The following is a 57671-nucleotide window of genomic DNA, read 5'->3' as shown; positions in this document are numbered from 1 at the left end:
TGATGATATTGAAACCGCTCGACAAGTCGTCGAGCATGATGGGCGACACGCCCGTGATGAACATGCGCGCCAGCGTGCTCGTGCGCGTGAACGCCTTCAAGCTCGCATAAAAGCTCCGCACGAACCCAGCGCTCCGCACGATGTCCTGGTACACGTCCATCAATCCGTCGGACAGAAGCCGATTGCCGAAGTGGTCGTATTCGTCAATTAGGAGATACATGCGTTGCCCAGCCCGTTCGATCTCCGTTAATACGGCGGTCATGACGAGTGCCGCATCTTGTTCAGGAGAATGCAGTAGTTTTTTGAATGGAGCGAGCGCAGGAACCAATTTTTCGTAACGATGTGCGAACAGGGACAACGCGGCGTTGATTTGGAAGGCAAAGCTTCGGCGGATATCCGCTTCGGTGCCCTCGGATGCCACGGGCGAAAAGTCGAGCGTCAGCACGAGGTATTTGTTTTTCTCGGGCGTGGGGTGCTCGTGAATCCACAACCCGTCAAAAAGCTCGTCGAATTCGCCAGCGAGCGCGATGTCGTAGTAATTCTCGAGCGTGCTGATCAGGGTCGATTTGCCGAACCTGCGCGGCCGCAGGAAGATGAGGTATCTGCCGCCAGCGTTCTCCAGATGCGGGATGAACGGAGTCTTGTCGACGTAGAAGGCTTCTTCCCGACGAATCGCCGCAAAGTCGCACTGGGCATAGGGAATTTTCATGGCTCGACGTGCTCGCGGGCGAACCTTAGCACGACCGCGAGCGGAAGCGAAAGAAGCTCCCCTGCACCTCCGCAGTGGGCCCTCGCGCATCCCGCGCTGGCCTCCTGCACCCCCGCAGCAGCCCGCGTACATCGCCCGAGCCACGCCTGCGAGCGCCCAGAGCAAGCCCCCGCACGCACGATCATCGACTGCGCGCGCGCAGTTGCCCGCGCACGTGGCCCGAACTACGCTTGCGTCCGCGCAGTTGCCGATTTCTTCGAGAAGATCGCCTACTGGGCACGGTTCTTGCCGTGCCCAGACGCCAGCTACGCCACCTGTTCCGCCGTTTCGGCGCCAGGTTCTTCGGTGATCGGCACATTGGCCTTGCGCCTGGCGGCATACGCCGGGTCGCGCGCCAATACGTATTGGCCCAGATCGTTTTCCTTGCCTTCGTCGACGAGCACCCTTCGATGATGCGCGCTGCTCGCGCCGCCTTGTCGAATGCCACGCGCGCTGCGCGGAGTGTATTCGTCGCCGCTGCGTCTTCGTCGACCTCGCGATTGAGCGCCTGCGCTGCATTCACCGCAGCCGCATGCGCCTTGCTCATGTCGTCGGCCAAATGAAGCGGCTGCAGGTCTGGCTCTTTTGCCAGCGCTTCGGCCACCGCGCCCCACGTTTCAATGGCCACGCCCGTGGACACGCGCGCGAAATCAGATGGATTGAGCGAAAAGACGCGATCGAATAGCTTGCGCCGCCGGGCCATTTCGTGCGCATCGACCTTGACGTTGGGCGCCGGCTGGAGCAGCCGCGCCTCAGCCCGATTGCGAATGTACTCGTACCAGCGCAATGCCTCGTCACAAGCGGCCGCCAAACCGGCGCGTTCGGCATCGGTTTCCGTCTTCTCGCGACCTTGGGCCGCGGCCTTGTCGAGCAGCTCGGCCCGGCGCGCCGCGAGCTTGTCTCGCGATGTGCCAATGGCTGCTTGGTACGTGGCGTCCGACGTGATGGTGGCAGGATTTACCGCCGCGCCGATGTCGTGGCGGCTCTCCAAAAGGCGTTGTCTATCTTCGTTGGCAATCATGGCGGAAAACGATTGCACGAAAGGTTACGACGTTACAAGCGCAATCGTACGGATGGCGGATGATTTTGCGACGGACGTTCCCGGCTCGGTGATGGTCAAGGCGGCATCTTGGGAGCTTCTCCCAGTCAATGCGCAGCTTTTCTTCGACGAGCCACCGCACCATGCTCGTGAATTCCTCTCTACGATCGCCAAGGCGCATCAGCCTCTTCCTCGCACTCCGCATGTCATCACGACGGCTCGATTGACTGCTGCGTATCAGCATATCGGTCGTCTCGTTCACGTCGAGGGCAACCTTGAGTCGTCGAACGACGAGATCGCGCCGGTTGAGACCACATGTGATGATTGTTGCTCGCCCCTCTTCGGAAACCCCCTCGACATGCCCATCCACGGTCCAACGAAAGTGATCACGCACCCGGAAAGCGGACCCCGGGTCGAGCAGCAACGCTTTTTCGGTCAATTCGACCCCCTCCGTGCACGCCGCTCGCGGCTCCATGACCGGAAACAAATTTCGCTTGAAACCGCGATTGCACGGGGAGCACGACAGGGAATAATTGTCCCACGAGAACGCGAGCCACCAGTACCCGGGCCCCACGTAGACCTCCTTCGGGCCCACATCGCTGACCAGCGGCGGACTCCCATCCCAGCACGTCACCTCGGCTTTCGGTCGATAATGCTCGACATCCAATTCGCTTTTCCAGCGAAGCACTCGTTCACACCAGGCACACTTGGCATATTCGAGCTCCATACCCACGAGCATCTGCTTGTGAATGCCTCGCGGGAGCCCGCCTTTTTCCCACGACGCATTCCACATCTCCTTGCCAGCAAAATCGTTGCCGTGGGGAATTCCCCCTCGGCTGCCGACCGCACTTCCTGAACTCGAGCCAGCAGCGAGGTTGCCTGAGACATAAATGCGGGGTGAGCATTGGGGCGATTCCAAGGAAGCATGACTGACCCTTCGTTCAGCTTTCTTCTTCGTCGGCCAAGCGCTGCATTTCTGCCAAAAACCGTGCCCGTTCTTCGTCGTCGAAAGGTGCCACCGGTCCCATCGTCGCATCACGCTCTTTGCGCAACGTGCTCCCAAGGCTACCGAAACGTGTCTCGATTTGCTTTTCGAGCGCCATGCGCTGCGGATCGTCACGTCCTGCCCCCCGCGCCAGCAGGTCGCGATGCCGGGCCAGCAAATCGCGTGTCTCGCGATCGAACGTGTATTCCACGCCAAACTGCTCGAAAAGCACCCGATCGACGTCTTGTCCGGGTCGAATGTCCTTTTGCACCAATTCGATCCGGCCTTGCTCCCCGCGCCGCATCACGTACACCTCTCCCCGACGCGCACCTTGGAGTACCAACGGGTTATGTGTCGTGACCACGAAACTGAGATTGGGGAAGAGCCGGCGTACATCATCGATGATGTGCATTTGCCAAATCGGATGCAGGTGCAAATCGATTTCGTCAACGAGCACCAGGCCCGTCATTTGGCGCAGCACGTCCGCGCCCACGCTTTCGTCCAGTTCCCGCTGCCTCTCCACCCACCGCGCGATCATATCGATGATCCAGCCGGTCGTCGTCAGGTATCCGTCGCTCAGGGTATCGAGGCGCACGCGACCAAAGTCCTTGTGCTGCACATACACCAAACCCCCGGGTTCCACGCTCACGTCTTGAATGCCCAAAAGCACGCGCAAAGCATGCACGACGGCCTTCCAAATGCCTGCCGATCCCGTTGGCGGTGTTTCGCTCGGGCGGGGAGACCGCCGCTGCTCGCGCAGCACGTCTGCGTCGAGGTTTTCGAGCCATTGCGCGGCATTGTAAAGCGATGCGGGTCGATCGAAGAGCGTATGCAATTCGCCAATGGGCCCCACTTCGGCGGGGCGATCCTTTTCGCCGCGGGCATTGCCCCTTTTTACTCCGTATCCCACGATCCACGGGCGTGACACCTCTTGCGTCGACCGCGCTTCCACGATTTCGGTGCGCTCGTCACGCCGAATGGCCACTGAAAGTAAACCCGTATCCAGTTCGATTGTGATGGGCCCTTCCCCGCCATTGGCGAGCATGGGCGGGTTGCTTTCGTCGAGCAGTTTTGAACCGATGGCCGGAGGCGCCACCGCAAGTGCAATCGCCCGCAGGAGCGTCGTTTTTCCGACGCCATTTTCCCCAACCAGGACGATCCATTGACCTTGATCCCCGGCCGGCTGGGGAAATTTTTCGTCGACGGAGGGCGTCTCTTTGAAAATGCGCACGTTGCGCAATTCGACGATCTGGACGATCCGAGGAGCCGGTCGGGTCGCGGTGGTTTGCTCCACGAGGCACGGTTCAGGCAATTCGTGCTCGGTCCAAGCCGCACGGGTGAGAAAGGAGGGTTCGAGTGTGTCGTGAAGATGCTTGAAAAAAGCAGATTGAATCTGGTCCCGAAGGTTCCGGCGAGGAGGCGGTGCGGCTTCCAGCATGCCGAGCCAAAGCGATTCCTTCGTGCCAGGATCCATGTTGCGACGCCAAAGAAGCCCGGCGAGCTCGTGGCGAAAATCATGGGTCACGCCATCATGTTCGAATACCAGGCGCTCGAACAGAACCTTGTCGGTGCCACCAGAAACCAGCGCGAGCAGAGCATGAAGGGCAAACGCACGTGGCGGCGCATCCGGTGGCAATTCGGGAAGACGCAGCTTCGACAGATCCGCATTCGAAACGGTCAGAAGCAATGCCACGAGGGTATCGAGCAAACCCCACTGATCCGGGTGCTGAGCAATGCGCTCGACGAGCGCAGCGACGTTGGCTTCGGTGCGTTCACGAATGACATCAGGAGTATCTCCACCGCCCCAACGTGCATTCGTACCTCTTCGACCACGAGCATCGAAAAAAACAAACCATTCTTCCCGGTTGGGCCCCGAAAGGTCCGGCGCAAGGAGCAGCGGACTCGCTACGAATGCACGCTTGTCAAAAGGTACGTTCTCATCGACGAGTCGCGCAACCACAAGTGGAAATTCCTCCTTTGGTTCAAGGCGATGCATGTGCTCCAAATAGGGCAGCAAGCGGTGCACCGCATTCGGATGATCGACAGCGAGCCGTAGAAACCTCGATCTCCAATCAGGAACCAACGTGTTGGGGTCCTCGCGTAGCCACTCGATCAGGTAAGGAAACACCTTCCCGCGCAATGCAATGTCCGGTCCCCACGGAACGGGTGAAATCAGTGCGGTTTCGACCTCCTCCAGCGATGCGTGCGGAGCATCCCGCCAACGCCTTTCTGCAGCGCGCCAGTCGTCCACCGTCCCCAGTTCGCCCGCGCGTGCCTGCGCCGCCAGCGCAGGCAGCTCCAAATAGCTTCGCACGTGTCGCATAGTGGCTGCAATGGGCCATGGAAGCATCATCATGAGCCATGGCTGAAGACCTGCAAGCAACGCCTCGCTGTTCGCCGCCTCCAACACATCCGCCAGGCAGTCGTGCGATGGGCTCACCATGAACGTCGCAATGCGTTTCCAGAGAGCCCACGCAGGAGACGTATCGGGTGTGCGCAACACGAGCGACTGCCACTGCGCGTCACATTCAATTGACTGGATAGCCCAGCCGCATACCTTATCATCTGTGTCCCGTATCAGAATTCGATGCCGTTGCTGATGAAACTGCCTGGTGAACAATTCTATATGGGCTTGACCGAGAAATAAAATATCACCTTCGCGCCAACCAAGCATCACTTGAGGCGGAAACCATTGCACATTTTGTTCGATGAATCGAGCGATCCATGGCGGCACACGCTGGCCGCGCAGAAGATACGGCCAGAATACCGCTCGCGCATCTACCTCCGTCGTAGGCGCATGACGCTCCGCCAGCGCGACGGCTTCATCCACTTGGGCGTGCAACATTGCGTCGAGCAATCGCCATCCCTGCTGGTATGCGTCCCCGCCTGCCTCGAACAGCGTTTTCGCGACCCGTAGCACTTGCCCGCGATATTTCGTTGCGTCTTTCGTGTCTGGCCAATTCACCACGAAAGATCCGATATCAGGAAATAATGGCGACGCCGCCGCTTCCAGCGCAATCTGCCACAATGGCTCGTACAGATCGGGGTGCCCATACTTGCACGTTTCCTCCAAGATCGCGATCGCCAGCCGCGACCCTGCAAAACACCGTTTCGCCGCTTCGCCCCCAATCGTTCCCTCGTTGAGCGCCCGACACGTCGCCACCAGCGCTTCCACGATACGCTGCGCTTTCTTGCCGCTATCCAAAATGCAGCGACTCGCGATCAATCGGAGCACGTTCCCCCAATGCGGATTCGCCGCCACTGCTTCGAGGCGTTTTTTGACCAGCGGGATGTCGTCATCCACGAGCGCTTCCGCCGCAAAATACTCCTGCAAGGATCGCACCCCGAATTCGTACTCCCCTTCCGAGGAATGCAGCAGCAACACCAACCGGTCCATCGCAAAACGCATGATGCGCGCGACGTTCGCTTGAACCTCGGCGTCGGCACAACGTTTCTCGACGTAATATCGCGAAAGCATTTCCCGCAGCTCGCGCTGTCGTAACGTGGGCCGCGCGGAAGCGCCCTGCTGGGAACGAACCTGCAACGTCAATCCCGCCCGCTCGTGCAGCGACCGCAATGCCCCCTCGTCCTCGGACCGAATGCCATGATCGATGGGCTTGTTTAATTCTCGGCGAAGAATCGTGGCAAAATAATCCCGAAAAAGAATACTCCGCGCATTGGGCAATTGGCCTTGATTGGCCACCAACAGCGCCGCCATCGTCGTGTGCAGCGGCGTGTGGAGCAGCGCGGCCGCCGCTGGTTTCTCCAGCTCGGTGCGCAAACGTTCGAGCTGCTCGTCGAGCTGCGATCGTTTCGTTTGGCCCGACCAAGCGCGCAAAAGCTTCTCCGCATACGTATGGGCGAGCTCCTTCGGCAACGAAACGAGCTCGTGCTCCATCAAGTCGTCGAATTCCCCGCCATATCCCTGAGGTCGCGTCGATACGAGCACTCCATTCATGTTCTGCGATGCGCCACACGTGACTGCCCGGACCGCTTCGACGACTTGCTTGCGATTTGCCGAATGCGGCACTTCATCCAGCCCATCCAGAATCCAATAAGTGTTCCCAGCCGCCTCAATCCATCGGCGCAATTCGGCCGGCTCGACGTCGCACGCGATTTCTTCCTTCGCCAGATCCACCCGCATCCGCGCCGCGAGGTAATCCCACACGGAAGGCGGCGTTCTCCATACGCGTGAACCGAACCATCGGGCGACCAGGGGCAGACTGATCCGCAGCGGAAACATCTGCCCCGCATGCGCCCACTTCGAAGTCGTCAAGAGCGCCTCGATAGGCGCGTTCGCCTGCTGCCACGTTTCACGCAAATCCGCCGGCAGCGCATCGACTTGCCTCGCAATCCATGGCATGCGCAGTACTTGCGCCACCATGGTCGTCAGGGTGCTCTTGCCGATCCCGGTCCGCCCCACGAGCAACATTCGGGGACCACCGCCTTTCGTATCGAAGAGCTCCATCAACGAACGTGCCGATGGAGACGGCTCTGGGAGATGCATTCCGAGCAGTTGTGGCATCGCCGAGGGCGCTTTTTCGGAGGTACGGAACCGGGGATCCTGCGCCTGGAGTGGTAAGTCGACAAAGATGGAAGCCAGGTCGATTTTCTGCGCGTCCGCATCTGCGCCGCCCTCGACCAAACGCGCGTGCCGATCCTGCAAGACTTGGACGGCTAGCCAGGTAACGAACCGAGCATCCAGCGGCGAGCGAGCCGAGTTGGTTACATGCGCGATTGGTACAGCGACGGACATGGGCGGAGTCGACCACCAACGGTATGCAGTGTCAAGGTCTGGAGTGTGAACGATATCGAGCTTCATACCCATCTCGAGGTTGAACACTCCACTACGTCCCCCGCCCATTTCGCCCGAACCTTTGGCGACGGTAGCCGATATGGTTACGAATGCTCCGACGATAGGTGCCGCAGGAAAAGGTGCCATCTTCTGCTTGCCATGGCGCACTGCGCCCCCGCAGTTGCCGTCACGCATCCCACGCTGGCCGCCTGCGCCCCCGCAGCAGCCCGCGTACATCGCCCGAACCGCGCCTGCGAGCACGCAGGGCAAGCCACCGCACGCGCGATCAGCGACTGCGCGCCCGCAGTTGCCCTAGCGCGTGGCCTTAACTACGCTTGCGCCCGCGCAGTTGCCGATTTCTTCGAGAAGATCGCCTACTGGGCACGGTATTTGCTTTGGATGACGCACGCATACGCTCGCGCCGCCTTATCGAATGCCACGCGCGCTGCCCGCAATGCATTCGTGGCCGGTGCATCTTAGTCGACTTCGCCCATCGTGGAATCCCCTCGGAGAAGCGCTTCCGGGATGTCAGCATATCGGGCGCGTAGCCATTCCCCGAGCGCCTTGCCTTGCGGATCGAAGCGTGTGGACGCGGCGACGCCTTCGCCAAGCAGGCCATCGACGACGAAATCGAGCGCGCGCAGGTTCGGGAATACATGGCGCGTGACCGGATGATCGGCCGTCTCCGGCAAGAGCGCGCGGAAACGGTCGACAGTGAGGGTATGGGCGAGCCAGCGCCACGCCTCGTCCGTGCGCGCCAGACCCTAATATTCGCGACGCCACCTTTGTCACCGCTGCGCTCCCGCGACGCAACCAAGCGGAGCTCGCCGCGTCGGTCCGTCGGGCCATGGCGTAGGCAGCGAGGCAGGCTCGGCGGCTTCGAGGGCGCGGGTCTGCGCGGCGGGATCGATATTGACGCGTGTTCCGTCGTGGAGCACGGCCACGTGCCCGATCCGCGCAGCTTCCACGTAGGCAGCCGTGTACACGCCATAAGGTTGCGCGTCAGCGGGCGGAGCGGTGAGCGAGAATCCGGGATAACTCGATACCGCAAGCTCGACGGCGGCGCCGCTGAAGGCGCGCCCGACGACGCTCGCATCCGGATCCTTCGCCGTGACGCGCAGGAGCGCGCTCGCTTCCTCCTCGGTCGGCGCGTCGGCTCTGTCCGTGCGGGCAAGGGTAAAGCAAAGCTCGCGCGGCCGCCTGGCGAGCGTCGATTCGAACTGCTCCCGCACGAGCCGCGCTTTGGCTTCGATGTCGAGCCCCGTGAGAACGAAAACAACCTCGTTGCGAAAGCCGCCCAGGTGATTGAGGCATACCTTCGTCGTGGGCGGGGGCGCTTCACCGCGCACGCCTCGGATGCGGATGCGGTCGGGGCCGTCGTCCTCGAGCTGGATGGTGTCGAAGCGCGTCGTGACGTCGGGACCGGCATAACGCGCGCCGCTGATTTCGTAAAGCAATTGAGCCGTGACGGTGCCGATATCGACGGCGCCTCCGGTCCCGGGGTGTTTTGTTATCACGGCCGAGCCGTCGGCATACACTTCGGCGAGCGGAAAACCGGGGCGGCGTCGGAGGTCGATCTCCGTGAAAAACGAATAATTGCCGCCTGTCGCTTGCGCGCCGCATTCGAGCACGTGCCCGGCAACGGTCGCCCCGGCGAGCCGATCCCAATCGTCACGCGCCCAGCCGAAAAACGCCGCCGCCGGTCCGACGACGAGCGATGCGTCGGTGACCCTGCCCGTCACGACGACGTCGGCGCCAGCGCGCAGGCAAGCCGCAATGCCCCAGCCGCCGAGGTACGCATTCGCCGTAATGGGCGCACCGAGGCCGAGCTCGGCGGCGCGCGGCAGGAGGTCATCGCCCTCGACATGCGCGATTTTCGCCGGCAAACCGAGGCGCTCGGAGAGCTCGCGCAGCGCCCCGGCGAGCCCCGCCGGGTTCAGGCCGCCGGCATTGACGACGATACGGACGCGGTTGTCGAGGGCGAGCCCGAGGTTTTCCTCCATCTGGCGGAGAAACGTCTTCGCATACCCGCGGCGCCCGTCTTTCATTCGGTCGCGGCCGAGGATGAGCATCGTGAGCTCGGCGAGGTAGTCGCCCGTGAGGACATCGAGCGGGCCGCCCTCGAGAGTTTCGCGGAATGCCGAGAAGCGGTCGCCGTAAAGCCCGAAGCGTTGCCGATGCGAAGGGGGGCCGTCGTGATAAAACCTCTCAGGACGAAGGACGAACGGGAGAAGACGTCTCCGCGCGGTCGATTCTTTTCACCCACACCTGTTTTCGATCGAATACCATGGCATATTCATGCACGGGTGACGCTCCTGCGGCGATCAATTCGGCCGCATATTTGCGCTCACGCAATTGTTTCGTGGCCTTTTCGAGCGCCACTTCGGGGGTTTCCCGGCCGAGCGGCACTTTGAATTCCATGACGACGCCCGGTTGTCCGGCTGTTTTCGGCCGCATGTACATCCGCTCGACCTCGCCCGGATTCTCGATTGGACCGGACTTCGTATCGAGCCTCCATGTGCACGAGCATCCCCAGCATGAATCCGTGATACAACTTTTCCGGTGCCCGACCTGCTCCATCCTGATACGACATGGCCGTCAAAAGTATTTGTTCGAGCAGCTCTTGGACCTGGGCTGCGTCACCGGCGAGCAGCGCTTGCACGACGTCATTGGTCATGTACCAATCCGGGTCGACTCTGGTGAGCCAATTTTTCTGAACATCGTGCGATAGACCGAGCGTATTTCGATATTTGGAATGGCGAGTTTGCCGGTGGTCGTGCCCATGTGCATGGTGAACTCGACGACCTTCAGGTAGCCCGAAAGAGCAAAAAATTCCAGAGCGCTTCGGATCGTTGGTCGATGTCGCGCAAGACGATGTTGTCATCGATGCGGATTTCGATGGTTTCGCCATTCAAGAGCGCGTACGACTTTTCGGACAACCCCAAACCTTGCTTGGCGGCGAGGTGTTCGATGAGGTCGCTGGAACCGGTGTTGACCCAATAGGGCTGAAGCGTACCTTGCTCGATGTAGCTTAGAATCGACCACGGGTTGTAGATGACGGGCCGCCAAAGATGTATCCATTGTACCACGCGCGTACTTCTTCGACATGTGCAGGTTCGACGATGGCAGCCACTTCGTCTTCCGTGAATCCGAACGACGTGGCGTATTGCGAGCTCATCATGGAATGTACGCGTATGTTGTTGAGCCCGGAGAACATATTATCCCTCAATACATACAGAATGCCCGTGAGCACGCCTTTGAAGAGCGCCACGTTATCCTTGAGCGCCGCCGACAAGAGATTGCGTATGAAGGGCACGATCTCGTCAAAGTAACCGTGCGTGTAGCCCGCTTGAATAGGCGTGTCGTATTCGTCGATGAGAATAAGGACGTATGTTTTGTATTGTTGATATAGAATATGCGACAACCACCGAGCGAAAAAAAGCAATTCGGAGTTACTCACTTCGCCGCTAAGCACGTGCTGGAATTGACGTGCACGGTAAGGATCGAGCTTGTTCCTGATCGAGCAGATGACGATGCGCTCAAATCTTCGATAATCTGATCACGAATCCTACGATCGCCCCTTCAAACGTTGCGGCATAGACATCGCCGAACGTCACGGATATCGTCGGATACTTTTGGAATGCGCCATGGCCTTGGGGTCGCGTGTGACTGCCAGGCCCTCGAACAAATGCGACAAGTCCTCGTCCGTCTTTCGAGCGAAACAGCCGAGCATCGACAGGTTGATGGTCTTGCCGAACCGCCTAGGGCGAGAAAGAGCAGCCCGAGCTCATGTCGTCGAGTATTTCACTGATGAAGCTGCTCTTGTCGACGTAGCCAGCCCGCTTTCGCGCACCTTGCGAAAGTCGCTCTCTCCAATGGCAGGACGAAACTTCACGGTGATGCCTCCGAACCGTACGCACTTGACCAGTGAGGACGCGAGTCAAGCAAGCGGACCAGACGCGTCCAATGCATTCTCGATCGCCGAACCGCCCGCGATGCACCGAAGACCAATGCGGCAAACCCGCGGCCCGCAAAAAGCCACACTCCGCGCGGCTGACCGAAGAACGCCTTGTCGTTCGAACTCGACATGGCGCACATCCTTTGCGATCGGAAAGAAGAACGCCAGAAGAATTGCGTTCGTCCGGGTTGCGACTTCAGAAACTATTTACCAGCGTATTTTTCGTTCCGATTACGCACGCCGGCCGCAAGCATCGTAATGGTTTGCTCGACACGCCGCGCGCGCGTCTCCGGCCGCTTCGCGTCCTCAATCCAAAGCACATACTCTTTGATGTGCGACGGCGCGAGCGTCTTCCACGTGGCCGTCGCAGCGTCATTCGTCCCGAGAGCCACCACCAAATCGGCCGGCGGAATGACCCGTTTTTGGGGCGCCGCCTTTTTCGCTGCTCCCGGCACGATAGCCGAACCTTGTTTTTCGTTCGACGGTGGATTCCTGCTTGAATCGAAGAGCCGACCACGTTTCATCGATGGCCGCTTGAGAGACCGGGCCAAACCCAGCGTCTTGGACGACATTCCAACCGACGTCACGCGTCATGTCGGTCTTGATGCCCGAAGTCTTCTTGGGTAACATATCCATAAGACGGATTCGTCGCCGAGCGCCGCAGTGGCACGCGGCAAACCTTTTCGAGCGCTTTGGGAATCGGCGACGAAAAGCATCACGACGTCGAATGTTCCGGTCGCGCGCGTCGACAAAATTGCCTTGTCCGGCAGCGGATCGAGCAGCGATGGGAACGAATCGGGGGCGCCGAGGGTCAATACGCGTGCGCCCGGCAGGATACGAAGCTTCTTGGAGATATCGGTCATGCCAAACTTTACCAAATCGGCACGACAAACACACTACACTTGCGGCTTCTTCAGCATTTTGAGCGATACGCGGCGAATTTGTTCGTCGTCGAGCAATTTTTGCCCTGTCGATGCATTCGCACCGGCAGGCGCCGTGTGTAATGATCCCAGTTGTTCCGGAACAACGTACTACGAGGCAGATACCTGCAACGGCTCTGGAACATGCGTGGACGGGGGCACGCAAAACTGCCCCAATGGATGCGCCTCGACTGGCTGCAATCCCACCGTTTGCACCCCAGGTGACACCCAAACCTGCATCTACCCCTGGAATGGCTCGCAATGCCCAGCGCCATGCGTGACTGGCAATCAGTCGGACCAACTCGTCAATGGCTCGACCGATTGCAATGCCTACATTGCGAGCTGCCTGATCGATGACGCATCCTTGATACAGTGCCCAGGCTGGCAGACGTGCAAACCGGACGGCTCAGGGTGGGGACCTTGCAAGAACTGCTTAGCTCTGTTGAGGAAGCCGATTCAGCAGCCCCATCACTCCTGCCTCTTCACCCCCGCCATCATCACCGCCAGCCCCTGAAGCAATCCCATGAGCTGCGGATTGCTCACCAGCGCCGCAACCTGCTCATGGGTAAGCGTCCCCTCATCCTCCGAGCTGCACGAAAGCAACCTCGACGTGTCAAAATAGTCGTCCGGCAGGTTGTCCCGGGAGCGGCATCCTCACCCAGAACGGTGCGCTTGTCACTCCCCTTCGTACGGCGCCATGCTCGCATGTCATTACGCGACACGATGGTCCGATTGCACGTACCTAGATCAGGCAAGCTTGCCGATGCGCGCGGCAAGCAAGCGCACCTTCAGGGGCAGTTAGTCTACGTTGTCGAGCAGCCCAGTTCGAACTGCAATACGCGTCAGCTCGACCGCGCTCTTGCAGCCAAGCTTCCGGTAGATGCGCGCCCGATGCGCTTCGACCGTCTTCGGACTGATCGTGAGCCGTGTAGCCGTCTCGCGCGTCGACCTTCCCGCTGCGAGCAGCCGCAAGACTTGGCGCTCGCGCGGCGTGAGCGCGTCGAGCCCCCCCGCCCCTTCAAGCGTCGGCTTGCGCATCCCACGAACGACGCCGGCGGCAACCCGTCGGCTAAGCGGCGCTTCACCGCGCGAAATGCGCCGAATGCCATCGATGACCTCGGCCACCTCCGCGGTCTTGACCAAGTAGCCTTGCGCTCCAGCTCGAAGCGCCTCCGCCACTCGATACTCGTCGTCATAACCGCTCAACACGAGCAGTTTTGCCGCCGGATTTTGCGTTCGTAGCGCCACGAGCAGTTCCATGCCATCTCGATCCGCAATGTTCAGATCGACCAGCACGACATCTGGTTTGACTGCGGGAATTTCGCGCAACGCTTCCGTTGCCGTGCCTGCTTGGCCGGCAACTGTCATCCCTGGTTCCGCGTCGAGCGCTCGAGCGAAGCTTTCGCGTAAAACCGGGTGATCATCGACGAGGTAAACGCGAATGGTCGCAACGCCGAAATCATAGACACCGCTGGCCTTCCGGCTGCATGCCTTGAGCTCTCGCACAATGCCCTGGGTCAGACGATCGATTTGCTTTTCGTTGGCCGGCTGAAACAGCATCCACGCTGCCTTGGCCACCTCTGACTGCTCCGCCAACTCTCTCAAGCCTGCGACCTCCTCTGGAGTGGCCTCACCGGCTGCGAGTGCCTCCCACCGAGGATCCTCGAGCATTGCCTCATCGACCTCCATGCGACGCTTAGCGCTCATTCTGCACCTCCCATCGTGGCGGCGATTTCCTCAATACGACGTCCAAGCCGACTGCGCCAAGCATAAACAGCATCCTTTTGCATGTTCATGAGCGCGCAAACTTCCGTAACCTCGCGGTCTTCGACAAAAAGTAGCTGGAAGAGCCTGCTCCCATGTTCGGAAAGCTCGGCCCTCAAGATATCGAAGACCTTCCGAAGCATTTCGCGTGATGCTGCGATTCGTTCAGGCATCCGGCTGCTGTCGAGCGCGGGTTCGGACACGTCGCATTGTCCATCATCGTGCAGCAACTCCTCCCTTCTCTTGCGCAGCTCCTCAATAGCTCGCTGTTTTGCAATCAGGGCGGAAAAATTCTCGAATGAGCCCCGCGTTGGATCCCATGACCGCGCAAGGCGACCACCGTCGCGCAGCAAGGAGACGAAGGTGTCCTGACAAAGATCCTCGATGTCACGACGGGACGCGTCGCCGGCACGCAGAAGGACTCGACCGATCCTCACGCGGAAAATCGGTTCGAGGACGGCGACGAACTCACGAACTGCCTGTGGCTCACGGGCAATGGCGCGCTCGAGAAGCGCACGCGTGACCCTTGCCTTGCACATGAATGTGCTCATACACGACGAACGGCCGCCATGCCAGACCTATTTGGGAAAACCGCATCTCTGATACGTGCTGGATCTGGCCTGTAAAAAAATCGACAGGCGCATGTCAGAAATAACGACGTCAAACCATATACCAGTTAGATCACCCATCGAGGGTGGCTATTGGGACAAGTGGGCCTTGCGTGCCGTTGGAACGATGCAAAAAACGAGTGCGCGAGGTGCGGCATTGAGTGTGCGGTTTGGTAGTCGACATCACTGGTCATGATGTCGCTTGGAAGTCCATTTGGGTGTGCATGACGGGCGTGTCATCGCGACGGAATGGCAAGAGTGCCACCACGATGCGCTGTCAGTGGTAAAACCCATCGAGAAGCTTCCGGGCCACGTCCTTGAATCGGTCACGTTAGTGCTCGAGGGCGAAAATAGCTATACGTGAATAGCGCAGCAAGAGTATTGTCATCATCTTTGCCCCATTAGGCATGCGTCGAGCATACCCCTGTTTAGGGGAATTGCGAAGACCATTGTGCTGCATAACCTCAGCCGTAGCACGTAGGAGGTGTTTCCGTGCAACGTCACATTTCCATAGTCGATTTACTGCAATCGTCTCGTTTGGGTGCACCCCGACCGAGCCAATCTGGACAGGTCGGTCCGAATCTCACTCGAAGGCAAACAGAAATCGCCCGCCTCCTGTCGACGACGGGCCTCTCCTACAAGGAGGTTGCATCTTGTCTCGGCATCAGCGAGGGCACGATGCGCAAGCATGCCGAAAACGTTTACCGCCGCATTGGCGTGCATTCGCGCGCAGAGCTCATGATCGCATTGTCTCAGGAATTGGAAGCGCGAGTTCTTCCTCGCGCGCCAACTTGACTACGAAACAATGGTTTGGCTGCGCTCTGCCGGCTCCCTGATCGATTGCCAATACGCAAAACTGCGTACGTAGCGCGATGCGCGAGCTGTGGGGGGTCGTGCAATGACGGATCGGCCATCGAAGCATCGTTGTGCCACTCGGTACCAATTTGCCCTCGTGCATGCGCATGAGTCAACGGCTGAAGGGTTTTACCATGGATACAAAATCAAACCGCAAACGCATTCCTCCCAAATGGTTCAAGGGCACACCTGCACAATTTTGCCGAAGCTTGTGGACTCTTTTGGGGGCCATCGCTCTCGTTCTCACCACGAACTGTAGCTCTGACGTGTCGGGCGGATTCGGAGGCCAAGCGGGAGATGGTGGCGCTGGAGGGGTCGCTGGTTGCGTCACCGGAGCGTGCGAGTTGCAAAGCGGTGACATGGTGGACGACGCCCACGAAAGGTCCGCGGGGAGTTCACCTTGGGCCATCGCCCAACCCGAACCCACGAATGCAATTGCATGTACGAACGATGCGGATTGCGCGTCCGGATTTTGTACCGACGGAGTTTGTTGCGACCGTCGATGCGACGACGTTTGCATGGCCTGCACCGCCGCGAGAAAAGGAGGCGGCGTCGACGGCACTTGTGGCCCGATCGCGTACGATACCGACCCCGACAATGAATGTGCCGCTGGCGCCTGCGACGGGAATTACGTATGCAAACGATACAATGGCGCAGCATGCACATTGTGGTCGCAATGCTTGTCGAACTACTGCGTCGATGGCGTTTGCTGCAACAACTTTTGCGATGGCGAATGTCAAGCATGCTCGGCCGCCAAAAAAGGGGACGGCACCCAGGATGGGTTGTGCGGTTCGATCCAAGCGGCAACGGATCCTGACGACGAATGCAATCCGGGCGAATGCAATGGCGCGGACGCATGCACCGTTGCTCAAGCGAAGTATCCAAATGGATCGCCGTGTATTTCGTCCGCGCAATGTGCATCGGGCAGTTGCGCCGATGGTGTATGTTGCGATTTCCAATGCGTAGATCGCGAATGTCAAGCCTGCACTGCTGCGAAAAAAGGCGGCGGCGTCGATGGGGTCTGTGGCCCAATCGAATACGATACTGACCCCGATGATGAATGCTGGGGCGGAGCATGTGACGGAAACGGCATGTGCAAACGCTACAACAATCAACCGTGCTCGTTCACGTCGCAGTGCTTGTCAACCTATTGCGTCGATGGCGTCTGCTGCAACAACTTCTGCATGGACGGATGTTATGCATGTACCGCGGCGAAAACGGGAGAAGAGGATGGCAAATGCAAACCCATCATCGCTGGAACGGATCCGGACAATGAATGCAACGTCGGAGAATGCACAGCTTCGAATATCTGCAGCGCGCCGCAAACGCCCCAGCCCAATGGAACGGCGTGTACAGGGTCAGCTCAATGCGCATCCGGCTATTGCGCCGATGGCGTTTGTTGCGACGATTGGTGCCTTGGAGATTGCAGGGCCTGCACCGCGGCGAAGAAAGGCTACGGTGTGGATGGTACGTGCGAGGCCGTCCAGTTGGGACTCGACACCGAAGAAGAATGCAATGGCGGCGTCTGCGACGGCCAAGGCGCGTGTCGTTTCACCAATGGCGCACCGTGCACATCATCCGGACAGTGTTTCTCAAATTATTGCGTCGAAGGCGTTTGCTGCGGCAACATTTGCAACCAAGTTTGCGAAACTTGCATGGCGAGCAAAAAGAGCAGCGGTCCAGATGGCGAATGCGGGCCCATTGCTGCCCATACGGATCCCGATAACGAGTGTGCCGAACCGCGCCAATGCAATGGAGCAAAAGCTTGCGGACTGCCAGACGGGGAGGCCTGCACGGCTTCTTCAGATTGCATTTCGAAGAATTGCGTCGACGGCGTGTGTTGCGATTCTGCTTGCGGCGGAGGCGCTGCCAACGATTGCATGGCGTGCAACGTTTCCGGCTCCGTGGGCACGTGCAAAGTGCTCCCCGCGGGACAAACCTGCCGACCTGCGGCGAGTGCGTGCGATGTAGCCGAAGTCTGCGATGGCAGCGCAACGACCTGCCCAGCCGATGAGTACGCGACAGCCGGCACGGTTTGTCGCGACGCGAAAGGCGATTGCGATGCTGCCGAAACGTGTACCGGCGCCGGTCCAGCATGTCCTGCCGATGGCGTCAAACCTCCGGGCACGGAATGCCGAGCTTCCGCGGGCGTTTGCGACGTCGCAGAAACTTGTAATGGCACTTCGAAAACATGTCCAACGGACGGGTTTGTCTCGTCAGGCACGGTGTGCCGAGCGGCAAACGGTATATGTGATGCCGCGGAAGCGTGCACGGGCGCCGGTCCAGCGTGTCCTGCCGATGGCGTCAAACCCCCGGGCACGACCTGCCGAGCGTCCACGGGTGTCTGCGACGTAGCGGAAACCTGCAATGGCACTGCGAAAACATGTCCAACGGACGGGTTTGTCTCGTCAGGCACGGTGTGTCGAGCGGCAAACGGTATATGTGATGCCGCGGAAGCGTGCACGGGCGCCGGTCCAGCGTGTCCTGCCGATGGCGTCAAACCCCCGGGCACGACCTGCCGAGCGTCCGCGGGTGTCTGCGACGTAGCGGAAACCTGCAATGGCACGGCAAAAAGCTGCCCTGCGGATGGCTTTGCCGATCCGGGAACGATATGCCGACCGGCAAGCGACCTTTGCGATGCTCCAGAAACCTGCTCAGGCTCCAGCGCTGCATGTCCGGCTGATGGCGTCAAACCTCCGGGCACCACATGCCGAAAAACTGCGGGCACGTGCGACGTAGCGGAAATCTGTAATGGCAGCTCGAAGGCTTGCCCCACGGACGGGTTTGTCTCGCCTGGCACGGTATGCCGCGCAGCCAATGGCGATTGCGATGCTGCCGAAACCTGTACTGGCGCCGGTCCAGCATGTCCTGCCGATGGCGTCAAACCTCCAGGCATGGAATGCCGAGCTTCCGCGGGCACTTGCGATGTCGCGGAAACTTGCAATGGGAGCGCGAAAACGTGTCCAACGGACGGGTTTGTCGCCCCAGGCACGGTTTGTCGCGCTGCAAGCAATGTCTGCGACGTCGCAGAAACATGTTCGGGATCGAGCGCTACGTGCCCGACGGACGGCGTGAAACCTCCAGGAACGATTTGCCGAGCCTCTGTGAGCACCTGTGATGTTGCAGAACAATGCAATGGCTCGGCAAAGACGTGCCCCGCTGATGGCTTCGCCCCCTCGTCGACGGTGTGCCGTGCTGCATCGGACGTTTGTGATGCCGCGGAATACTGCACCGGCAGCAGCACCGTTTGCCCCGCCGATGGCGTAAAAACCGCGGGGACGCAATGTCGCGCTTCGGCCGGAGCCTGCGATGTAGCAGAATCATGCAATGGCAGCAGCAAGAGCTGTCCTGGGGACGGCTTCGCGCCCTCGTCCACCGTGTGTCGTTTGGCATCGGACGCTTGCGACCTTACCGAAAAATGCACCGGGACCAGCCCATCATGCCCGGCGGATGCCGTCTTCAGCGCGGGAACGATATGCCGCGAACCAGATGGCCCGTGCGACATTGCTGAAAAATGCAATGGGAACACGAAAAGTTGCCCCTACGACAAATTCGCCTCAGGTTCGGTTTGCCGCCCAGCCAATGGCGACTGCGATGCTGCCGAAACGTGTACTGGCGCGGGTCCAGCATGTCCTGCCGATGGCGTCAAACCTCCGGGCACGGAATGCAGAGGTGTCGCAGACGTGTGCGATAAAGCTGAAACCTGCAATGGCTCGACGAAGACTTGTCCAGCGGATGGATTCATCGCAGCGGGCACGCAATGCCGAGCAGCAAACGGTGTTTGCGACGTGGCCGAAGCGTGCACCGGATCCAGCGCTTCATGCCCAGCCGACGGCGTAAAGCCTTCAGGCACGACTTGCAGACCCGCCACGACCATTTGCGATGTCGCGGAATCATGCAATGGCAGCAGCAAGAGCTGCCCGACGGACGGCTTCGCGCCCTCGTCGACCGTGTGTCGTGGTGCGGCGGGCAAATGCGATCTCGAAGAAAAATGCACCGGCTCGAGTTCGGCGTGCCCAAGCGACGTGTTGAAGAGCGCCGGTACGGTCTGCCGCAGCGCCGCTAGTGCATGCGACGTAAACGAGACATGTACGGGTTCGAGCGTTTACTGCCCAACCGATGCGTTTGCGCCACCAGGAACCGTGTGCGGCCCGGAGACGTGCTCAGGCACGACGCTGTACTACGAAGACACGTGCAACGGAAGCGGAACGTGCGTCGATGGAGGAAGCGAGAGCTGCACAGGTGGTTGCAGTGGAGGAACGTGCCTCGTGTGCAGTCCTTGGCAGATCCAGACCTGCTACTACTATGCAACGACGTGCAACAAGCCGTGCGCCACGAGTTCTCAAGACAACATGGCGCTCGCGATGGGCGAATGCGATCCCAGTCTCATGAGTTGCTCCGAGGAAAACCTGCAGTTGTGCCAAGGCCAGCAGAGGTGCTTGGCGGACGGCTCCGATTGGGGACCCTGCACGTGGTGCCTGTAATGGGACCATCGCCGGAAATCGGTTGCTGCAAATGCGTCGCTCTCACTCAGCGCAAGCGCTTGAGGTGAGGGGCATTGGGTGGGAGGTGGCACGTGCGAACTGCCACCTCCGACCACTTGTCCTCGTTCGCGTCTTGACAAAACCGCAAACTATAACATCTCATGTGTCTGGGGGATTCCCTTGCAAGGTACTCATACAAGATCAAATTCGCATAATGTCGTCATTACGGGACTCGGCGTGTTGTCACCGATCGGTCTCTCGGTCGCTGAAGTCAGCGCGTCGCTCACGAGCGCACGATCCGGCGTTGCCATGATCGAAGCAGCACCGCTCCAGAAGAGGTTCCCCGCCGGCATCATCAAGCAGACCTTCGACGACCGTTTTACCAAGCTCGAGCTGCCTTACCTCGACCGCTGCCAGCAACTTGCCATCCTAGCCGCACGCGATGCCATCCATGACGCGGGCCTCGACAGCTTCGCCAACTACGGTCAGCGTGCCGGAATATACTATGGCAACGTTGCCGGCGGCAAGGTTACCGAACAAGCATGGTACCAGCAACTGCTGGTCGATAGTAAGCATGCATCGCGTCCGTTCACGGCGATGGCTATCATGCACAACGGAGGCGCAGCGCAAATTTCGATACGTCACCAGGTGCTGGGACCGGTCGTCACCCACGGCAGCGCGTGTAGCGCGTCCAGTATCGCCATCGGCGAGGCCATGCGAGCCATCCGCGACGGCTATCTCGATATTGCAGTGGCTGAGGTGCCGAAGCGCCGCTGACTGCGGCCACGCTGGGCATGTTCGATGGGATGCGCGCGCTCTCCGCACCTGACATCGATGATGCATCGCGCAGTTGTAAACCGTTTTCACTCAATCGCAGCGGGTTGGTCCTTGGCGAAGGCGCCGCATTCCTGGTACTGGAACGGGAAGACAAGGCCATCGCGCGCGGCGCAAAAATCTACGGCTACATCATCGGGTACGGTGTTGCTTCCGACGGCCACCACATTGGCATGCCCCACCCCGTCGGCCAAGCCACGGCGATGCGCGCAGCACTTGACGATGCCGGCCTCGACCCAAGTGACATCGATTATCTGAATGCGCATGCGACTGCCACAAAGAGTGGCGATATCGTCGAAACCACTGCAATCCACTCGGTGTTTGGTGAAGGCGGCGGCCAAGTCCTGGTCAGTTCGACCAAGTCGGTGCATGGTCACTTACTTGGTGCGGCCGGCGCGCTCGAGCTGCTCATTACGGTTGTGGCAATGAAAGACTGCGTCATCCCCGCCACCGCCCACCTCGATCAACCTGATTCGCAATGCGCACTCAACCATGTTGCCAACAAACCACTGCTTGGGAGTGCGATTGAGCGGGCGATGTCCTTTTCCTCGGGCTTTGGAGGCACAAATGCGGCCTTAATCGTGTCGAAGCACGGTTAATACCGACTTGTTGTCTATTCCTCGGCGTAGAACAGAATTACCACGATGAACTCACCTGATACACCGATTCCTCGCTCGACCGGTTCTTGTCGACCGCCATATTTCTGCAGAGCTGAAAATCGGGCATGTCAATACCTTGTGGCTCACGATGCATAAAGACTCGGCGACCCCGGTCCACAATTTTTCGCAGCCTCTATTAGCCGAGCTGCACGACATCGTGCAGTCATTGAAAGACGGCGATGGCCATTGGAACCGCATGGGTCAGCGCGCCCCAGTGCATTACGCTGTAATGCGTTCGGATCATCCTGAGCATTTCAATCTCGGCGGCGACCTCAAGCACTTCCGCGCGTGCATCGCCAATCAAGACTGGAACGCCTTGCGCGAGTATTCGCAGCGCTGCGTGAATATCGTGTACGAATGGGCCATTTTGCCCAGCAAACAGACGACCACCATTGCGCTCGTCCAGGGCCGCGCTCTGGGCGGCGGCTTCGAAGCGGCGCTGTCCGCGGCATTCCTCATCGCCGAGGAGAACAGTACATTTGCGTTCCCCGAGATCATGTTTGGGCTATTCCCCAACGCCGGCGGTGCATGAGTCTGCTATCCCGACGCGTAGGCGTGCACCGAGCAGAGCGCATGATGACGGACAAGCGCATCTATTCCGCGCCGGAGCTACTCGAAATGGGCGTAATCGACGAGATGTGCCCAACGGGCCATGGTGTCCAGGCGGTCGAGCGCTTCATCGCTGCGCATGCCAAGCGCCGCGCTGCGCGCTTGGCGTTGCAGCATAGCCGATACCGCATCGCGCCACTCGATTATCACGAGCTGTCAGTCGTCGTCGATGAATGGGTGGAAACGGCACAGCATTTGAGCGCAGAGGAAATACGCACGATGGACATGTTCATCATGATGCAGCAGGGATTGCAACACAAATTGCCTGGAGGAGCTGAATGAACGCCGAACAAATCATTGCAAGACTCAAGTACTTGCTTCAGGAGCATTTCTCCATTGACATCGCCAACGTCGACGGCAACACCCGCATGCGCGACATGGGAATCGATTCCATGCATGTAGTCGATCTGATGCTCGAAATCGAGTCCGAGATGGGTTTTCAGTTCGATAGCCTCAACCTGCAGCCGAATCCGTCGCTTGCCGAACTGAGCCAAGCGATCGAAAAGAACATCAAACGAGAATAAGTAGCATGCAGCCGCACCACCATGCCTCAGAAGACTCGTCGCCTCTTCGTCTCACTCCCAGTCTTACCCTTCTTGCCTCCCCCTCGCGAACATCACCGCCATCGCTTGCAGCAACCCAACGAGCTGCGGATTGCTCGCAAGCTCCGCGACCTGCTTCTCCGTAATCGTCCCCTCATCTTCGGCACCTCCGCCGAGCAACCTCGACGTGTCGAAATAGCCCTCCGGGATGTCGTCTGAAAAGGCGACAAACTGGCTCCGTAAAGGCGACAGCGGCATCTAGACGTTGCGAACCGTCGTCAGAACCCGCGGAATCGCACGGATCGCGACGGCTAGAATCCCCCTTGTCGAATTTAAAATCCCTTGACCGAGAGGTCGTCCCGGTTCGAGTCCGGGTGGGGCTACTAGCTGAAATCATTAGACTTTCTACGTCGGACTCAGGTGTGTCATCTCCCGAGTTACTGACGATTCCACTGACGATTCGAGTCGGCGTCGCCGTTTCCGTCGCCAAATCCGGGGCGATCACGAGCGATGGTTCGTCAGTAAACCGGGGGGTTTTGGCAGTAGCGGGCTCAGCCGTGAGCTGTCGAGCAAGCTCGGGGATGGCGGCGTCAAGTGGCGTGAAGTCGCCGAGGTGAAGCTCGCTCGCCGTTCGAGCGGCCCGACGGTAGCGGTTAATCATCAGGCTTGACTTGTGGCCGGTTCGGTCTTGTACCCACGCTTCCGACTTGCCGTTCGCGAGCGAGACGGTGACGAACGTGGCTCGCGTGTCGTGTGCGCGGATCTGCTGGCGCGTGTCGGTGCGCTCGAAGAGGACGGAGCGATCGATGCCAGCAGCAACGAGATGCTCGCGGTACCTCGCGGCGGTGTGGTTGATGTTGACGCGTTCGCCGTCGAGGTCGACGAAGACGAAGTCGGCGTCCTTGGTCGAGATGCCGTGGTCGGCGAGGAGCATGCGCCATGCGCGGAGGGCACGCGCGACGCCAGGTGACAGGGCCCAGGCGCGCGGGTCGTTGGTCTTGTTGACGTCGAGGACAACGCTACCGCGATCGAGGTCGAAGTCGGACCATGTCAGCCGTGCGGCTTCGTTGACGCGCGGACCTTCGCGATGGAGGAAGCCGTAAAAGACGCGGTACTCGAGCGGAACGGCGTCGGATGCGACAAGCTTGGCGTCTTCGTCGGGGTACACCCAACCCTTGGCTTTACCGGGTCCGATTTTTGGGAGGAATCCGGACGGCAATGGGTTTGTCGCGATGAGTTGCAAGGGAAAAACGGCCATCTTGCAAATACGGTGGAGCAATTGCGCAACCTGTCGACGCGTAGCCACCGCACGCCCCTCCGTAATGCCGCGCATGACGATGCGCGCGTGATCGAGCGTAAATGCATCAATGCCAATATCGCCGACAATGGGGTAGACGTAGTTTTCGAGGCGGCTGATGTCGTGCCCGACCGATTTCTTTACGCGCACATGATCTGGATAATCGCGGGCAAGGTCGCCCTGTGTCCAAGCCTCACCCAATTCGCGAATGGTGGGCATTTTGGCATTCGGTCCGCGACCCTGACAAACGAGGTCGACATTGCGGAGGACCTGCTCGAGGGCCCTCGCATCGGCGGCGCTTGCCGCGGCATCGAGGTACGTGCGGGCGATATCAAGGCATCCCGCCTTGCGAAGTTTGTCGGCGACTTCGGAGAGGGCAGCGGCGCGGGCGTCGGCCTCGGATTTGGTTTGGCACGTCGGAAGGGCGATAGCAGGACGATCGGATGAGTCTGTCAGTGTGATCCGAGCGAACCAGCGGCCGGAGGATTGGAAGATGGTGCCGGAACGGGGGCGAGGTATGGAGCGAGAGTCCTTGTGCCCGATGCGGTGCATGTCAAGACCGACAAGGCCGCGACATTCGCACAGGGAACGCTTGCTCGCAGCATTCCGATGAAAAGTCACGATTTGACCGCTTGAATCGTTCAAAGGCAATGGGCACAAGGAGAAACCTCGAATCCTTCACGCTTCGCCCATGATTTCAGTATTTTTTGCGAATCTGCGCAGATCTTTCGGTTCCCTGTGCTCGAATAGTTCCCAGCGTATTTGAAGGACGGGTCCCCCTGGTGTCGACAGGATACCCCTGTGCAACTTTGCTCGCCCGCCGACTTGATTGTCAAATAAAACCATCGGGATGCTGACGGCGCCACTTCTGGAATTTGTCGTGGTAAACCTTCCCGTAATGGTCGTGAAACTCGGCAATCTGATCCCCTTCGGTTTTTTCCTTCCGCGCATCCTGATCGCAACGCGTAGCGTCTTCACCACCGGCACAGGAGTCCCCCGTCGTCTCACCTGCGTCATCGGCTTCAACATCAAATTGGTATGGAGGTTCCTCGCCCGGGGCTTCGAGCGTAATACGCTGCACGGGATCATTACGATCACCTGCTTGCGCAGTGCGAATGCGATGGAATAATTCAGGCAAGTGCGGCTCGAACCATTTCGCGGGATTTCCCGAACGCAATCGAATACACCATTCTCGACGCTTGACGCCGCGCCGACCAATTTCAACGGCGTCCACAGCAGCACACCGATAAAACATATTGATGGTGCGCCGAATATCGTGCTCGATATCATCCAGATCCGACGAAGTGAAACCCGTCGGAAAGCGTAGAGCGGGTGCTGCTCGCAAAAGTGTCCCCGCATTGCGGAAATTCATCTCGCTGATATCTTTGTCACGATTGCATGTGGAGCAGAGCGTTTGCAAATTCGCAAGCTCATTGCTTCCACCGTGATAGCGAGAAATAACGTGGTCGACCTGTAGCTTCCGCCGATTCGTTTCGTCGCAACACAGACATCGTTCGCCATCGCGACGAATTACTTGCCCTTTTATCTCTTCGGAGGGTTCCGGCGCAATCATTGGGGGAGGTGGTGCGATCACGGGAACCATTGGAATCGCGCTCGCCGTACCGGTCAAACGCGCGATTTCGACTTCAACGAGCGATTGAAACTGTTTCACGAACAACTCAATGTTGGGAAACATTGCCCGCCAAAATCGACGCTCGTCTGCATACATAGGCTCGAGGTGTTTGCGCGTGCGCGATGGGCCCCAGTCTTCTTGCGCCGCAATGTTTGCTAGCGGGGTGAGGTCGTGATCTTCACGGGTCTCGAACGGAAAGAACGGTGGGAGTTCGCCACCCGTTTGCGCGACATGGCGAACCAAGTGGAAAAGATTTTTCCCAAGGTCCCCCGCACGCTTGCGTTCGTCCGCAAAGAACCGGTTGCGCCATTTTTCGATTGTCTGCTCGACTTCTTCGTAACGTATCGAGGGATCAGCAAATCGCTGAAGATCAGTTTTACTTATTTGATCGAGAAACCCGTCGTAAGACGCCTTTTCGTCCGCATGCACGAGCACCATGGGGTGCGCGTGCTCGATGTCGTCCGAGTCCGAATCCGACACTTCGACATCGAATTCAGGAACGTACCATCCAAGCGGCAGCAATTCGAGGAACGACGCGGGAGGCAAATCGCCAGACTCCATTTGTCGTGCGAGCCGCCGTATGAGTTCAATCGATATCAATTGCAGTGGCAGCCTCTTGCGCGGCTCGCCCTTCGCATCATCTGTACGAGTCCCCCATAGTTCGTCGAATTCGGCCCATTGAATACTTTCCCGCCAATCGTCCGAAAAAAGTACAATGTTCGCCGTGTCCGTACCACCAAACTTTTCTCCACGTAACGCTCGCCCCACCATTTGTCGCAGGAGAATGGGGCTCGTCGTTTGCCGCGTGAGAAAAACGGTCTGAACACTCGGAACGTCGGTGCCTTCAGTCAACATCTTGACATTGATCAGCACGTCCAACTGATTCTGGTGGAATGCCTTCAAAACTTTCGCGTTCTCGTCCCGCGTTCGCCGATTGCGCGCTTCGACCGAGGGCAGCGCCGCGTCCACGTGCGAATACACGACATCTGCGCGCACGCCATTATCGCGAAGCTTTTTTCGCAAGTATTCACACTGAATCCACCGATCGGCAAAGATGATGGTTTTGCCGAATTCATTGCGATTGTCGACATACATTTTCCAAATGGTATCGTTACGCGGCTGATTCTTCGCGAGCTGCTCAATGATATCCTCGGGCACGTCCTTGTACGTCGCGCTCCAACGTTGAAACTGAACCGCATCGAATTTTGGCGCGAAATGCGTGTTGCATGTTTTGAAAACAGGTTTGGCCAGAATGCCCGCGGCAATCAGCTTCGACGCACTCACCTGCGAAGTAATGCCTTGCGGAAAGAGTTTATGTAACCATCCTGCTCGCTTTTCGTCATTGTATATGGGCGTTGCGGTAAGCCCAAGCAGCTTCATCTTTGGTGCGTCACGCCGAAGGGCAACGATGAACTCGGTATAGGATGGCGCAGGCGCATGATGCGCCTCGTCAAATACCACCATGAGTTTCCCTTTGGCCGAATCAATGAATGCGCGTAGTGCTGCGTGATTTTCGCGATATGCACGAGCCGCACTTTGAAGCGTACAAATCACGACGTCGTCATTAGTACTACTGCGGAACGTTCAATCGGACTAGCCGACGTCTCACGGCGTCTGGGTAGGGCTGTGTCGTTTGTTTCTTACTTTGTCCTCCATATCTTGGAAAAGTTTTTCTTGAACCTTGCGCGGCGTAAAAACCGTGTCCATGGTGCGCGCCCATGAAGTTTGCCCAGGACACGGAGACAAACCGTCGCGCGGATCGACTTCTTTCAGGTGACCATCGGTCAACATCTCAAACGCCCCGAGCAACGCGCGTCATTTGCGACCTATGCGTTCGGGATCATCGGGGCGGGTGAACGAAAAAGCGGAACCCATCGCAGCGCAAGCGTTCTGCGAACCGCGAGACGTACAGCGTTGTCACGACAGGCTGCTGCACTTCGTCGGAACTGCGCCGTGGAGCGATCGAGATGTTCGGCGCGCAGCCGCCTGCTACGCAGTCGACGAAATGCGCAAGCAGGATCCGGTGACGATTTCGATTGTCGATGATACCGGGTTCCTCAAGCAGGGCAAACACTCGGTCGGGGTGCAGCGGCAATACACGGGCTCTGCGGGCAAAGTCACCAATTGCCAGATTGGTGTGAGCCTTGCGCGTCGAATCGGAGAGAGCAGGTTGCCATCGACTTCGAGCTGTATTTGCCGCAGAAATGGACTGACGACGCCGCCTGCGGAAAGCGGCACATATCCCTGACGACTGCGTTTTCAAGACGAAGCCGAGCTCGCGCTCGACATGATCCGGCGAGCCAAAGCTGACGATCTCCTTGGAGAAATTCTCCTCGCTGATTCCGGATATGGTGATTCGTGGTTTTTTCGTGCGGAGCTGCGCAAATTGGGCCTTGATTTGCCGTTGCAACTGCAGGGCACGACGCGTGTTTGGCTGCTGAATTCGGACGAGGAACACGAACGCATCTTTCTGCACGCGATCTTGGCGTAACACTCGGCTTGAATGCGTTTCGGCGGATCACGTGGCGAACAGGCACAAAGGGGAAACTTTCGTCTCGTTTTTGCATTCGCAGGGTAAAACCCGTACTGGGCGAGGGGTGAACTGGAAGACAAGGAGCCGCTTTGGCTCGTCATGGAATGGTTGGAAGGCGAATCGACGCCAACGAAATTCGTGCTGACGACACTGCCGCGGCGGATGAGCAAGAAAGAGATCATCTGAATCATCAAGGAACGGTGGCGAACGGAGATTCTTTATGAGGAACTGAAGGAAGAGCTCGGCCTCGACCATTTTCGAGGGACGCTCGTTCCGGCGGATGGCACCACCACGATTTCTGTCGTCCTCTGCTGCTACGCTTTCGTCATCGTCGAGCGTATGCGGCGTTTTTCCCTCGGCAGAACGGCGAGCGTAAAACAACGCGCTTGCTGTCTCGTCCAGCTCGCCACATCGCTGATTCCTCGCCTCAGTCCGCATTGCACCGCACATGCGCTGCTCGCCTGGCTGCCGCGTTGTCCATTGTGTCATCGAAAAAACGATACGGTTCCACCACCCACTCGTCGATTGACGAGGTCCCGCTCCTCGCGTCAAGAGCATTCGTCGCACGTCTCGGAGGTTCCGCAGTAGTATTAGGTGCCACGGCCGCAATTTTACTGTGCCCATGTGTCCCCGATACGACCCGAGCCCGCAACCGTTCTTTCGGCTCATGAATGAGGCCGACCTCCATTTCATTGGCGTGTTGATTTGGTTTGCCAAAGCTATCCAGGGCCTGCTCGAGCAAATGATGCGTATGCGCCAACCACAATACCTTGTAGCCATCACTCAAGGGATTACGGCACAGGAATCGCACAGCGGTGAATGTTTTGCCTCCACCCGTTGGCAGCACAAGCAAACCGCCGGCATTGGGTGTCGGCGCAGTCTCGTACCATGCACGCAGGTCAGCGAGCGCCTTTGCCTGGTGCGCTGCCTCAATTCGTTTGGAAGGGTACTTCCGTGCCTCGTTCAGATCGTAGTCACGAAAGTCGTACCTCAGTTCCGAATCGCGGTCGGCATTCACTGGCTCACCTCACCCTGTGCGGACGGCAGCGAGACTTCGCCTACCACTACCCAGGCGTCAAGCATAAAAATGTATGCACGACGAATTGTTACCATTACTGCTCACCACGAACCTCACCACGGTCCCAAATCCCCCGCTCGGTCGCCCACAACCCATGGCCATTCAGCGCGAATGAGCTTGACGACGCGGTCGTCCACAATATGCCCAAGGTGACCGGTGCCTAGGAAAATTAGCCTCGAAATTCCGGCATTGACGCGTCGACAGCGCCCTGCGTCATCTGCGGGGATTTGTGTTCTCGCATGCATCCAGTGCCTAGGAAAATTAGCCTCGAAATTCCGGCATTGACGCGTCGACAGCGCCCTGCGTCATCTGCGGGGATTTGTGTTCTCGCATGCATCCAGACACGGGGCTTCTTCGCGGGGTGCTTTTCCGTGTTCGTTCGCGTTGATTTTTCTTGACCCGCAGACACACGTGCATCGGCGCTGGCAAATACGAGCGCAATCTCACGCAAGATGCGTCCGCGGTATCACGCGTGACGCGCCTTCGGAAACGGTAACGAGAGCTGCCCGAGCGGTGCTCTGCTGCGCCTCGGTGGCCCTCGCGCAGACAAACCCGCCCGGACCAAACCTTCACGAATGGCGTCGGCGGTCAGCGCAACTTCGCGCCATTTCATTCGACCTGCGCACTTTGGGCAAACGTTGACGTCGATAGCGAAAACGTGCCTGAGCAACCATGCCCAAGGCTTGCGGCGAGCATGCTTCACGTCGACTTCGGGCTCGTCGAAGAGCTTGCCAAAGAGCGGAAGCTGCACCGAGTTTGGCACGGTATTCTCCTGCTGCGAGACATACGGCTTCGCCGATGCAACAACTTGCTCGCGTAATGCCGAATTCGGCGCCAATACCCCATGGAAACGGATCATATGAAATCGCGGCGGTGGGACCATGGCACATATCCGCGCCATCAATCCGTACGGATCGAGCGTCACGTAACGCGTGCCATCCTTCCACGCCTTCTTCAATTCATAACGCAATTCATCCCCATCACCTGTTTCAGTCAATCGCTCCGTCGCTATCGGCGGCCTCGCCAAGTATCGGCATATTCGCTCCACACGCTTGCGATCCCGACCATCGATTGCGTCACCCGCATACACATTGAAGCCATCCACGATGACCGCATGCACCTTTGCCAACGCGCGGACCATCCACGACCTGCTTCTTTGGAGCTCGCGCTGCTACGTCATAACATGCCCCAAGCGCCGGTTCGATTTCGCTCCCCTCCTCGCCATTCGATTCACTATCCGAAGTTCGTCCTCTTTTCTCCAAAATCGCCTTCACCTTTTTCGCCGTCCGCGCGGCAACCTCGTACACCTCGTCTTCGGTCGGACGAGGCAAACGGAAAAATCGCAACCCTTCGCCGTTGTCGCCTTTCACATACACACCATCGAGCACCAACGTGTGAAAATGGACATTCAGCCGCAATGCCGAGTCGAATCGCTGAATCACGGTCACCGTGCCCGTATACGCTTGCTCCACACTCGACAAACCCAATTCGCGTTTCGCTCGCCAGCGATAACTACGCTGCAATTCCTGGAATAAACATGTCCAGGACCAATGCACATATTTCCCGGTCGTACCCCGCTCGAACGCGTAATTCCCACGGAAGCGTCAGCACCCATTGCCGTATTTGCACAGCGGGAATCACGCGCTCCGTCAACCAGACCGCCGTGTCACTCATCCGCCGTCCCAAACACGACGGGCAAAACCCGCGATACTTACACGAAAATGCCACGAGCCTATCGAATCCACATGACTCACAAATCGCCCGAATGAATCCGTATTCCAGAATGCCACAACGCAAATACCCTTCGACCTCATTCACGACAAACTTCGGCAAACTCCCCGAATTCCTCCACACGCTCGCGAGCATGCCCGCGCGTTGTGCGCGAAACATGCCAATTTTTCCCTCACGTTTTCCCGATGGTTTTACATAGCGCTACCTGGCGGCCGCCATGGCGGGACCTGGCGGCCGCCACCCCGCCGCCAACTGAAGCCTTGCGTCGACCCGCGACCAACCCAAACTCCAAAATGATGCGCCCTCAGCCACGTCGGGCCGCTCGTCCCAGTCGTAGGACAATTGCCAGTCCCAACCCAGGTGCCAACCACTTTTGGCGCAGGTCCAAACGCTCCTCGGTCAACCCCGTGCGCTCCCTCGTCAGCTCCGTGCGGTCCTCAACAAAACCCCACGCGACGCCGCTTCAACCTCGTGCGCATCCGCGTCAGGTCCACGCGCACCTTGTCAAAATCCCACGCGACGCCGCTTCAACCCCGTGCGCTCCCTCGTCAGTTCCACGCGCATCTTGACAAAATCCCACGCGGCGCCGGCTCAACCTCGGGCGCATCCGCGTCAGGTCCATGTGGTCCTCGACAAAGTCCCACGCGACGCCGCATCAGGTCTCACGCGGCCCTTCATCAACCCCACACGCCCCATCGTCAACCTCACGCGGTCTTTGGTCAACCTCGGGCGCGCAACCGGCAGGAGCATGCGTCCTTCGTTCAAGCCCGTACGATTTTTTCCTCGACACACGTGTTCTAGCTTAAGTAAACTCCCCACTTCGCAGGAGGTGTATACATGGCACTCGACTTGACGGCGCTCGCACCCGAGGCGCGCGCGGCGTTCATCAAGGTTGGTGAACGATTCGGCTCGGATGACACGCTGGCGCAGGCGAACCAAACGTTGAATGCGTATGCGGTTTTTGGTGCAAAGCTTGGCGATTATGGTTTTGGCCCGGCCGATGCCGCCGAATTGCAGGACGCGCGGGATGGATTGATCGCGGCGGGTGTGGGGCGCGAAGCAAAGCGGACGAGCAAGAAAATCGATACTGCGGCATATTCGGCGGCGATGCGCGATGGACAGGGCACTCGATTGCGAGCTCGTGCGGTGCTGGGTGGAGCAAAGCGAGCGCTCTTGGCATTGGGAAACATTGCGGCAGTTCAAAATCGAGGCGCTTCTGGAGCGCGATTCGGTCGTGGCCGAGGATGCCGAGGGGCTCGCCAAGCAGCTCGATGCATTGCAGGCCGTGATGAAAGAGCAGGCCATTGCGGACGCCGCAAAGGACCGCGGTGGGCCGAAGGTCGTGACGGACCTTGCAGCGGACGCGCAGGCATTGCGAGACGCTGCCAAAGCGAAAGCGGAGCCGCGGGGGACGCCCGTGGAGACGGAGACGCTCGATTTGATCGACGGGATCATCGTGGGTTTGGTGCGCATGGCGCGGGAGGCTGCCGAGGCTGCGGCGCGCGAGGCATCGGAGCCGGCGATGGCGACGGCGTTCGAGCTATCGGCATTGTACAAGCGTCGTCCGAAGAAGGGCGAGGCGCCGGCGGGCGGAGGTGGAACGGGGGGCTAATCGTGCAAATGAGGGTGCGCGGATGGCAGAAAACACGCGCGGAAAAAAGCCTGGGCGTGAGGATTTCTCCCAATGCTTGGCGCACTTCGTTCGATACGGGTAGTTCGTTTGGTTCGTCATCCAGCAATGGGCGGCCAATCGTGACGTCGGGACTGCACGACAAATCCCAAATCACCTTCACCTTGTTCGCCGTCCTCGCGGCAACCTCGTATACCTCGTCTTCGGTCGGGCCACGATCGAAGGCGAACCCGCACGACAGATTTCTTGGATCGCCTGGCCCCCCGTGGTAGCGATCAACCCGCTCCGGGAAGTGCCATGAAGATTCACACGCTGGAAGTCAAGAACTTCAAGAAGTTCGCGGAGCTGGAGCTCGGCCTTCACCCGCAGTTCACGCTGCTCGTGGGCGAGAACGGGCCATCGCCAAGGCACTTGGAGTCGCCCCGCTCGACTTATTGAATCACGACACCGAAAACGACGATATGGGGCACATCATCGAAATGATGCGCAAGGACCCTGACTGCATTGCCAAAATAAGGAATAAAGTGCGCCCACTCGTCGAGAATTGAGGGGCCTTCGCCATCATGCCTCGTCGTTCGATTCCCGACCCCATTGCCGCCAAACTGGGGGCCAGAATTCGTGAATTGCGCATGGAACGCGGCATGTCTATCGCAACGCTCGCAGCTTCGGCCGGTTTGTCCAAAGGACACATGTCCAGCGTCGAACGGGGCCTCGTCTTGATCAACGTTGGCACCGTCGTGGCCACGGCGCGCGCTCTTGGCGTCCCCCCGTTCGTTTTGGCCATGTTCCCCAACGAAGACCCCCTCTCCGCAGTCATCGAGCAGGTGCGCTCCATCGAGGGCGGCGATGCCCACAAAGCTGCCGGCAAATTGCGACGACTGGTCTTCGGCCAGTTGGCCAAGAAACGTCAAGAACGCTAACTTGCCGCCATGGACAAGACCCTGATTTGCATCGTGTTCGTCGTGTTTGCCGGATGCAGCGCACCCCAGGAAGGCGCGCAGACACCCGTCACAGAACCAAATCTGCGGGAGGAGGAAGAGCCGCCGCCAAACGCCGAAAAGCCACCTGAGATGGATGAAGAAACGCGACGTGAGTACGAGGACGTAATTCGACGCCACCCCCCTTCGCCGGTAAGCCTGCCATGAGGCAGGACCCGGTAACATGGCCATGATGCGCACTGTTCCCGCATTGTTCGTTCTTCTCGTTTCCGTGTCTGTGCCCAACAAAGCCGCCGCGCAAGACGCCCAGACATTTGCAGAACTGGTTACTGCCGGGGACAGGGCGCGGCTGGCACATCGAATTTCGGACGCGCTCAAAGCATACAACCAAGCGCTTGCCATTCGCAGTGACCCTGCGGTCGAGGGCCGGTTGGGCCTCGTTATCTTGGAGATTGGCGAACCTAACGTGGCTGCTGCGTATTTGCTGAGTGCGATTACCAAGGCACATGCATCGCCAGACCTCATGCGGCAGTTTCACGATGCGTTCAAGCGCGTGCGCCCCAAAGTCTGTTTCGTCGAGGTATTCGTGTCCGAGCAGAACGCGGAGATATTCATCGACGGGAAGCAGCAGCCCGACTCGGGCCAAAACTCATTTCATGTTTTCGTGACGTCGGGTTCGCATACGTTCCAAGCCAAACTGAGCGGGTTCGAGGACGCTACTGAGACAATCGACATCCCTGCTGGGGGCGAATTCAAGGTCAGGCTCGAATTGAAGCCTCTGCCACCACCCCCGCCCCCGCCCACGCCGCCCCCGCCTCCCCCACCACCCGTTCAGGTTGACAAACCCACAAATCGTTTGTCCGACTCATATACGCATTTTCATCTTGGCGCAGGGGGAGTGCTCGTGCTAGAGGCCACGCCCGGCGTAGCCGTTGGACCTCAAATCAGTGGTGGCTTTCGCCGCGGGTCTTTCTCGATCAACGGGGATGCACGCGTTGCGTGGGCTATGGGAACACTAGAACGTGCGCCCGATATGCAGTTCATGACGTGGGCAGCAGGGCTTCGCCCATGCGCGCATCACACGTTTTTGTTTGGGTGCGGGCTGGTCCAAGTTGATGGACTGAGTAGTTTGTCCAAGGGGTTCACTCCGCAAACGAGGTTCGGTGGAGGGATTCGGGGGGGCGCAGAATTTGTCCTACGGAAGCCCGTTCAGTTGCAACTCTGGGCAGAGGGGATCGTGCACTCGAAAGGCTATTCTTTCGTCAGGAACGGGCTGGGCAGGTGGGAGGGTTTGCCGGTGTTTGGAGGGTTTGGCGCAACAGCCTTCTTGACCTGGTAAAGGTTTGTCTGTTACTCGGTCAAACTCGATGGACAAGAAACTCATCCCCATTTTCGTTGTGACCTCGTTTGGGTTCGTTGCCCTCGCCGATGGTTGCACGGGCGAACAGTGGACTGGAGCTGTCGAAGGTTGCTGTCCAACGGATCCAAGGGATCCGTCCTGGGACGACGAAGATTGCGAGGAGGGGCGACGATGGATGGCGTACATGAAGGACGCCGGCATCGACGGGGCTGGGTGCTCGCCGCCGATGTGGCCGTCAGGGGAGCCACAATCCGACGAATCGGTTGAAAGCGTATGTGTTCCGAACGCGCCAAACGATTTCGACCCTCCGCAACCGCTTTGGGTTGGGCCAAAAGAACAGGACCCCGGCTGCACCCCCGAAATCGGCGCATTTGGAGGCCGTGAGTACAAGGACCTCGACGTTCCCGATCCGGGGTGTCCTGCATGCATCTGCGGGCCGATCGACGGCTCCATGTTCGCCTCGGCCAAACAACATTTTGATTCGCGCGGACTACTGCGAGGCCCTGGAAACGTATACAACTGACTTCTCAGCCCCCGAACACTGGGATGGTTCGTGCACGAACGTAAACGCGATGCCAGCAGGCGCCGAGTGTCCCGTTGGCAGCGGGATTCCGTGCGCGCAATCGATTTACTCGTCGTCGCTTCTCGACCCGGTCGAGAAATGCGAGCCCATTCCAGTGCCTGTTCCAAAGGCGCGTGCCGATGCAGCTTCCTTGAGCGCACCAACAGCAAACGCACATTCCGATTTGCCCACATGGAGCACACACGTGCTCTCCTGCAATGCGACACCTATTGACCTGGCTTGTCCGGACCACGATTCGCAACGATTCGCGGTTTTGCCAAAAGGCTGGCGTCGTTGCGTGCGCCATCGAGACAAAGGCATTCACGAATGCCCGAGCGGATCGAAATATAAGGACCAGGTCATTGCGTATTCCGACACGGGCTACAAAGATACGCGTCAATGCACGGAATGCGGCTGTAAGGCGTCGGGCGGTATATGCTACGGGACGTTCAGCGTATACGAGGACGATCAGTGCACGAAGCTAATTAACATGGCAACGCTGTACTCCGAGACGTACGGATGCTCAAACGTCGCGGCCGGCGTCGCCGTAGGCAGCAAGGAGCTCGTCGACCTGACCTACGTGCCTGGCAAGTGCGAGCCCACGGGGGGACTGGCCATCGGGACGGTCGAGAAGGACGACGCCGAAGCGGTGACGTGGTGCTGCTTGTAAGCAGAGGCTCCGGCCATGCCCGGCGCCACACCTACTAAGGGACACCAGAAGAGTCTCGTGTGGGACACCCATATGCGGACAGATGTACATGCAAGTGCGAGTGCGTAGCCAAAATGTTAGTAATCAGATGCCTCGATGCGTGTACAGATGTCCACAACGGGGTCGTGGCTCGACCAAAAGAAGCCGAATCCGGAAGCCATTCTCGATGGGCGCATCGGGCTGATGTACGCGCCCGCCGTCGTGCGTGCGGTTGAACATCTGGTGCCGCTCGAGCGCGTGCACACGCTCCTTTGGGAACTCGACGAACGCGGCGTGCTCGAGCTGCGTCCCAATGCAGGACGGAAGCCTCTGCCAGACAAAGATGCCGCCCTGTGTCCGCCGGGGCCGCGGAAGACGGTGTTTGGGACACCAGCATGCGGACAGATGTACATGCAAGTGCGAGTGCGTAGCCAGAATCTTAGTAATCAGATGCCTCGTTGCGTGTACAGATGTCCACAACGAAGCGTACGAACGCGCTTGGTCCATCTCCTGAAGCCCCCCGATAGTTGCCCAAAGGAACCCGCGCGCATGCTAAAAACCAAAGCGAAGTGACTCCAACGGAGCGAAGCAGAGAACCCGTGAAGCGGATCGAAGTGCTGGTGTTCGACGGATGCCCAAACATCCACGCCACTGTGGAGCGAGCACGTGCCGCCGTCGCTGCCGCGGGCGTGCTAGCGGAGATCGCTATCGTGCTTGTAGCAAGCGAGGAGGAAGCCACCCGATTGCGGTTCATCGGTTCGCCCTCCGTGCGCGTCGACGGGGTCGACATCGAGCCATGGGCGGAAGTGCGAGACTTCGGCATGCAGTGCCGCCTCTATGCCGTGGATGGTTGCCTCGAGGGCGTTCCGCCTGTCCACTCGATTGTGGCGGCGCTACGTGGCGACCCCGCGCAAATAGTTACGAACTCGCCCCAATCCGCATGTAGTGCTTGCATCTGCGAGCCACACACCGCAGCCTCTAACCCCGCAGCAAACGAGGAAGATTCGGCATGAATCTAAAACAGATATTGCTCTCGTCACTCGTGATCGGTGTGCTTGCCTCATCGGCATGTGCTCGGAAGGAGCATGCGGGTGAGGCTCAACAGAATGAGAACACCTCAGTTGAATCAAAGGCTCAACCAGACCTTTGGGAGCCGGTCGACAAGGCATTCAAAGGCTGCGAGGGGGGCTGAGGATTGCGCATGGTCGGCCGGTCGGCTGACGTCATCCCGCAACCGGACGCTGCAATCGGACAGCGCACCTATTGTCCCGTGAGTGGGGTTGCCTTCGAGATCAGCGAATCGAGCCCGCGCCGGGATGTCGGCGGCAGGCCGGTCTACTTCTGTTGTGAAACCTGCGCCGGCCACTTCTCCAAACACCGCGAGCACATTATCGAGTTGCGGCATTTGTCGAAGTGACGGACGTCTTGGTGTGTCGACACCATCGGACCCCCGGAACGACCAGGTGGCGTTTCAGACTACGGACGACGCAACCGCATTCCCACCACCGCTATCGGAGCCGAAACCAGAGCGAGCGCCGCGACCATTCCGGCCACCGCCGCTAGCCCCATTCCTGTGCATCCGAGCGCCCCAGTCAGTGCCGCCACCCCAATCGCCGATAGCGCGAAGCGCCCCGGCGCCTGCCGTTCGGACGCTGCGCGCATCCCAACCATGATTCCCGCCGCAATCCCGGCCCCGGTGCAAAGGGGCAGGCAAAGGGTCGAGCAGGCCCCCGCAATGCAGCAATGCCCAGTCGCCTGCATGATGAGTGGCACGAGCAATGGGATTGCCCCCGATACGAGACCTGTGCTCACTGCGCGACCATGCGCCTCGCCGCGCCACAAAAGGCCCACGGTGAGGACTCCAAGCGCCACTCCTATCGCCACGTTCCAAGCCGTAGGGGTCGCATTGCTCCAGGCTGCAAGCAGCACCATCGGCACCACGTAAACCAGCACCTTGAGGGCGAACCTGAGCCGTCCGAGTTCATATACGCGTTGCGCCCGCGCCCTGATTTCGCGCTCAGTCCGTTCCATGCTTTGCCTTCCACGCCTCGCGCAACCGCCACATCGCCCGCTCCACGCGTTTGCGAAAAGTGGCGCTTTCCACGCGCTTCTCTGCGAGCACGAGTTTCAGAGTTTCCACATCATTCGCCCGAAGCGTGCCCAGCACGTCGAGCGCCGCGGCCTCCAGGTCCCTGGCAATCAGGCGTTCTTCTGGAGACATGTCACCGTCCATTGCGAGGACGGGCGCGAGCTCGTCGAGCCCACCGGGCTCTTCCTTCCTTCGGCGGGATTTTTGCCGCAAAGTACGGCACTCATTGGCAGCTATTCCGAGCACCCACACGAGTGCGTCCCGTTCTCGGTCGAACTCCGCCGCACGATAGAGGACTTTTTCGAGTGCTGCCTGGGCCGCGTCCTCGGCATCTGCCGGCGACTGCATCACACGCAAGGCAAAGCGCCGAAGGACAGGCCAAATCGCGGTGAATACCGGGTCGAACGCGCTGCGATCGCCGTCAGCCAGGCGCACCATCGCCCGGTGCAATCGCTCCCGCTCGACCTGGTCCATCATCGCTCAGGGTGTCTCCCGACCCTCCGGCGCGCCACCATCCCGAGCTACTTGCCGCTGCTGCAGGGGCAACCGCTGCAGGGGCAACTGGAGCCGCAGGGGCAAGCCGAATCTGCAAACGTGGTCCCGGATAGGGAGAAGAGAGCGAGGACGGTCACAATGCGGGCGAGAGCACTCTTCGTGGTATTCATGTTATTCCTTCTGCCGCACTGAACCGCGGCGACTGGTGATAGGCACGAGCGGGCCTTCGCGTGACAGGGTGCCGGCATTTTTTTCGACAGGCGCGAGCGAGATGGGACGGGCGTGAGGCATCGCCGCTCTCCGTGAGCGTGTGAGCACGCTTCTCCCTTCCCACGTGATTCGTACTCCGCTACATCGTCAAGCGATATGGCATTCCCGAAGCCAGCGGTTGTCGCGCTTATTCTTTTTGCGGTGTATATGATCGTCGCGTTCGGAATCCGCACCATCCAACACGTGCGGGCCACCGGTTCGACTGGTTTCCAAGGTATTTCCGGGAAACCCGGCTCAGCATCGTGGTTTGGCGGCGTTCTTTTCGCGTTGGCTCTCGTCATAGGTGTATCCGCGCCAATCCTGGAGCTTGCCGGATACGTCAAGAGCATCATTGAATTGCCGGCCTGGGTTGCGTGGGGCGGAACGGCGATAGCAGCCATCGGAACACTGGCCACGTACGGTTCGCAGGTTGCCATGGGCAAGTCGTGGCGCATCGGCGTGCGCGATACCGAACGCACCAATCTCGTTATCGATGGACCGTTCCGTATCGTCCGAAACCCGATTTTCTCGTGCATGCTCGTCACGGCGATAGGGTTCACGCTGCTCGTGCCGAATGCTCTCTCGCTCGTGTCACTGGTCAGTCTTTTCGTTGCTATCGAGCTGCAAGTGCGCGTTGTCGAAGAGCCCTACCTATACCGCACGCACGGCGAGCCATATGCACAATATTGCAAACAGGTGGGGCGGTTCGTTCCGGGTTTTGGGATGCGACGATTCTGATTGCAATGAGGACTTCCCACTCGATGAAATCGAGATCCCTACCGCGTGCGCGCCAGCTGTAAAAGCGCCTTGACGTTCGAGGACGAGACGTACGGGTTGTCATTTGTTCCGCCGCGGTCATCGGTGCCCTCGCCAGAAGCGTTCGGGGACACTGACATGAACAGGAAATCGGGATGAAGCTCTCGACTGTCATTGCCCGACATCGTCGGCGATGCGATCCACTCACCGCCGACGATCGTGCCTCTACCGTCGAGCTCGAGGATGTAATGGATTGTCGTCTCACGTAACGGTCGCTCGCGCTGTAGAGGCGGCGTTAGGAGTTCTTGGCCAGTCGCGGAATAGGTCATGACCCAAAAGCGGGTCTTCACTCGCGCGAAGCGAACGGCATTCTGATTGAATATGTTGTTGCAGCCGAGTCGTGCCCTGTCGTCGCCTTTACATACGAGGGACGCGGCACGCGATTGATCGACATACTCGAGCTCGTCGATTTGGTACTTGACGACAGGGAAGGTCCAGACCTCGTAGTCCCACGTATAGTCGACAATGAAAGGAAGCCTTTCGGACGAACCATTAAGGTTCGTGAGCGGGGAGGCGCCTTTGCCGACGAGACCGGTGAGCGCCACATGCAAAGTGGCGGGGTTGAGATCGCGGCATTCCGGATCGGTGGGCCGTCCGTATTCATCACGCTCGATATCGTCGGACTTCTTGTGGCACCGCGCGCCTACCGCGGTGGACGAGTCGTGGAAGTAGATTTCCCATAAGAGTGCCTCGATATCGGCCATGCGGAAAAGGATGCAACCGTCCTCTCCCTCGCGGCACTCGACGAGCTGATCCCCTTGTCGCCGGACGCGCACATCGCGGAGCGGAGCGCCCTGACTTTCGGCCGTGAGGTACGAAGACCAGCCATTACAGTGCCCGAACCAGGCTTCCGGGTACACACGCTGGTAGACTCCATGATTCATGAGTTCCCAGGCGGTAGTGGGTCCGACGACGGTAAGCGCAGGCTGGACCCGAGCTGCGTCACGCTCTCGCTCGGGGCGGTTCGATTCGGCGATGGTTTGATTGCGTACCTCCGGAACCTTCTTCGGCTGGCCTGGGTAGAAGAGCAGGTCGTACTTTTCGGTGGGCGCAAGGTTATCAGGGTCGCCTCGCCAGTCCTGGTAATCCTTATTCGTGGAGTTCCACCGGTCGGCAATACCATTATTGACTTGAGGCCACCAATTCGATGGGAAAACCTCGCGGTCGACCTTGCCCTCCGTGGGCCCTTCGCCGATGCGGAGCATCTGGCCGCGCAGCGCCGGATGGAGGCGAGTTGGTCGGTTAGAGGCGTTAATGGGCTCGCGGTCCCCAGGCGTTGGGACGACGATGTCACGCACGATGCCTACGATCGGACCTTCCGGCGTTTGACCGAATATTTGTGTCAACCTGCCGCCAAACGCAAAACGGGGCTCCGCTGCAGGTGCACGAGTTTCCGGCGCTGCGGATACCGCGTCCACGACGCCACCTGTTGCAATGAGGAGGAAACCAATGGTTGCGAATCTCCAGTTTTTTCTCACGGTGAATCACCTCGGGTACGGCCGTCGGATTCCGTGCAGAACGGGTGCAGACTGCGGGCCAGGCGAACGCTGCCGCGGATGTCACCGCTGTACTCGCTTGATATCCTGAAAGTCCGCCAAAGACGGCAAATGCGAGGCCGTGGAAGCGAAGAATGCACGACCATCAGTAATTAACGAGATATTGACTATCCGGCCATTTCCGGTTCAGCTCGATGCTCGGAATGCTTGAAGACGTTAGTCTCAATCCTGGTCGTTGTCGCACCCATGGCATGTATCCTCCCCTTCCCATGCCTCTCGGCCTTCACGTATCAGAAAGACCGTCATTCCGAGTGCGGCAACCGGATCCGCCCACCACCAGCCGAAAGCAGCATTGAGCGCCATGCCGCCAAGCGCGATGAGCGATAGCCACCAGCACGCGGTCGTCTGAAACGCATCCGCCTCGAGAGCTCGGCTCCCGAGCGCCTTGGCTGCGCGCCGCTTGGCTCTTGCGAGCCAAAGCATCACGATTAGAGACACCGTCGTAAGTCCGATCCCCACTGGGCTCGGCTCGGGCCGCTCACGTAGCCATAGCGTTTTGCCTGCATCAATTACGATGTACGCGGCCAGTACGAAGAGCGTCAGTGCCACGAGCTTGTGCGCTCGACGGTCGAGCCGTTCGATGGCCTCGGAGTCCATCCCCGAGCGCTCCGCCTTCAAGCGCCATATCAACACGCCACCAGACGTGCTCTCGACGAAGCTGTCGATGCCAAACCCCAAAAGCGCAACGCTGCCCGCTGCAACAGCTGCGGACACGGCAATTACGCCCTCCACGATGTTCCACCCGACCGTCAGATATTCGAGCCGTAGCGCGCGTCGTACGACGCCAGTGCGCTCTTCATTGTCAGCTTTCACGGCATTACCTCCGATGCGATATCGTGCCCGAGACGAATTACTTTCGGAATCATGGGGCACCTCGTTCAAGCGGATACCCTGCGGCCAGTGCCAGATCGACAGACGCCAGGGCAAGGTTTTTCCTGGTCTCGAGGCCCGCTCGCAGCAGTTCCACGAGACTTTGTTGCACGACGATTGCATCACGAACGGCGAGGCGGCCTGCTTCAATTTCAGATGCAATGGCGCGCAGGCTTTGATCAGCACGCCCCAGCCGCTCGGGAGTGTACAATTCGCTTTGGGCGCGCGTGGCAGCGAACGACGCTCGGGCATTGGCAAGATCGAGACGAATTTCTCGGCGGGCTTGCTCTGCTTCGGTCTTCGCGCGCCGAGATAACGCTTCAGACTCGGCAATTTCGCCGGCGTACGTGCGTCCCACCGGCTGCGGTAACGTAATGGGGAGCGAAAGTCCCACGCCAAACACGCGCTCATTGAATCCATCGTTTTGCACGAATATCGAAAACGTCGGATTGGGGACTCGGGAGCGCCGATAAAGCGACGCTCGCGCCTCGTGCGCACGCCCGGCAGCTTCGAGCGCCTGCACCTCGGGTCGATCCTCGACAGCGCGTGCATCTTGCTTTTGAATGAATGCTTCGACATTGGACAACGGCACGAGATCGCCCTCGATGCTCACGTCGACGCGCGGATCGAGCCCCATTGACGCCATCAGCGCAGACTTGGCAATCTGGGCCCGTCGAGAGGCAGCGATTCGGTCCTGTGCAACGCGCAGGTGGGTCGACTCCGCCACGTCCGCGTCCACGCCGGGCGCGAGGCCCTTGTCTGCCGCTGCGCGTGTCGCTGTCGCCACTTTTGCAGTGAGCGCTTCGAGCTGCTCGTCGAGGCGCATTTCTTCCCGAGCCGCAATGGCCTCGAAATAGGCTCGCCATGCTGCCGCCGCGACATCGCGATCCGTCTTTGCCACGGCCCTTTTTTGCGTCTCGCGCTCGGCGTCTGCGACGCGTTTCCTTGCATCCCGCTGCCCCGCAATCTCGATTTCTTGGGACAACGTCGCGTACCAGTTGATCACTGGTGCCTGGCCCGCCGCGGCTCGACGAGCCCCCGACACCTCGAGGACCGGGTTTGATGGTAAAACCGGGCGTGCAGCCTCTTGTCGAGCCTCTGCGGCTTCGAGGCTCTGGCGTTCTGCTTTCGCCGCAAGGCTTCCTTCGAGCGCGCAGCGAACCAGGTTGGCGCGGTTGATCGGCGCGCACGACGCCGCTCCCGCGCGAGCTTCGACGACGAACGACGAACATGCAGTCGCCGTAATGGCGAACGCAAGCCAATAGAAACGGTTCATGATCGAAACTCCTCGAGATTCAATAGCTCTACCGCGCACGGAATCAGGTCGGTGCATTCGATTGCTCACGCGCATTTCCCTCCCCTTGTTTCACCGCGCCAAACGCAATGTACAGCGCCGGTAGGACCAGCAGCGTGAGTAGCGTCGACGAGATGACCCCGCCAATGACGACCGTTGCCAAGGGGCGCTGCACTTCGGCACCGACGCCGGTATTGATTGCCATCGGCAAGAACCCAAGGCTCGCAACGAGGGCCGTCATGAGGACCGGACGAAGCCTGCGCTCTGCGGCCTGCTCGACCGCATCGCGAAGGGGCATCCCGGTGGCCAAGAGCTGGCGCACCGTCGACACGAGCACGATATCGGCAAGCACCGAAACGCCCGAAAGCGCAACAAACCCCACGCCTGCCGAAATGCTGAACGGGAGCCCGCGCATCCACAGGGCCACGATTCCACCAATTGCCGCGAACGGCACGCCTGTAAATACGCGCGCCACATCCAGGACACGCCCGTACGTGAAGTAGAGCAAGGCGAAGATCAGCGCGAGCGCGGCAGGCACCACAATGAGCAGCCGTTCTTGCGCACGCTCGAGGTGCTCGAATTGACCCCCATAACGCACATAATAGCCCGCGGGCAGCACGACTTTCTCGTCGATCTGCGCGTTTGCCTCCCGCACGAACGAGCCTACATCCCGACCTCGCACATTGGCTTGCACCACAATCCGCCGCTTGGCCCACTCTCGATTGATGGACGACGGGCTTTCGACCACGCGCAGCCGAGCCACGCTCGAAAGCGGGATTTGCGTGCCATTGGCTGCCGTAATCAGAATGCGACCCACGGCTTCGATATCGGTGCGATATCGTTCGTCGAGGCGCAGCGAAATGGGGAAACGCTTTTCACCCTCTTGCATCTGACCGACTTCGCGTGTCCCGAGCGATGCCACGACGTCCAGTACCTCGTGCGCGGGAATCCCGTGACGGGCGATTGCCGCTCGATCGACCTCGACCTGAAGCAGCGGTTGTCCCGTGACTTGCTCCGTAACGATATCGGCAGCGCCTGGAATGGCTTTCAGGACCGCCTCGATTTCACGCGCCTTCTCCTTCAGAATATCGAAGTCTTCACCGAAGAGTTTGACCCCAATGTCCGAGCGAACCCCGGCAGTCATTTCATTGACCCGCATTTCAATGGGTTGCGTAAAGACCATGCGCATGCCGGGCAGGTTTTCGAGCTCTCCCTGCATCGCGCGCACGAGCTCGTCCTGCGTTGCGCCACGCTTCCATCGTTCTCGAGGTGTAAGTGTGACGAATACGTCGGACAGCTCGATACCCATCGGATCGGTGGCCACTTCCGCCGATCCCGTGCGTGTCCAGACGCGCGCGATTTCGTCGGGAAACTTCTCGCGCAATGTTTTCTCGATTTGCAGGCCATAACGCGTCGACTCGTCCACCGAGACGCCCGCGAGCCGAATCGTATTGATCACGATTGCGCCTTCGTTAAGCCGCGGGACGAATTCGGAGCCGAGCCTTGTCGACAGAGCGACCGCTCCGCCCAGCATGACCACGGCGATAGCCACGACAAACCGGCGATGACGAAGCACGAAGTGAAGTGCCGGGCGATACGCGCGCAAAAGCAAACGGACAACAAAGTTCTCCCGCTCCACGGTTCGGCGCGGCAACATAAAACTCGCCAGCACCGGCATCAGCGTGAGCGAAAGAATCATCGAACCGACGAGCGCGAAAATGACGGTCAGCGCCATGGGCCGAAAAAGCTTTCCTTCGACACCTTCGAGGAAAAGAATCGGCAAATAGACGATCATGATGATCAATTCGCCGAACATCGTCGGTTTGCGCACTTCGAGCGCTGCGTCGCGCACGACTTCGCTCACGGGTCGCTCGCCCTTGTCCTCCGCAAGGCGCCGCGTGGCGTTTTCCACCATAATGACCGAGCTATCGACGACGAGGCCGAAATCAATGGCACCGAGGCTCATCAAGCTGCCCGCGATCCCGAATCGCAGCATGAAATTCGAGGCGAAGAGCATGGACAGCGGGATGGCCGACGCGACTACGAGCCCAGCGCGAAGGTTGCCCAGAAAAACGAACAGGATGGCGATGACCAGAATGCCACCCTCGAGCAGGTTCGTCCGCACAGTGCGCAGGACGAGATCCACGATCTCGGTGCGGTCATAAACTGCGTTGACCTCGATTCCCGGAGGCAAACTCTTTTTGATTTCGGCGAGCCTCACTTTCAAGCGACTCGTCACGTCATGGCTGTTTTCACCCATGAGCATGAAGCCCAGACCAAGGACAACCTCGCCCTTGCCATCGGCCGTCACGGCCCCGCGACGAATCTCCCGCCCCTCGACGACCTTTGCGACGTCACGAACTCGAACGGGCACGCCCGCGTGGGCCGTGATGACCATGTCTTCGATATCGCTCGGGCGCGTGGCAATCGCGATGCCCTGCACGAGCGTCGCTTCGCCGGCTCGATCGAGGCTCCCGCCACCAACGTTCGCGTTGTTTTGCTCGATGGCTTCGGCGAGCTGCGAAAGCGTAAGACCACGCCGCTGCAGCTCCTTGGGATCGACGACGACGTGGATTTGTCGCTCATCGCCGCCCCAAGCGTTTACTTCGGCCACGCCGCGCACCGAACGGAGCTGCGGTTTGACGATCCAATCGTTTGCGGTGCGCAGCTCGCTCAGGCTTTTGTCTTCACCCGAAACGAGGTAATGGAAAACCTCACCGAGTCCCGTTGCGACCGGCCCGAGCGTCGGGCGCTCGATGTTCGGGGGCAACGACACACTTTGCAGGCGCTCCATGGCAACCTGCCGCGCCAGATAAATATCGGTTCCCTCCTCGAAAACCACGGTAACCTGGGACAAACCAAACCGCGATATCGAGCGCACTTCGTCGAGCTTGGGAAGCCCCGAAATGGCCTGCTCAATAGGGGCCGTGATTTGCCGCTCGATTTCAATGGGCGACAGGGCCGGGGCGACGGTGTTGATTTGCACCTGCACCGGCGTGGTGTCGGGGAAAGCATCAATGGGCAGGCGGCGAAAAGAGATCGCCCCCAAGACCGCGACAGCTAGGGTCGCGAGAATGACGATGAAACGGTGGCTCAGCGACCACACGATGATTCGGCTCAGCATCGTATTCAGTCGGCGTCGCAGCAGCCCGCGCCGATGCTCTCCTTCAACGTCTCGGTCTTGAGCAGAAAGCTGCCCGTGGTTACGACGTCTTCGCCGGGGCGCACGCCTTTGCGAATTTCGACGAGGTTGCCCTCGCGAATACCGAGCTCGACATGCCGAGTCTCATATTCGTCCTCCGCCAACCGAACGAATACAAGGTGCACGTCTTTTGCTCGCTGTACAGCAGCGTCGGGCACCATGACGCTCGCGCGTGCTGCACCGACGGAGATGCGCGCTCGCCCGTACATGTTGCTGCGCAGTGCACCATCTGCATTTTCCAGGGGAACGCGAGCCCGAACCGTGCGCGTCGCAAGATCGATCTGCGGGCTCAGGTAGGTAATGGTTCCGCTGAACGTGCGCCCCGCGAATCCATCGACATCGAGCGTCACGGCCTGCCCCACCGCGATGCCCGCGAGCTCGGCCTCGGGAACGTCGAGCTCCGCCCACATGGCCGATGTGTCCACGACCTCGAAAAGCAGTTCCTCGAGCCCGACGAGCTTTCCTACGGTGGCTCCACGCTGGGTCACGACGCCGCTGATTGGCGAAGTGAGCGTGTATGATCCGCCCGCGCCACCGCCAGCGCCGATAATGGACAGCCCGGTAGCAAGTGCCGCATACTCGGCCTTGGCCGCCGCCAGCTCCTGCTCTGCCGTGAGTACGTCTTTCTCGGAACTGAAGCCCGACTTTTGCAGCGCCACATATCGCTCGTGGTTCTTTTGCGCGATCGCGACCCGCGCTTGCGCAGCTTGGAGCTTGGAGCGATCCGCACTGACTTCTGCGCTTTCGATGACCGCAAGCGCGTCCTTCTTTTTGACCTGCGCGCCAATGTCGACTTTCAGGGTGCGTACGATGCCCGGTGCCCGCGCGTTGATATGCGCAAGCCGCGTGGCATCGTAGGCGATCCGCGCCGTGGCGACGACACCGCCAGCATTTTGCCGGGCTTCGGTCTTTACCATCTGAATTCCCGCGAGCCGAGCGGTCTCCTTCGTTTTGAACCGGATCTTGGTCCCGTCTGCGGGGGCCTTGGATTCCGCGCCAGTCTTGGCTCCATCGTTTCCACTCACATCCGCCGCGGGACGTCCGCCGCGTTCCGGGTGGCACGTGGGACAAAACGACTCCGGAAAGCCGTGTTCAGAGCACCAGTCGCCTTTGGCCTGAAAGACGGCCGCAAGCTTCGGGTGGCATTTTGGACAAACCATTCCGAGCACTCCATGCTCGCAGAGTTTGCCCTCGCTATCCGGCTTTGCAGGGCTCGACTGGGCAGAGCTCGCCGGGCCCCCGGACGATTGCTTCGGGTCTCGACCGCACCCAGCAAGCCCCAAAAGGAGCGCCAGGGCGGCGACAATATGGCGACGCACCTCAGCTGCCCTTGGGAGGTCGAACGATCTTTAGGTTCGGGTTGCACTTCAAGCACTGGGATTCGGGCACAGCGTGCTCGGCGCACCAATCGCCGGTAGCCTTGAATGCGGGAATGAGCTCGGGATTGCACCGCGTGCATTGCGATTCGGGGACACCGTGCTCGCCGCACCAATCCTCGTGCGAGCCGGGTTTTACCGTGCTTGGGGCATGCGTGCCGTCTTGTTTGGCGGCTTGTGCCGCAGAAGGCTCGGGTTTTGCCGTCGACGCGCTGTCTTTGGAGCACGCGGGAGCGACGAGGGCGAGGGCGACGAGAAGCGAAAGAATCACGGAACGTTGCATGATGACAAACCTCTTCTTGGTGTCTTTTTCAACTGCGGATATGCCTCCGAGCGCTGCGCGAAATACGCGCACGCGCACCGCAGGACGATCGTCTGAGCTTCCTCCGTCTGGAGGGCGTCCGATCAGCAGTGAAAGACTTGAAGAGCGATGCAACGTTCGGCCGATGAGCTCGGCCCTGCACGAATGAGCGCAGGACGCGCCACGATACGAGGAGTTGCGGGAGGGAATTTCAGTCGGCGTAGAGGGACGAACGCCGTCCACTCTGCGTCGTTCGGGAGTAACGACGCTGGTGCGGGAGGAACACGCGGAAGCTCGAAGCGCGTGGATGCACGCGGCAGTTCAGCGATCTGATGTTCTTCGCAGCATTCTTTACCAAGGCGAGGGCCACCGTCATCGTGCTCACCGTGAACGGGGCAATCTTCGCACTCGCAGGTTTTGTCGACGACCTTTTGGAACGCTACGCAAAAGTAGTAACTTCGGCCGGAAAAGAACACGGCAAGCGCAACGGCAACGACGAGGAGCAACGCGAACACGCGCTGAGCCCTAGGGGCGAGCGCGGAAATTGCGGTTGCTTGGCGAGCCATCAGGGGGCGAGTCTAGGGGCGGGAGGCGAACGTGTCCAGCATTATCAGGGTGTGTTTCTAGCGCTCCGCGCAGAGCTCGTCGGATGGCATTGGCAGCTTCCGGCGGCGACGTTTCATGTCGAGCGCTTCGGCTCGATGTCGAGCCCTTCGGCTTCCAAGCATCGCAGGACAAACTCGCGGAAGCTTTGAAAGTTTTTCGCTTTGTCGGTGAGGGCGTCGGCCTCGGCCTCGGGAAGTTCGATGATGACACGTTTTTGGCCGCGCATCGGCGGAATGGGCGTCGATGAAACCTTCGCGCGATGCTGCTGCTTGTTGACGATGAACAGCACATACGCCTTCATCGTGTCGAACGGAATGCACCGCTCGACGAGCTGCCTGTGAATCGCCGGCGAAATATCCACGACCAAACGCTTTACATTTGCCGCGACTCGCTCGACGTGCGCAGTCGTCTGTATTGGTTTTTCCGGGACGAATGTCTCGAATGAGAGGTCTTTTTTCTTGCCCATGTCATTTACGCCCCGCCAAAGCCAAAGCCTCATCGCACAATGCTTTAATCGGAGTCCGCGCTTCTTTCGCAAGCGGTGCCCATGCCCCCATGAGCGCCTCGACGTAGGCAGTACGCTGCGGCAGCGCTGTCTTCGAGACGCGGGCGCCATCGACTTGCGTTGCCAGCTTGTTGAGCGTCTCGACGAGCAGACGGCTCACGACGGATCGGGGCATCGTTCGATTCGCCACGAGCAGAGCCGGCAGCGGCGATGTTCGGCGCTTATTTGCTTCGCGCAAGGTCTCGACGAGCAGCCCCGTAGCGGCATAGTCGAGCGGGCCGGGCATGACGGGCACCAAGGCCACGTCGGAGGCAATCGCCGCCGCGATGCATTGGTCACCATATCGGGGCGGACAATCGAGGACGTTCATGTCGACGTCGGAGCGTTCCGTTTTTTTCGGACGAATCTTCTCGACGCGTTCGACCATCAGGTTCGACTTCGACCAACTCTGCCACGCCATGGCGCTGTTCTGAGGGTCACAATCCGAGAGGAGCACTCGATGCCCTCGTTGCGCGAGTTCGTTTGCGAGCAAGATCGATAGCGTGGTCTTCCCTACGCCGCCTTTGAAGTTCATCACCGCGATGGTCAACATGCGCGCGACGCTAGCATGCGGACAGATGTACATGCAAGGGCGAATGTGGGGCTAGAACGTGGCTGATCGAGTGCGGTGGGTTGTGGACAGATGTCCGCGGTTGACTCTGGCTTCTGCATGAGTGTGTGCCGCGCGAGCAAATGTGCAAACCGTGAGACCAGAGCCCGAAAAATCCAGCAACGGGTTGCCCTGCGTCGCGGGCCTTGTCTCCTTGAGCGCTCTGTGGGATGAGTGCAGCACGAATGCCAATGTAGAGGAATTGCCCAATGACCACACACGCTCATAACTATGTTAGCGCGATTTTCTCGAATCTGATCGATCCGATTGTCGAGCTTCACGAGAGCATGCTGCGGCATGGGGGCGGGCCGCCAAACGACGTGCAAGCCGCACCTGCGGAAAATGGTTTCGTAGTCGCAATAGTATCACTCGTGGTCTTCATGATCGAAGGAGCGTGCGGGCGTGCACGTTATGTCTTACGACTCGACAACAGTCAGCGCCGAACACCAGTTGAGACGCTGCGTGACCTGGGGGCCGCCGATCTCTGTGATGATGTTGAAGAGATTTTCGTGGTGCGCGATGCCGTGGCCCATAGCCACCTCTGGACCGCGGCTGTCGTCTGGGATCAAGACCGGCTGCAATTTCGAGATGACCCGGACCTTCTTCCTACTTATGGCGATAGGAAATTCGACCGGATCGTGAATCGCGACACGCGAAAAACGCAGCGACTTGGACTCGACGTGTTTCCGACGCGGATTCACCGTCACACGGCGATAACCGCGCTCAAAGTCGCCGTGGCGGCGCTGCGCTTTCTTGAATCAAAGGATCGTCGCATCACTTATTTGGAACCTGTTCATGTGTTTGTCAGGGGAGAAGACGTCCCGTTTTATCAATGGGTCGACAGTCTTTCTGATTAGCACATGAATAGCCAACTCTGGCAACTCGATGAGAGATATCCCCAAAAGTTGTGGATCCGCTCCTGATCAAGCGGCGGCCTTCTCGGCGTAGTCATTCCTCTTCTTGTTTCGAGCTTTCGTGATCATCGGCTTGATGTTTGCGGCCCTTTCATTTTGCTCCGCGCGCACGCCGTCGGCGAAGCGTACGCCGGCTCGTACGAGCGCCACCAGCTCGGGGCTGCTGAGCTTTCGCCATGTCTTTTCTGCGGCCAGCAAGAGCTTGTAGACCATGGCCAGACCCGCATTGCGACTCCCGGGGCCTTTGGTCACTTTCGTCCGCAATCGGACCGTGGCAAAAGTCGATTCGATGGGATTCGTCGTGCGCAAGTGCTTCCAATGCGCGGCAGGAAAGTCGAAAAACGTCAGCAGCTCGTCGCGGCCATCCACGAGGCATTTCGTCGCCTTGGGATACTTGTCACCATACGTCGATTGAAAAGCATCGATGGCGGCATTGGCTTCCTTGCGCGTCGGCGCATTGACCACTTCGTGCAACTGCGCCTTGGCCCGAGATTGCAGGCTCTTTGGCAATTTGTCGAGCACATTCACGATCTTGTGTACCCAGCAGCGTTGCTCTCGTGTGCTTGGAAAAACCTCGCGCAGAGCAGGCCAAAAGCCGAGCGCGCCGTCTCCAACCGCCACGACAGGCGCCTTCATACCTCGGTCGCGTAGGTTTCGCAAGAGAAACAGCCAGCTTTCTTTCGATTCGCGATAGCCCTCTTCAATCGCAATCACTTCTTTCGTCCCGTCGACTTTGGCGCCGATCACCACGAGCGTCGCGATGCGCTCGTCTTCGAGGCGCACGTTGAAGTGAATGCCGTCGACCCAAATGTACACGTAATCAGAGCCTTCGAGCGAGCGTTTCTGCCAAGCTTGGCGCTCGTCGGACCAGGTGGACACGAGCCTCGTAATGGCACTGGACGACAAACCCGATGCAGTTTCTCCGAGCAAACTTCTGAGTGCGTCCTGGAAATCTCCTGTTGACAAACCTCGCAAATAAAGCAAGGGGAGCACGTCGGACACGTTTTTCGAGCGACGTAGATAGGGCGGAAGTATTTCGCTCGTGAACTTTTGCCGCTTGCCCTCGACGACGCGCTTGTCGTTGACTCGTGGAGCTTCGACCGTAATCGTTCCACTCCCAACTGTCACACTTCTAGGCTCGGCCGTGCCATTGCGCACGACGAGCGCGTGGCCGTATTCGTCGCGTTCATCGCGAAATCGCGCCACATAAGCCGCCACCTCGGCCTCGAGCGCCGCCACGATGAGCCTACGCGCTCCTTCGCGCGCGAGCCCATCGAGCGTCATCATAAAGTCCTCGCGATCCGAGCCATCCTTCGGTATCTTCATCATCGGCGTGCCTTTCCTCGCTCCTGCAAGAGCGGGTTTTGGGTTTGCACCTCGAAAGGTACGCCACTTTCCTCAGCTCACGCGATCCACAACTTCTGGGGATACCTCCTCGATGATGACGCGCCCTTGTCCGGGCATCGGCCTCTAGTGTGTGCCTCCGTGGGCTGCTTGGAACTTCTCTCAGCAGTAGCATGTGGACAGATATACATTCATTTGCTAACGAATTTAGCTATGTATATCTATTGACACGTGTACAGATGTCCACGACGCCACTCGTCAGGCTGGGATCAAGGGAAGTTGAGGACGGGGACCGGGATATGCTTGTCCACATTCGTCCCGTCGCCGAGCCCGCCTTCATTATTGTATCCCAAACAACGTGCTGTGCCGTCAGTCAGCAGCGCGCATGTGTGGAAGTCACCCGCGGTCAAAGCAATGATATTCATCAGTCCGCTGAGCGCAACTGGCATGGTCTTGTTCACGATTGTGCCATCACCTAGCCCAACTTCCGCAGTTGGGCCAGGGCAGATCAATAATTTCAAGCACTTACGGCCCAAAGTTGGCACTACAAATCTACGCGACGCGTGGGGTCCGGATGCGCTCGGGTAGGCGTAGCCCGAGGCGGTCGAGCAGGGCTGCCTGTTCAGGCTCGGGACGGACGATGCAACGAATCCGCAGTTCGCGCCCGGCTTCGCCTGCGATGGGGATGATGACGTCCGCGCATTGAATGCGATGAAGCTCCTCGAGAATCGTGCGCGGACTGTTGCCCAATCCTGCACGTTTCTGCCACTGTTCCAGCGTTTTCCATAATGCATACGCCAGAAAGCACACGAGAATGTGCGCCTGTACTCGCTCGGCTTTCTGATGCCATATCGGTCGAATCGAGAGGTCGTTTTTATGAATGCGAAATGCGGCTTCCGCTTGCGTCAATTGAATGTACGTGTGCCATAATTCTTGCGCCGACCAATTGTTTACGTTGGTGCGCAGCACATAACATCCTCGCTTTCGCGGGCCCATTCATTCAGTCGAATTGCAGCGCTTTCTGAAGTTTTAATCCTCCGGCCCTGGTTGGATCGTAAACGATTTGTATTCGATAGCGGCCGGCCGCGCGTTCATTGCCGCCGAGAAGCCGCCCCATTTGGCGTTCGAGCGTGCTTCGATCCACGGGCTTTTTGGCTCGCTCGAGCCGCCGCTCGATTCGTTCGAGACCATCTTCGATCCGTTTCGCAAATCGGTCGTGCATCGCCGATTCCTTCTTCGCTCGATCTGCGGACCGGCACAATACAAATGTCTCGGATCCCTTCGAGCACAGCTTAACTCAATCCGTCACGAATTGCCGTCCAGCCCGCCGAATCCAAAATCGCCTCACGCCAAGATTTCATCGCTGCTTTGGGCGTGCCAATCAAATACCGTCTGCCCGTTGATTCAAGCCATTTCACATTCGCTTCGCTGCCCATCCCGCGATCCATGACCCATACGCGTTGCGCGATGCCAAATCTTCGTTCCATGCTCTCGACGATTTCTTTGACCGTCGTCATGTCGCTACGGTTTCCCGGGAAAACCTCGTAGCCAAGCGGAAGTCCTTCACGCGTGACGACGAGCGCGATGCAAACCTGCTTGCAATCCGAGCGGTGATCGCGACTGTGTCCGCGCTTGGCGAGCTCGTTTTTCTCCGCAAGCCCCTCGAAATATGTGCTCGTCACATCGTACAACAGCAGATCGTATTCAATCGAGAACAATTCGCCGAGTCGCTTGCGCAAATGTTTCTCGATGGCTTCTTTGTGCGGCAAAAGCTCGTCGAGCGCGCGATACAGCCGGTCATCGTTGACCCGCTCCACTGGTAAATCGAGAATGTCTTCGAGCGCCGTTTTGCGATACCAATCCTCGGCGATGTGCAATTCGCTGGATGGCTCGCACAGTCGTGCAATGACCAAAACCGCCGCCATCGTGGACCATGCGACGGACTCTTTCCTTCGGGCATGCACGACGCGCACAACATATCCAGTTGCAATGCCTTCCAGAGCGTCCATCCGAGCCACACATCGCCGAAATCACGACTGCGTTCGAGGCGAACAAGATCCGCTCGAATCTTCAAGGTTTGCGGAAGGGGATTATCTTCCCATAACTCCATTTGATTCGCGCCGCCCGTCATTCGAGCGCCCAACTCCTTCGCGGCCGCTCGCTCCTGCGCATCGAGATTCCCGAGCTGCGCGACCGTCTGTTGAACGACTCTGCCATTGCGACGAACGGACCGAACCAATCGCCAATAGGTGTGGGTGGTTCCGTTTTTCTTGACCAGCGAGCGACGTAGATACATCGGGATCTCTTGCTGCAATCATGGTCCTTCCGGTAAAACCGCGCAAATCCATCGGTTGGCACTACACGCATGGTTTGGAAGGGCCGAGTGACGGGTCTTCCCAAATCGGCGACGCATCACTCGCGCACAACAACTCAGGCCACATGCCTGGCCCACATTGTTCCGTGGAATCAGCGTTCGGTGAGCACGATTCTGACGACGGGCTTGGCCAACTGCGGAAGTTGGGCTAGCTCACCATAATTGTTGTTGCCCCAGCAGCTTGCTGTCCCACCAGCCAACAACGCACACGTATGGAAGTAGCCGGCGGTCAGAGCGACGGCGTTCGAGAGCCCGCTGACCGGAACGGGCAGACTCTTAACTACGGTCGTCCCATCGCCAAGTTGCCCCGATGAGTTCTCCCCCCAACAGCGCACCGTACCATCCGACAGCAATGCGCAGGTGTGGTACTCGCCCGCCGACACTGCGATGGCGTTCGAGATTCCACTGACCGGCACCGGCGTGTGGTTGTCCACCATGGTCCCGTCGCCGAGCTGTCCCCAGAAGTTACGCCCCCAGCAGCGCACGGTGCGATCAGCCAATAGCCCACACGTATGTTGACCGCCGACGGACAAGGCTATGGTATTCGCGAGGCCGCTTACGGTCACGGCAGTGTGCTTGTCTGTTGTCGTTCCGTCACCGAGCTCTCCGTATGTATTCCTGCCCCAGCAGCGCGCCGTCCCATCGGCCAACAATGCGCATGTGTGTCCACCACCCGCAGTGACGGCAATTGCAGCCGACAGCCCCGTAACTACAACAGGTGCGGATTTTGACGTAGTCGTGCCGTCTCCAAGTTGACCGCTGACGTTGTATCCCCAGCACTGTACCGTCCCATCGGCCAACAGCGCGCATGTATATCCACCACCCGCAGTGATGGCAATGGCAGCCGACAGCCCGCTCACCATCACAGGAGTGTTCTTGACAGCAAATGTTCCATCGCCGAGTTGCCCGCCATAATTATTGCCCCAGCACTTGGCGGTCCCATCCGGGCGCAATGCGCACGTGTGACTGCTGCCAGCCGCAATCCGCATACCGCTATTGGTCGTGTTTGTGCACGAACCACTTGAGCATGCGCCGCTCTGGCAGTCGCTATTCCCAATGCATGACTTTCCGGCCGAGCATTGGGAACACGATCCTCCGCAATCCACGTCAGTCTCGGTACCGTTCTTTGTCCCGTCGTTGCAATTGGTCATGTTTGTGCACGAACCACTTGAGCATGCGCCGCTCTGGCAGTCGCTATTCCCAATACACGACTTTCCATCCGAGCATTGGGAACACGCTCCTCCGCAGTCCACGTCAGTCTCGGTACCGTTCTTTGTCCCGTCGTTGCACATTGTCGAAACCTTGAAATGACACTGCGCATCTGGCTCGCATTGCGCGTCCGCTGTACAATCCATATCGCTTTCGCATTCGCTCCAGTTGCCCGCAGTAAGCACGATCGAATGGAGTGCTGGGAGCGATACCAATTGCGTCGTAATGCCAACCGTCGCAAGTCCGCTCACTATTTTTGACGGGTTTCCGAGCACCACGTCACCGAGCTCCGCCAGCAAGGCGTTTAGAGCGTCCTTGCCGAGTTTCTCTGCGCAGATCTCGAGCGCCTTGCGGGTAAAGGCCGTTGCGAACGCATTGAAGCGACCAGGCTTGTCGAGTTCGGTGATTGCGTACTCGGGTGAAATGCAGATAGGCCAGAGTCCCGTTATTAGGTCGCTGAAGAAAGCTTGGTTATCTGGTAGCTTCACCACGAGCGATGCGACCTTGAGCGTTGCTTTCAACATGTTGACGTAGAGTGCCACCTGCCAGCGCGCAGTCAGCTCCGGGCGTTCCGGATGCTGGCGGATGAACTCGAGTCGTTCAGATGTGACTGCGCCGGAGAAGAACCGCACGGAGTAGGCGCCGTAGTGATCGAGAGCCACAGTCGGCATTTGGGCGATTGGGCCAACCGCCGGGATACCAACTTCTGCGAGAGCATTAATTGCAAGCCCCAGAGGGTTGGCAAGCTCGTAAACTGGCCTCGGCATAAACATACCGACGACTTCCGTCGCCGAATCGAGCGGCCACGCGCGATCCTTGCCGAGGTCGAGCGGGATCGGTTCGCCCGCCGCGGTTGGATTGAATGCGTGCTTATCGATCTTATCGAAGGCAGCCACATAATCCAGACTGGTGAGATCTAGTTGTAGTGCGTCCGGAAGGTACTCATTCGGCCCGCCGAGTTTGTAGGTGAGCTCGGCGCGCGTGCCGTTTTGCACTGTATTCCAGTCGACTGTCACGTTACCGGCCCAGAGACCAGCGATCTCGCCCTCACCCCATGTTCCGAATCGCTGCAGCATGGTCGGTGCGGTGAGAGCCTCGCCGGCGCTCCCAGTTGACGCGCCCGCGTTGCCAGCTTGCATGAGTTCGCCAGCAATCGCTGGTCCAGCAGCGTCGACACCAGCGTCGATCAGCGCGATGAAGTCCGTATCCATGCTCGTCGCACCTGTCGACGAATGGGTGCCAAGCCAGGCGGCAATATTGTCGATGGCAGGCGTTCGCCAGATTCCGTCGGCCACAGCGGCATTCACCGTGGAGTCCATTGCGACAAACTGTGGCACGAGGTGCACGAACGCCGCTGCAGTCGAGCGCGCGGAGATGGTGAGGTGATCGCCGTCGAGAGATGTGCCGTAAAAGGAACCTCCGCGGTTCGACACAAGCGCGGTCCAGACGCGACCGCCCGGTGCTTGGGCGATAACGAGGCGGTCGGCGCCTCGTTCAAGGCTGAGTGTGACCGGCACGCTTGCGCCGGTGCCAACTTCTCGCCCATCGAACCAGATCGTTGCATTCTCTGCG

At 59.3% G+C, this 57671-nt stretch carries 56 protein-coding genes and 2 pseudogenes (1 of these 58 running past the window's edge); 22 read left to right on the top strand and 36 right to left on the bottom strand.

Translation table 11 applies throughout. The features are described 5' to 3' along the window. From IPM54_00290 to IPM54_00230, 13 genes and pseudogenes are all read right to left on the bottom strand, one after another. A protein-coding gene (locus IPM54_00290) for an AAA family ATPase (protein ID MBK9258257.1) crosses the window boundary here: on the bottom strand, positions 1-709 show its 5' portion. The gene continues 533 nt to the left of window position 1, outside the view; only the first 709 of its 1242 coding nucleotides appear in the window; its start codon is at positions 707-709; its stop codon lies beyond the left edge, outside the window. Between the two features lie 181 nt (positions 710-890). Then, on the bottom strand, positions 891-1769 hold the full coding sequence (locus tag IPM54_00285; GenBank protein ID MBK9258256.1) for a hypothetical protein: 879 nt from the start codon (positions 1767-1769) through the stop codon (positions 891-893). After that, positions 1750-2580 (bottom strand): hypothetical protein, encoded by an 831-nt coding sequence (locus IPM54_00280; GenBank protein MBK9258255.1) that lies wholly within the window; start codon positions 2578-2580, stop codon positions 1750-1752. Before IPM54_00280 ends, IPM54_00285 begins: the two co-directional genes overlap by 20 nt. A 148-nt stretch (positions 2581-2728) precedes the next feature. Beyond that, positions 2729-7714 (bottom strand): AAA family ATPase, encoded by a 4986-nt coding sequence (locus tag IPM54_00275; protein ID MBK9258254.1) that lies wholly within the window; start codon positions 7712-7714, stop codon positions 2729-2731. A 329-nt stretch (positions 7715-8043) separates the two neighbouring features. After that, positions 8044-9767, bottom strand: a pseudogene (locus tag IPM54_00270) (DUF1446 domain-containing protein). Positions 9768-9775: 8 nt separating this feature from the next. Continuing rightward, positions 9776-10024: a PD-(D/E)XK nuclease domain-containing protein gene (locus IPM54_00265; protein ID MBK9258253.1), complete on the bottom strand. Its 249-nt coding sequence runs from the start codon at positions 10022-10024 to the stop codon at positions 9776-9778. 350 nt (positions 10025-10374) lie between these two features. Beyond that, a complete protein-coding gene (locus tag IPM54_00260; GenBank protein ID MBK9258252.1) occupies positions 10375-10656 on the bottom strand; it encodes a hypothetical protein in 282 nt (93 codons plus the stop codon). After that, positions 10599-11027 (bottom strand): AAA family ATPase, encoded by a 429-nt coding sequence (locus IPM54_00255; protein MBK9258251.1) that lies wholly within the window; start codon positions 11025-11027, stop codon positions 10599-10601. The genes IPM54_00260 and IPM54_00255 overlap by 58 nt, the downstream gene beginning before the upstream one ends. 153 nt (positions 11028-11180) lie before the next feature. Continuing rightward, positions 11181-11300, bottom strand: a complete 120-nt coding sequence (locus tag IPM54_00250; GenBank protein ID MBK9258250.1) for a hypothetical protein — start codon at positions 11298-11300, stop codon at positions 11181-11183. Positions 11301-11728: 428 nt separating this feature from the next. Then, on the bottom strand, positions 11729-12049 hold the full coding sequence (locus tag IPM54_00245; GenBank protein ID MBK9258249.1) for a YdeI/OmpD-associated family protein: 321 nt from the start codon (positions 12047-12049) through the stop codon (positions 11729-11731). 66 nt (positions 12050-12115) lie between these two features. Further along, positions 12116-12388, bottom strand: coding sequence for a hypothetical protein (locus IPM54_00240; protein MBK9258248.1), 273 nt, complete (start codon positions 12386-12388; stop codon positions 12116-12118). Between the two features lie 855 nt (positions 12389-13243). Further along, positions 13244-14005, bottom strand: coding sequence for a response regulator transcription factor (locus tag IPM54_00235; GenBank protein ID MBK9258247.1), 762 nt, complete (start codon positions 14003-14005; stop codon positions 13244-13246). Positions 14006-14148: 143 nt separating this feature from the next. Continuing rightward, positions 14149-14748 (bottom strand): sigma-70 family RNA polymerase sigma factor, encoded by a 600-nt coding sequence (locus IPM54_00230; GenBank protein MBK9258246.1) that lies wholly within the window; start codon positions 14746-14748, stop codon positions 14149-14151. 561 nt (positions 14749-15309) lie between these two features. Here IPM54_00230 and IPM54_00225 point away from each other — a divergent pair. The 7 genes from IPM54_00225 to IPM54_00195 all read left to right on the top strand — a co-directional run bounded on the left by IPM54_00225 (position 15310) and on the right by IPM54_00195 (position 22782). Further along, positions 15310-15612, top strand: coding sequence for a response regulator transcription factor (locus tag IPM54_00225; protein ID MBK9258245.1), 303 nt, complete (start codon positions 15310-15312; stop codon positions 15610-15612). Positions 15613-16190: 578 nt separating this feature from the next. Beyond that, positions 16191-20156 carry a hypothetical protein gene (locus IPM54_00220; GenBank protein MBK9258244.1) on the top strand — a complete coding sequence of 1322 codons (3966 nt, stop codon included), beginning with the start codon at positions 16191-16193 and terminating at the stop codon, positions 20154-20156. A gap of 237 nt (positions 20157-20393) precedes the next feature. Then, positions 20394-20933 (top strand): hypothetical protein, encoded by a 540-nt coding sequence (locus IPM54_00215; GenBank protein ID MBK9258243.1) that lies wholly within the window; start codon positions 20394-20396, stop codon positions 20931-20933. 17 nt (positions 20934-20950) lie between these two features. Then, positions 20951-21589 carry a hypothetical protein gene (locus IPM54_00210; GenBank protein MBK9258242.1) on the top strand — a complete coding sequence of 213 codons (639 nt, stop codon included), beginning with the start codon at positions 20951-20953 and terminating at the stop codon, positions 21587-21589. A gap of 148 nt (positions 21590-21737) precedes the next feature. Next, positions 21738-22181 carry an enoyl-CoA hydratase/isomerase family protein gene (locus tag IPM54_00205; protein MBK9258241.1) on the top strand — a complete coding sequence of 148 codons (444 nt, stop codon included), beginning with the start codon at positions 21738-21740 and terminating at the stop codon, positions 22179-22181. Further along, on the top strand, positions 22178-22540 hold the full coding sequence (locus tag IPM54_00200; GenBank protein MBK9258240.1) for a hypothetical protein: 363 nt from the start codon (positions 22178-22180) through the stop codon (positions 22538-22540). The genes IPM54_00205 and IPM54_00200 overlap by 4 nt, the downstream gene beginning before the upstream one ends. Further along, positions 22537-22782, top strand: a complete 246-nt coding sequence (locus tag IPM54_00195; protein MBK9258239.1) for an acyl carrier protein — start codon at positions 22537-22539, stop codon at positions 22780-22782. The genes IPM54_00200 and IPM54_00195 overlap by 4 nt, the downstream gene beginning before the upstream one ends. A gap of 172 nt (positions 22783-22954) precedes the next feature. Here IPM54_00195 and IPM54_00190 read toward each other — a convergent pair whose 3' ends face one another. Further along, a complete protein-coding gene (locus IPM54_00190; protein ID MBK9258238.1) occupies positions 22955-23968 on the bottom strand; it encodes a tyrosine-type recombinase/integrase in 1014 nt (337 codons plus the stop codon). A gap of 177 nt (positions 23969-24145) precedes the next feature. Here IPM54_00190 and IPM54_00185 point away from each other — a divergent pair, with 177 nt between their 5' ends. Further along, positions 24146-24544: a hypothetical protein gene (locus IPM54_00185; protein ID MBK9258237.1), complete on the top strand. Its 399-nt coding sequence runs from the start codon at positions 24146-24148 to the stop codon at positions 24542-24544. A 385-nt stretch (positions 24545-24929) separates the two neighbouring features. Here the strand turns inward: IPM54_00185 and IPM54_00180 are convergent, their stop codons facing one another. Both IPM54_00180 and IPM54_00175 read right to left on the bottom strand, forming a co-directional pair. After that, positions 24930-27284: an HNH endonuclease gene (locus tag IPM54_00180; GenBank protein ID MBK9258236.1), complete on the bottom strand. Its 2355-nt coding sequence runs from the start codon at positions 27282-27284 to the stop codon at positions 24930-24932. A 51-nt stretch (positions 27285-27335) separates the two neighbouring features. Beyond that, positions 27336-27521 (bottom strand): hypothetical protein, encoded by a 186-nt coding sequence (locus IPM54_00175; GenBank protein ID MBK9258235.1) that lies wholly within the window; start codon positions 27519-27521, stop codon positions 27336-27338. Positions 27522-27582: 61 nt separating this feature from the next. On the opposite strand from IPM54_00175, the gene IPM54_00170 reads away from it, so the two are divergent. Together IPM54_00170 and IPM54_00165 are read left to right on the top strand one after the other, a co-directional pair. Then, complete coding sequence (locus IPM54_00170; protein MBK9258234.1) at positions 27583-27978, top strand: transposase; 396 nt, start codon at positions 27583-27585, stop codon at positions 27976-27978. Positions 27979-28017: 39 nt separating this feature from the next. After that, positions 28018-28221 carry a transposase gene (locus tag IPM54_00165; GenBank protein ID MBK9258233.1) on the top strand — a complete coding sequence of 68 codons (204 nt, stop codon included), beginning with the start codon at positions 28018-28020 and terminating at the stop codon, positions 28219-28221. Between the two features lie 469 nt (positions 28222-28690). On the opposite strand, the gene IPM54_00160 is transcribed toward IPM54_00165, so the two are convergent. From IPM54_00160 to IPM54_00145, 4 genes are all read right to left on the bottom strand, one after another. Next, positions 28691-29281: a DEAD/DEAH box helicase family protein gene (locus IPM54_00160; protein MBK9258232.1), complete on the bottom strand. Its 591-nt coding sequence runs from the start codon at positions 29279-29281 to the stop codon at positions 28691-28693. A 526-nt stretch (positions 29282-29807) separates the two neighbouring features. Next, positions 29808-30470: a transposase gene (locus IPM54_00155; GenBank protein ID MBK9258231.1), complete on the bottom strand. Its 663-nt coding sequence runs from the start codon at positions 30468-30470 to the stop codon at positions 29808-29810. Continuing rightward, positions 30418-30897 (bottom strand): transposase, encoded by a 480-nt coding sequence (locus IPM54_00150; GenBank protein ID MBK9258230.1) that lies wholly within the window; start codon positions 30895-30897, stop codon positions 30418-30420. Before IPM54_00150 ends, IPM54_00155 begins: the two co-directional genes overlap by 53 nt. Continuing rightward, positions 30854-31231, bottom strand: coding sequence for a transposase zinc-binding domain-containing protein (locus IPM54_00145; protein MBK9258229.1), 378 nt, complete (start codon positions 31229-31231; stop codon positions 30854-30856). The genes IPM54_00150 and IPM54_00145 overlap by 44 nt, the downstream gene beginning before the upstream one ends. 955 nt (positions 31232-32186) lie before the next feature. Here IPM54_00145 and IPM54_00140 point away from each other — a divergent pair. The 10 genes from IPM54_00140 (at position 32187) to IPM54_00095 (ending at position 37667) form a co-directional block, all read left to right on the top strand. Next, entirely contained in the window at positions 32187-32684 is a 498-nt protein-coding gene (locus IPM54_00140) for a hypothetical protein (GenBank protein MBK9258228.1), read from the top strand. Positions 32685-32999: 315 nt separating this feature from the next. Beyond that, positions 33000-33140, top strand: a complete 141-nt coding sequence (locus IPM54_00135; protein ID MBK9258227.1) for a hypothetical protein — start codon at positions 33000-33002, stop codon at positions 33138-33140. A 125-nt stretch (positions 33141-33265) separates the two neighbouring features. Continuing rightward, positions 33266-33622, top strand: a complete 357-nt coding sequence (locus IPM54_00130) for a helix-turn-helix transcriptional regulator (protein MBK9258226.1) — start codon at positions 33266-33268, stop codon at positions 33620-33622. Between the two features lie 9 nt (positions 33623-33631). Further along, the gene (locus IPM54_00125; protein ID MBK9258225.1) at positions 33632-33847 is read left to right on the top strand and encodes a hypothetical protein; all 216 of its coding nucleotides are present in this window, start codon (positions 33632-33634) and stop codon (positions 33845-33847) included. Positions 33848-33869: 22 nt separating this feature from the next. Next, positions 33870-34979 (top strand): hypothetical protein, encoded by a 1110-nt coding sequence (locus IPM54_00120; GenBank protein MBK9258224.1) that lies wholly within the window; start codon positions 33870-33872, stop codon positions 34977-34979. Positions 34980-35007: 28 nt separating this feature from the next. Beyond that, positions 35008-35523, top strand: a complete 516-nt coding sequence (locus IPM54_00115; GenBank protein ID MBK9258223.1) for a hypothetical protein — start codon at positions 35008-35010, stop codon at positions 35521-35523. A 337-nt stretch (positions 35524-35860) separates the two neighbouring features. After that, on the top strand, positions 35861-36232 hold the full coding sequence (locus tag IPM54_00110; protein MBK9258222.1) for a hypothetical protein: 372 nt from the start codon (positions 35861-35863) through the stop codon (positions 36230-36232). A 147-nt stretch (positions 36233-36379) separates the two neighbouring features. Further along, entirely contained in the window at positions 36380-36823 is a 444-nt protein-coding gene (locus tag IPM54_00105) for a hypothetical protein (protein ID MBK9258221.1), read from the top strand. A gap of 26 nt (positions 36824-36849) precedes the next feature. Next, positions 36850-37263 carry a hypothetical protein gene (locus IPM54_00100; protein MBK9258220.1) on the top strand — a complete coding sequence of 138 codons (414 nt, stop codon included), beginning with the start codon at positions 36850-36852 and terminating at the stop codon, positions 37261-37263. Positions 37264-37451: 188 nt separating this feature from the next. After that, entirely contained in the window at positions 37452-37667 is a 216-nt protein-coding gene (locus tag IPM54_00095; GenBank protein ID MBK9258219.1) for a hypothetical protein, read from the top strand. Between the two features lie 59 nt (positions 37668-37726). On the opposite strand, the gene IPM54_00090 is transcribed toward IPM54_00095, so the two are convergent. Both IPM54_00090 and IPM54_00085 read right to left on the bottom strand, forming a co-directional pair. Further along, positions 37727-38281, bottom strand: a complete 555-nt coding sequence (locus IPM54_00090) for a hypothetical protein (GenBank protein ID MBK9258218.1) — start codon at positions 38279-38281, stop codon at positions 37727-37729. Continuing rightward, entirely contained in the window at positions 38268-38813 is a 546-nt protein-coding gene (locus tag IPM54_00085; protein ID MBK9258217.1) for a sigma-70 family RNA polymerase sigma factor, read from the bottom strand. The genes IPM54_00090 and IPM54_00085 overlap by 14 nt, the downstream gene beginning before the upstream one ends. Positions 38814-39200: 387 nt before the next feature. Between IPM54_00085 and IPM54_00080 the strand changes: the two genes are divergently transcribed. Then, positions 39201-39821 (top strand): isoprenylcysteine carboxylmethyltransferase family protein, encoded by a 621-nt coding sequence (locus tag IPM54_00080; protein MBK9258216.1) that lies wholly within the window; start codon positions 39201-39203, stop codon positions 39819-39821. Between the two features lie 38 nt (positions 39822-39859). On the opposite strand, the gene IPM54_00075 is transcribed toward IPM54_00080, so the two are convergent. The 9 genes from IPM54_00075 to IPM54_00035 all read right to left on the bottom strand — a co-directional run bounded on the left by IPM54_00075 (position 39860) and on the right by IPM54_00035 (position 50201). Then, positions 39860-41197 (bottom strand): hypothetical protein, encoded by a 1338-nt coding sequence (locus tag IPM54_00075; GenBank protein ID MBK9258215.1) that lies wholly within the window; start codon positions 41195-41197, stop codon positions 39860-39862. Positions 41198-41617: 420 nt separating this feature from the next. After that, positions 41618-42268 carry a cation transporter gene (locus IPM54_00070; protein MBK9258214.1) on the bottom strand — a complete coding sequence of 217 codons (651 nt, stop codon included), beginning with the start codon at positions 42266-42268 and terminating at the stop codon, positions 41618-41620. 49 nt (positions 42269-42317) lie between these two features. Continuing rightward, positions 42318-43601, bottom strand: coding sequence for a TolC family protein (locus IPM54_00065; GenBank protein ID MBK9258213.1), 1284 nt, complete (start codon positions 43599-43601; stop codon positions 42318-42320). Positions 43602-43644: 43 nt separating this feature from the next. Continuing rightward, positions 43645-46743, bottom strand: a complete 3099-nt coding sequence (locus IPM54_00060; GenBank protein MBK9258212.1) for an efflux RND transporter permease subunit — start codon at positions 46741-46743, stop codon at positions 43645-43647. 5 nt (positions 46744-46748) lie between these two features. Further along, the gene (locus IPM54_00055; GenBank protein MBK9258211.1) at positions 46749-48140 is read right to left on the bottom strand and encodes an efflux RND transporter periplasmic adaptor subunit; all 1392 of its coding nucleotides are present in this window, start codon (positions 48138-48140) and stop codon (positions 46749-46751) included. 1 nt (position 48141) lies between these two features. Further along, a complete protein-coding gene (locus tag IPM54_00050) occupies positions 48142-48480 on the bottom strand; it encodes a hypothetical protein (protein MBK9258210.1) in 339 nt (112 codons plus the stop codon). Between the two features lie 122 nt (positions 48481-48602). Continuing rightward, entirely contained in the window at positions 48603-49013 is a 411-nt protein-coding gene (locus IPM54_00045; GenBank protein MBK9258209.1) for a hypothetical protein, read from the bottom strand. 164 nt (positions 49014-49177) lie between these two features. Next, positions 49178-49570: a hypothetical protein gene (locus tag IPM54_00040; GenBank protein MBK9258208.1), complete on the bottom strand. Its 393-nt coding sequence runs from the start codon at positions 49568-49570 to the stop codon at positions 49178-49180. Between the two features lies 1 nt (position 49571). Continuing rightward, positions 49572-50201, bottom strand: a complete 630-nt coding sequence (locus IPM54_00035; GenBank protein MBK9258207.1) for a ParA family protein — start codon at positions 50199-50201, stop codon at positions 49572-49574. A gap of 266 nt (positions 50202-50467) precedes the next feature. On the opposite strand from IPM54_00035, the gene IPM54_00030 reads away from it, so the two are divergent. Further along, positions 50468-51115: a hypothetical protein gene (locus IPM54_00030; protein ID MBK9258206.1), complete on the top strand. Its 648-nt coding sequence runs from the start codon at positions 50468-50470 to the stop codon at positions 51113-51115. A gap of 138 nt (positions 51116-51253) precedes the next feature. Here the strand turns inward: IPM54_00030 and IPM54_00025 are convergent. The 5 genes and pseudogenes from IPM54_00025 to IPM54_00005 all read right to left on the bottom strand — a co-directional run. Beyond that, positions 51254-52459, bottom strand: a pseudogene (locus IPM54_00025) (IS256 family transposase). A 326-nt stretch (positions 52460-52785) separates the two neighbouring features. After that, positions 52786-53310: a hypothetical protein gene (locus IPM54_00020; GenBank protein MBK9258205.1), complete on the bottom strand. Its 525-nt coding sequence runs from the start codon at positions 53308-53310 to the stop codon at positions 52786-52788. Positions 53311-53516: 206 nt separating this feature from the next. Then, entirely contained in the window at positions 53517-53738 is a 222-nt protein-coding gene (locus IPM54_00015; GenBank protein ID MBK9258204.1) for a hypothetical protein, read from the bottom strand. Positions 53739-53808: 70 nt separating this feature from the next. Beyond that, complete coding sequence (locus IPM54_00010) at positions 53809-54480, bottom strand: IS1634 family transposase (protein MBK9258203.1); 672 nt, start codon at positions 54478-54480, stop codon at positions 53809-53811. Between the two features lie 502 nt (positions 54481-54982). After that, a partial coding sequence (locus IPM54_00005) for a hypothetical protein (GenBank protein MBK9258202.1) occupies positions 54983-57671 on the bottom strand: 2689 nt, incomplete at its 5' end.

This window comes from Polyangiaceae bacterium, from assembly GCA_016715885.1.
In the GTDB taxonomy this organism is placed as follows: Bacteria; Myxococcota_A; Polyangia; order Polyangiales; family Polyangiaceae; genus Polyangium.
The sequence above is the reverse complement of the archived record's forward strand: the minus strand, read 5'-3'. Positions and strand labels throughout refer to the sequence as shown.

Excerpts from the sequence above, each read along its gene's own strand:
- IPM54_00285 (MBK9258256.1), bottom strand. The coding sequence starts at position 1,769 with ATGATTGCCAACGAAGATAGACAACGCCTTTTGGAGAGCCGCCACGAC.
- IPM54_00280 (MBK9258255.1), bottom strand. The coding sequence starts at position 2,580 with ATGTGGAATGCGTCGTGGGAAAAAGGCGGGCTCCCGCGAGGCATTCAC.
- IPM54_00275 (MBK9258254.1), bottom strand. The coding sequence starts at position 7,714 with ATGGCACCTTTTCCTGCGGCACCTATCGTCGGAGCATTCGTAACCATA.
- IPM54_00265 (MBK9258253.1), bottom strand. The coding sequence starts at position 10,024 with ATGCGGCCGAAAACAGCCGGACAACCGGGCGTCGTCATGGAATTCAAA.
- IPM54_00250 (MBK9258250.1), bottom strand. The coding sequence starts at position 11,300 with ATGCTCGGCTGTTTCGCTCGAAAGACGGACGAGGACTTGTCGCATTTG.
- IPM54_00245 (MBK9258249.1), bottom strand. The coding sequence starts at position 12,049 with ATGAAACGTGGTCGGCTCTTCGATTCAAGCAGGAATCCACCGTCGAAC.
- IPM54_00240 (MBK9258248.1), bottom strand. The coding sequence starts at position 12,388 with ATGACCGATATCTCCAAGAAGCTTCGTATCCTGCCGGGCGCACGCGTA.
- IPM54_00235 (MBK9258247.1), bottom strand. The coding sequence starts at position 14,005 with ATGCTGTTTCAGCCGGCCAACGAAAAGCAAATCGATCGTCTGACCCAG.
- IPM54_00230 (MBK9258246.1), bottom strand. The coding sequence starts at position 14,748 with ATGTGCAAGGCAAGGGTCACGCGTGCGCTTCTCGAGCGCGCCATTGCC.
- IPM54_00220 (MBK9258244.1), top strand. The coding sequence starts at position 16,191 with ATGGCCTGCACCGCCGCGAGAAAAGGAGGCGGCGTCGACGGCACTTGT.
- IPM54_00210 (MBK9258242.1), top strand. The coding sequence starts at position 20,951 with ATGTTCGATGGGATGCGCGCGCTCTCCGCACCTGACATCGATGATGCA.
- IPM54_00205 (MBK9258241.1), top strand. The coding sequence starts at position 21,738 with ATGCATAAAGACTCGGCGACCCCGGTCCACAATTTTTCGCAGCCTCTA.
- IPM54_00200 (MBK9258240.1), top strand. The coding sequence starts at position 22,178 with ATGAGTCTGCTATCCCGACGCGTAGGCGTGCACCGAGCAGAGCGCATG.
- IPM54_00195 (MBK9258239.1), top strand. The coding sequence starts at position 22,537 with ATGAACGCCGAACAAATCATTGCAAGACTCAAGTACTTGCTTCAGGAG.
- IPM54_00175 (MBK9258235.1), bottom strand. The coding sequence starts at position 27,521 with ATGTTGACCGATGGTCACCTGAAAGAAGTCGATCCGCGCGACGGTTTG.
- IPM54_00165 (MBK9258233.1), top strand. The coding sequence starts at position 28,018 with ATGATCCGGCGAGCCAAAGCTGACGATCTCCTTGGAGAAATTCTCCTC.
- IPM54_00145 (MBK9258229.1), bottom strand. The coding sequence starts at position 31,231 with ATGTTTCGCGCACAACGCGCGGGCATGCTCGCGAGCGTGTGGAGGAAT.
- IPM54_00140 (MBK9258228.1), top strand. The coding sequence starts at position 32,187 with ATGGACAGGGCACTCGATTGCGAGCTCGTGCGGTGCTGGGTGGAGCAA.
- IPM54_00135 (MBK9258227.1), top strand. The coding sequence starts at position 33,000 with ATGAAGATTCACACGCTGGAAGTCAAGAACTTCAAGAAGTTCGCGGAG.
- IPM54_00130 (MBK9258226.1), top strand. The coding sequence starts at position 33,266 with ATGCCTCGTCGTTCGATTCCCGACCCCATTGCCGCCAAACTGGGGGCC.
- IPM54_00125 (MBK9258225.1), top strand. The coding sequence starts at position 33,632 with ATGGACAAGACCCTGATTTGCATCGTGTTCGTCGTGTTTGCCGGATGC.
- IPM54_00120 (MBK9258224.1), top strand. The coding sequence starts at position 33,870 with ATGATGCGCACTGTTCCCGCATTGTTCGTTCTTCTCGTTTCCGTGTCT.
- IPM54_00115 (MBK9258223.1), top strand. The coding sequence starts at position 35,008 with ATGGACAAGAAACTCATCCCCATTTTCGTTGTGACCTCGTTTGGGTTC.
- IPM54_00105 (MBK9258221.1), top strand. The coding sequence starts at position 36,380 with ATGTCCACAACGGGGTCGTGGCTCGACCAAAAGAAGCCGAATCCGGAA.
- IPM54_00095 (MBK9258219.1), top strand. The coding sequence starts at position 37,452 with ATGGTCGGCCGGTCGGCTGACGTCATCCCGCAACCGGACGCTGCAATC.
- IPM54_00090 (MBK9258218.1), bottom strand. The coding sequence starts at position 38,281 with ATGGAACGGACTGAGCGCGAAATCAGGGCGCGGGCGCAACGCGTATAT.
- IPM54_00085 (MBK9258217.1), bottom strand. The coding sequence starts at position 38,813 with ATGGACCAGGTCGAGCGGGAGCGATTGCACCGGGCGATGGTGCGCCTG.
- IPM54_00080 (MBK9258216.1), top strand. The coding sequence starts at position 39,201 with ATGGCATTCCCGAAGCCAGCGGTTGTCGCGCTTATTCTTTTTGCGGTG.
- IPM54_00065 (MBK9258213.1), bottom strand. The coding sequence starts at position 43,601 with ATGAACCGTTTCTATTGGCTTGCGTTCGCCATTACGGCGACTGCATGT.
- IPM54_00060 (MBK9258212.1), bottom strand. The coding sequence starts at position 46,743 with ATGCTGAGCCGAATCATCGTGTGGTCGCTGAGCCACCGTTTCATCGTC.
- IPM54_00050 (MBK9258210.1), bottom strand. The coding sequence starts at position 48,480 with ATGCAACGTTCCGTGATTCTTTCGCTTCTCGTCGCCCTCGCCCTCGTC.
- IPM54_00040 (MBK9258208.1), bottom strand. The coding sequence starts at position 49,570 with ATGGGCAAGAAAAAAGACCTCTCATTCGAGACATTCGTCCCGGAAAAA.
- IPM54_00035 (MBK9258207.1), bottom strand. The coding sequence starts at position 50,201 with ATGTTGACCATCGCGGTGATGAACTTCAAAGGCGGCGTAGGGAAGACC.
- IPM54_00030 (MBK9258206.1), top strand. The coding sequence starts at position 50,468 with ATGACCACACACGCTCATAACTATGTTAGCGCGATTTTCTCGAATCTG.
- IPM54_00020 (MBK9258205.1), bottom strand. The coding sequence starts at position 53,310 with ATGCATTATGGAAAACGCTGGAACAGTGGCAGAAACGTGCAGGATTGG.
- IPM54_00015 (MBK9258204.1), bottom strand. The coding sequence starts at position 53,738 with ATGCACGACCGATTTGCGAAACGGATCGAAGATGGTCTCGAACGAATC.